Source organism: Arthrobacter rhombi (assembly GCF_900163545.1).
GTDB classification, from domain to species: domain Bacteria; phylum Actinomycetota; class Actinomycetes; order Actinomycetales; family Micrococcaceae; genus Arthrobacter_H; species Arthrobacter_H rhombi_A.
Genome location: NZ_FUHW01000011.1, coordinates 1 through 56,389 on the forward strand (window position 1 = coordinate 1; position 56,389 = coordinate 56,389).

54 protein-coding genes, 3 tRNA genes and 1 riboswitch (1 of these 58 cut by a window edge) are annotated in these 56,389 nt (G+C 65.2%); of the genes, 14 read left to right on the forward strand and 43 right to left on the reverse strand.

The genetic code is table 11. The features are described 5' to 3' along the window. A partial coding sequence (locus tag FM101_RS15810; RefSeq protein WP_218778252.1) for a hypothetical protein occupies positions 1-652 on the forward strand: 652 nt, incomplete at its 5' end. 155 nt (positions 653-807) lie between these two features. Beyond that, complete coding sequence (locus tag FM101_RS01870; RefSeq protein ID WP_086994649.1) at positions 808-1,407, forward strand: recombinase family protein; 600 nt, start codon at positions 808-810, stop codon at positions 1,405-1,407. A 49-nt stretch (positions 1,408-1,456) separates the two neighbouring features. On the opposite strand, the gene FM101_RS01875 is transcribed toward FM101_RS01870, so the two are convergent. The 5 genes from FM101_RS01875 to FM101_RS01895 are packed head-to-tail and all read right to left on the reverse strand — an operon-like array spanning position 1,457 to position 7,634. Beyond that, the gene (locus tag FM101_RS01875) at positions 1,457-2,281 is read right to left on the reverse strand and encodes an HpcH/HpaI aldolase/citrate lyase family protein (protein WP_245806598.1); all 825 of its coding nucleotides are present in this window, start codon (positions 2,279-2,281) and stop codon (positions 1,457-1,459) included. Beyond that, positions 2,278-2,814: a MaoC family dehydratase gene (locus FM101_RS01880; protein WP_086994652.1), complete on the reverse strand. Its 537-nt coding sequence runs from the start codon at positions 2,812-2,814 to the stop codon at positions 2,278-2,280. Before FM101_RS01880 ends, FM101_RS01875 begins: the two co-directional genes overlap by 4 nt. 9 nt (positions 2,815-2,823) lie before the next feature. Next, entirely contained in the window at positions 2,824-3,987 is a 1,164-nt protein-coding gene (locus tag FM101_RS01885; RefSeq protein ID WP_086994654.1) for an acyl-CoA dehydrogenase family protein, read from the reverse strand. 10 nt (positions 3,988-3,997) lie between these two features. Further along, on the reverse strand, positions 3,998-6,019 hold the full coding sequence (locus tag FM101_RS01890; RefSeq protein ID WP_086994657.1) for a biotin carboxylase N-terminal domain-containing protein: 2,022 nt from the start codon (positions 6,017-6,019) through the stop codon (positions 3,998-4,000). Positions 6,020-6,026: 7 nt separating this feature from the next. After that, positions 6,027-7,634 carry a carboxyl transferase domain-containing protein gene (locus FM101_RS01895; RefSeq protein WP_086994659.1) on the reverse strand — a complete coding sequence of 536 codons (1,608 nt, stop codon included), beginning with the start codon at positions 7,632-7,634 and terminating at the stop codon, positions 6,027-6,029. 159 nt (positions 7,635-7,793) lie between these two features. On the opposite strand from FM101_RS01895, the gene FM101_RS01900 reads away from it, so the two are divergent. Beyond that, entirely contained in the window at positions 7,794-8,438 is a 645-nt protein-coding gene (locus tag FM101_RS01900) for a TetR/AcrR family transcriptional regulator (RefSeq protein ID WP_241895191.1), read from the forward strand. 90 nt (positions 8,439-8,528) lie between these two features. Further along, positions 8,529-8,993 carry a GNAT family N-acetyltransferase gene (locus FM101_RS01905; protein WP_086994664.1) on the forward strand — a complete coding sequence of 155 codons (465 nt, stop codon included), beginning with the start codon at positions 8,529-8,531 and terminating at the stop codon, positions 8,991-8,993. Between the two features lie 86 nt (positions 8,994-9,079). On the opposite strand, the gene FM101_RS01910 is transcribed toward FM101_RS01905, so the two are convergent. Genes FM101_RS01910 through pdhA form a run of 3 tightly spaced genes read right to left on the reverse strand, consistent with a single transcriptional unit; the run spans position 9,080 to position 12,600 of the window. Then, positions 9,080-10,459, reverse strand: coding sequence for a dihydrolipoamide acetyltransferase family protein (locus FM101_RS01910; RefSeq protein ID WP_086994874.1), 1,380 nt, complete (start codon positions 10,457-10,459; stop codon positions 9,080-9,082). A 9-nt stretch (positions 10,460-10,468) separates the two neighbouring features. Continuing rightward, a complete protein-coding gene (locus FM101_RS01915) occupies positions 10,469-11,476 on the reverse strand; it encodes an alpha-ketoacid dehydrogenase subunit beta (RefSeq protein WP_086994666.1) in 1,008 nt (335 codons plus the stop codon). Further along, positions 11,473-12,600 (reverse strand): pyruvate dehydrogenase (acetyl-transferring) E1 component subunit alpha, encoded by a 1,128-nt coding sequence (gene pdhA, locus FM101_RS01920; RefSeq protein ID WP_086994668.1) that lies wholly within the window; start codon positions 12,598-12,600, stop codon positions 11,473-11,475. Before pdhA ends, FM101_RS01915 begins: the two co-directional genes overlap by 4 nt. A gap of 203 nt (positions 12,601-12,803) precedes the next feature. On the opposite strand from pdhA, the gene FM101_RS01925 reads away from it, so the two are divergent. Beyond that, complete coding sequence (locus FM101_RS01925) at positions 12,804-13,268, forward strand: Lrp/AsnC family transcriptional regulator (RefSeq protein ID WP_086994671.1); 465 nt, start codon at positions 12,804-12,806, stop codon at positions 13,266-13,268. 26 nt (positions 13,269-13,294) lie between these two features. On the opposite strand, the gene FM101_RS15675 is transcribed toward FM101_RS01925, so the two are convergent. The 3 genes from FM101_RS15675 to FM101_RS01935 form a co-directional block, all read right to left on the reverse strand. Then, positions 13,295-13,468 carry a hypothetical protein gene (locus tag FM101_RS15675; RefSeq protein ID WP_158225847.1) on the reverse strand — a complete coding sequence of 58 codons (174 nt, stop codon included), beginning with the start codon at positions 13,466-13,468 and terminating at the stop codon, positions 13,295-13,297. A gap of 74 nt (positions 13,469-13,542) precedes the next feature. Next, positions 13,543-15,180, reverse strand: coding sequence for a solute symporter family protein (locus FM101_RS01930; protein ID WP_086994674.1), 1,638 nt, complete (start codon positions 15,178-15,180; stop codon positions 13,543-13,545). Continuing rightward, positions 15,177-15,488 (reverse strand): DUF485 domain-containing protein, encoded by a 312-nt coding sequence (locus tag FM101_RS01935; protein WP_241895220.1) that lies wholly within the window; start codon positions 15,486-15,488, stop codon positions 15,177-15,179. The genes FM101_RS01930 and FM101_RS01935 overlap by 4 nt, the downstream gene beginning before the upstream one ends. A 350-nt stretch (positions 15,489-15,838) precedes the next feature. On the opposite strand from FM101_RS01935, the gene FM101_RS01940 reads away from it, so the two are divergent. Genes FM101_RS01940 through FM101_RS01955 form a run of 4 tightly spaced genes read left to right on the forward strand, consistent with a single transcriptional unit; the run spans position 15,839 to position 19,651 of the window. Then, positions 15,839-17,026 carry a sensor histidine kinase gene (locus tag FM101_RS01940; protein WP_086994680.1) on the forward strand — a complete coding sequence of 396 codons (1,188 nt, stop codon included), beginning with the start codon at positions 15,839-15,841 and terminating at the stop codon, positions 17,024-17,026. 35 nt (positions 17,027-17,061) lie between these two features. After that, positions 17,062-17,778, forward strand: coding sequence for a LytR/AlgR family response regulator transcription factor (locus FM101_RS01945; RefSeq protein ID WP_086994683.1), 717 nt, complete (start codon positions 17,062-17,064; stop codon positions 17,776-17,778). Further along, positions 17,775-18,161, forward strand: coding sequence for a hypothetical protein (locus FM101_RS01950; protein ID WP_241895187.1), 387 nt, complete (start codon positions 17,775-17,777; stop codon positions 18,159-18,161). Before FM101_RS01945 ends, FM101_RS01950 begins: the two co-directional genes overlap by 4 nt. After that, positions 18,158-19,651 carry a cation acetate symporter gene (locus tag FM101_RS01955; protein ID WP_086994688.1) on the forward strand — a complete coding sequence of 498 codons (1,494 nt, stop codon included), beginning with the start codon at positions 18,158-18,160 and terminating at the stop codon, positions 19,649-19,651. The genes FM101_RS01950 and FM101_RS01955 overlap by 4 nt, the downstream gene beginning before the upstream one ends. Positions 19,652-19,658: 7 nt before the next feature. Here the strand turns inward: FM101_RS01955 and FM101_RS01960 are convergent, their stop codons facing one another. From FM101_RS01960 to rpsB, 6 genes are all read right to left on the reverse strand, one after another. Beyond that, complete coding sequence (locus tag FM101_RS01960; RefSeq protein ID WP_086994691.1) at positions 19,659-20,243, reverse strand: DivIVA domain-containing protein; 585 nt, start codon at positions 20,241-20,243, stop codon at positions 19,659-19,661. A gap of 81 nt (positions 20,244-20,324) precedes the next feature. Continuing rightward, a complete protein-coding gene (locus tag FM101_RS01965) occupies positions 20,325-21,281 on the reverse strand; it encodes a phosphatidate cytidylyltransferase (protein WP_086994694.1) in 957 nt (318 codons plus the stop codon). Next, the gene (gene frr, locus FM101_RS01970; protein ID WP_086994696.1) at positions 21,281-21,838 is read right to left on the reverse strand and encodes a ribosome recycling factor; all 558 of its coding nucleotides are present in this window, start codon (positions 21,836-21,838) and stop codon (positions 21,281-21,283) included. Before frr ends, FM101_RS01965 begins: the two co-directional genes overlap by 1 nt. Before the next feature lie 80 nt (positions 21,839-21,918). Continuing rightward, on the reverse strand, positions 21,919-22,653 hold the full coding sequence (gene pyrH, locus FM101_RS01975) for a UMP kinase (RefSeq protein WP_086994877.1): 735 nt from the start codon (positions 22,651-22,653) through the stop codon (positions 21,919-21,921). 165 nt (positions 22,654-22,818) lie between these two features. Then, positions 22,819-23,658, reverse strand: coding sequence for a translation elongation factor Ts (gene tsf, locus FM101_RS01980; protein WP_086994698.1), 840 nt, complete (start codon positions 23,656-23,658; stop codon positions 22,819-22,821). Between the two features lie 124 nt (positions 23,659-23,782). Further along, the gene (gene rpsB / locus FM101_RS01985; protein WP_086994701.1) at positions 23,783-24,694 is read right to left on the reverse strand and encodes a 30S ribosomal protein S2; all 912 of its coding nucleotides are present in this window, start codon (positions 24,692-24,694) and stop codon (positions 23,783-23,785) included. 410 nt (positions 24,695-25,104) lie between these two features. Here rpsB and FM101_RS01990 point away from each other — a divergent pair, with 410 nt between their 5' ends. Next, a complete protein-coding gene (locus FM101_RS01990) occupies positions 25,105-25,683 on the forward strand; it encodes a M23 family metallopeptidase (protein WP_086994704.1) in 579 nt (192 codons plus the stop codon). Here the strand turns inward: FM101_RS01990 and FM101_RS01995 are convergent. From FM101_RS01995 to FM101_RS02020, 6 genes are all read right to left on the reverse strand, one after another. Further along, on the reverse strand, positions 25,619-26,839 hold the full coding sequence (locus tag FM101_RS01995; RefSeq protein ID WP_241895185.1) for a glycosyltransferase: 1,221 nt from the start codon (positions 26,837-26,839) through the stop codon (positions 25,619-25,621). The genes FM101_RS01990 and FM101_RS01995 overlap by 65 nt on opposite strands. Positions 26,840-26,926: 87 nt before the next feature. After that, a tRNA-Ile gene (locus FM101_RS02000) sits at positions 26,927-27,000 on the reverse strand. Between the two features lie 68 nt (positions 27,001-27,068). Next, the gene (locus FM101_RS02005) at positions 27,069-28,268 is read right to left on the reverse strand and encodes a glycosyltransferase (RefSeq protein WP_086994707.1); all 1,200 of its coding nucleotides are present in this window, start codon (positions 28,266-28,268) and stop codon (positions 27,069-27,071) included. Positions 28,269-28,358: 90 nt separating this feature from the next. Then, a complete protein-coding gene (locus tag FM101_RS02010) occupies positions 28,359-29,267 on the reverse strand; it encodes a DMT family transporter (RefSeq protein ID WP_086994710.1) in 909 nt (302 codons plus the stop codon). Beyond that, positions 29,255-29,875 (reverse strand): CDP-alcohol phosphatidyltransferase family protein, encoded by a 621-nt coding sequence (locus tag FM101_RS02015; RefSeq protein WP_086994713.1) that lies wholly within the window; start codon positions 29,873-29,875, stop codon positions 29,255-29,257. Before FM101_RS02015 ends, FM101_RS02010 begins: the two co-directional genes overlap by 13 nt. A gap of 96 nt (positions 29,876-29,971) precedes the next feature. After that, complete coding sequence (locus FM101_RS02020) at positions 29,972-30,766, reverse strand: phage holin family protein (protein WP_158225846.1); 795 nt, start codon at positions 30,764-30,766, stop codon at positions 29,972-29,974. Positions 30,767-30,996: 230 nt separating this feature from the next. Here FM101_RS02020 and FM101_RS02025 point away from each other — a divergent pair, with 230 nt between their 5' ends. Beyond that, a complete protein-coding gene (locus tag FM101_RS02025) occupies positions 30,997-32,220 on the forward strand; it encodes a multidrug effflux MFS transporter (RefSeq protein WP_281255499.1) in 1,224 nt (407 codons plus the stop codon). 59 nt (positions 32,221-32,279) lie between these two features. On the opposite strand, the gene FM101_RS02030 is transcribed toward FM101_RS02025, so the two are convergent. The 9 genes from FM101_RS02030 to FM101_RS02070 form a co-directional block, all read right to left on the reverse strand. Then, positions 32,280-32,352: transfer RNA gene (locus FM101_RS02030), tRNA-Asn, on the reverse strand. 67 nt (positions 32,353-32,419) lie between these two features. Further along, positions 32,420-33,856: a lipase maturation factor family protein gene (locus FM101_RS02035; protein ID WP_086994722.1), complete on the reverse strand. Its 1,437-nt coding sequence runs from the start codon at positions 33,854-33,856 to the stop codon at positions 32,420-32,422. Positions 33,857-33,969: 113 nt separating this feature from the next. Then, positions 33,970-34,042: transfer RNA gene (locus FM101_RS02040), tRNA-Asn, on the reverse strand. A gap of 65 nt (positions 34,043-34,107) precedes the next feature. Beyond that, on the reverse strand, positions 34,108-36,045 hold the full coding sequence (gene dnaG, locus FM101_RS02045; protein ID WP_086994725.1) for a DNA primase: 1,938 nt from the start codon (positions 36,043-36,045) through the stop codon (positions 34,108-34,110). A gap of 59 nt (positions 36,046-36,104) precedes the next feature. After that, positions 36,105-37,424 carry a deoxyguanosinetriphosphate triphosphohydrolase gene (locus FM101_RS02050; RefSeq protein ID WP_086994728.1) on the reverse strand — a complete coding sequence of 440 codons (1,320 nt, stop codon included), beginning with the start codon at positions 37,422-37,424 and terminating at the stop codon, positions 36,105-36,107. Continuing rightward, on the reverse strand, positions 37,417-38,601 hold the full coding sequence (gene dusB, locus FM101_RS02055) for a tRNA dihydrouridine synthase DusB (RefSeq protein ID WP_086994731.1): 1,185 nt from the start codon (positions 38,599-38,601) through the stop codon (positions 37,417-37,419). The genes FM101_RS02050 and dusB overlap by 8 nt, the downstream gene beginning before the upstream one ends. Positions 38,602-38,678: 77 nt before the next feature. Continuing rightward, entirely contained in the window at positions 38,679-39,590 is a 912-nt protein-coding gene (locus FM101_RS02060) for a GNAT family N-acetyltransferase (RefSeq protein ID WP_086994735.1), read from the reverse strand. 75 nt (positions 39,591-39,665) lie between these two features. Beyond that, a complete protein-coding gene (locus tag FM101_RS02065; RefSeq protein ID WP_086994738.1) occupies positions 39,666-41,051 on the reverse strand; it encodes a glycine--tRNA ligase in 1,386 nt (461 codons plus the stop codon). A 103-nt stretch (positions 41,052-41,154) separates the two neighbouring features. Beyond that, positions 41,155-42,153, reverse strand: coding sequence for a DMT family transporter (locus FM101_RS02070; RefSeq protein ID WP_086994741.1), 999 nt, complete (start codon positions 42,151-42,153; stop codon positions 41,155-41,157). 59 nt (positions 42,154-42,212) lie between these two features. On the opposite strand from FM101_RS02070, the gene FM101_RS02075 reads away from it, so the two are divergent. Continuing rightward, positions 42,213-42,440: an RNA-binding S4 domain-containing protein gene (locus tag FM101_RS02075; protein ID WP_086994744.1), complete on the forward strand. Its 228-nt coding sequence runs from the start codon at positions 42,213-42,215 to the stop codon at positions 42,438-42,440. A 21-nt stretch (positions 42,441-42,461) separates the two neighbouring features. On the opposite strand, the gene FM101_RS02080 is transcribed toward FM101_RS02075, so the two are convergent. Continuing rightward, the gene (locus FM101_RS02080) at positions 42,462-43,106 is read right to left on the reverse strand and encodes an alpha/beta hydrolase (RefSeq protein ID WP_086994747.1); all 645 of its coding nucleotides are present in this window, start codon (positions 43,104-43,106) and stop codon (positions 42,462-42,464) included. A gap of 116 nt (positions 43,107-43,222) precedes the next feature. On the opposite strand from FM101_RS02080, the gene FM101_RS02085 reads away from it, so the two are divergent. Next, positions 43,223-44,113, forward strand: a complete 891-nt coding sequence (locus FM101_RS02085; RefSeq protein WP_428844132.1) for an SGNH/GDSL hydrolase family protein — start codon at positions 43,223-43,225, stop codon at positions 44,111-44,113. An 18-nt stretch (positions 44,114-44,131) separates the two neighbouring features. Here the strand turns inward: FM101_RS02085 and metX are convergent, their stop codons facing one another. Together metX and FM101_RS02095 are read right to left on the reverse strand one after the other, a co-directional pair. Next, positions 44,132-45,307, reverse strand: a complete 1,176-nt coding sequence (metX, locus tag FM101_RS02090; protein WP_086994882.1) for a homoserine O-acetyltransferase MetX — start codon at positions 45,305-45,307, stop codon at positions 44,132-44,134. Between the two features lie 17 nt (positions 45,308-45,324). Continuing rightward, positions 45,325-46,689, reverse strand: a complete 1,365-nt coding sequence (locus FM101_RS02095; RefSeq protein WP_086994752.1) for a bifunctional o-acetylhomoserine/o-acetylserine sulfhydrylase — start codon at positions 46,687-46,689, stop codon at positions 45,325-45,327. Between the two features lie 68 nt (positions 46,690-46,757). Then, a riboswitch (SAM riboswitch) is annotated at positions 46,758-46,874 on the reverse strand. Positions 46,875-47,081: 207 nt separating this feature from the next. Between FM101_RS02095 and FM101_RS02100 the strand changes: the two genes are divergently transcribed. Further along, complete coding sequence (locus FM101_RS02100) at positions 47,082-47,726, forward strand: VOC family protein (protein WP_086994755.1); 645 nt, start codon at positions 47,082-47,084, stop codon at positions 47,724-47,726. A 78-nt stretch (positions 47,727-47,804) separates the two neighbouring features. On the opposite strand, the gene FM101_RS02105 is transcribed toward FM101_RS02100, so the two are convergent. The 8 genes in view from FM101_RS02105 to FM101_RS02140 are tightly spaced (at most 55 nt apart) and all read right to left on the reverse strand, a layout consistent with a single transcriptional unit that may run on beyond the window. Beyond that, positions 47,805-48,965, reverse strand: coding sequence for a GDSL-type esterase/lipase family protein (locus FM101_RS02105; RefSeq protein WP_086994758.1), 1,161 nt, complete (start codon positions 48,963-48,965; stop codon positions 47,805-47,807). Then, positions 48,962-49,549 (reverse strand): TetR/AcrR family transcriptional regulator, encoded by a 588-nt coding sequence (locus tag FM101_RS02110; protein ID WP_086994761.1) that lies wholly within the window; start codon positions 49,547-49,549, stop codon positions 48,962-48,964. Before FM101_RS02110 ends, FM101_RS02105 begins: the two co-directional genes overlap by 4 nt. Positions 49,550-49,604: 55 nt before the next feature. Next, entirely contained in the window at positions 49,605-50,348 is a 744-nt protein-coding gene (locus FM101_RS02115) for a CPBP family intramembrane glutamic endopeptidase (RefSeq protein ID WP_086994764.1), read from the reverse strand. 9 nt (positions 50,349-50,357) lie between these two features. Then, positions 50,358-51,578 carry an imidazolonepropionase gene (hutI, locus tag FM101_RS02120; protein WP_086994767.1) on the reverse strand — a complete coding sequence of 407 codons (1,221 nt, stop codon included), beginning with the start codon at positions 51,576-51,578 and terminating at the stop codon, positions 50,358-50,360. Beyond that, entirely contained in the window at positions 51,575-52,819 is a 1,245-nt protein-coding gene (locus tag FM101_RS02125) for a formimidoylglutamate deiminase (protein ID WP_086994770.1), read from the reverse strand. Before FM101_RS02125 ends, hutI begins: the two co-directional genes overlap by 4 nt. Then, positions 52,816-54,093, reverse strand: a complete 1,278-nt coding sequence (locus tag FM101_RS02130) for an allantoate amidohydrolase (protein ID WP_086994773.1) — start codon at positions 54,091-54,093, stop codon at positions 52,816-52,818. The genes FM101_RS02125 and FM101_RS02130 overlap by 4 nt, the downstream gene beginning before the upstream one ends. A gap of 1 nt (position 54,094) precedes the next feature. Continuing rightward, positions 54,095-55,789 (reverse strand): urocanate hydratase, encoded by a 1,695-nt coding sequence (locus FM101_RS02135; protein WP_086994776.1) that lies wholly within the window; start codon positions 55,787-55,789, stop codon positions 54,095-54,097. Beyond that, a protein-coding gene (locus FM101_RS02140; protein ID WP_086994779.1) for an IclR family transcriptional regulator crosses the window boundary here: on the reverse strand, positions 55,786-56,389 show its 3' portion. Its footprint extends 113 nt past the window's final position; the window shows 604 of its 717 coding nt (coding positions 114-717); its start codon lies off the right edge, out of view; the stop codon is at positions 55,786-55,788. Before FM101_RS02140 ends, FM101_RS02135 begins: the two co-directional genes overlap by 4 nt.

Here is a 56,389-nt window from a genome sequence, read left to right on the forward strand (position 1 = left end):
GTGGCATACCCCATTCTACAATTTAGCCAGCGAATTTCAGGCGCGGGACACTAGCGTTTACTGCGTGGCTACATCGATATGGCACGTCCCCGCTCCCGCAAATGGAGACGATACTTGGACCCGTCTTGCCAAACTCGTCGCAACGAACAATTTCTTGCTGCACGGTTCCCAGACACCAGGTCTCTCTACGCTCGAGCCGAGGGCACCCCTCGACTTCAGCCTTGACGAGTTCTCAAAAAGAACGGCCGTCTACGCAACCAAGGACCCCACCTGGGCTATCGCATACGCGGTCCGGTCATCGTCATGCCGACGTTTTTTGAATGCCTGCTTCTACCCCGGCGCAGCTGCCGGCGACTGCTCGGAACGGCGCATCTTTCTATCATTCGCTGCAACCGAAGATGGCCACGCTCCGACCAAGGCAGGGACGGTGTATGTTCTTCCGAGGAAGCGTTTCACAAGGATGCCGAGCTACATGGACCCTGTTCTCGGCCTGATTACTGAGTGCCAGTCCATCAGCACCGAGCCCGTTCCTGTCTTGGCTGAGATCTCAGTGAAACCCGAAAACTTACCCATCGCGCCGGTGCTCCACGACTTCGAAACCGTTTCTAGTCGCGAGGCTCTCAACCCCTTGGGTTTTCCATGGTTCGCCTGAATAGTTGTGCAACTTCAATGTGTTCGTAAGACGGTCCTCCACCGGATACGACCATTCGCAATAGTGGTTATTAACGGCGCTGAGCCACCATCGTCCCGTAAGACCCGTCCGGTGACTGGTCCGGTGAAGGGCCCTTATGTGACACACTGATCTGCATGTCTGAGATCATCATCGGCTATGCACGCGTGTCCACGGAAGAGCAAGACCTCACCGCGCAGCGTGATGCCCTGGCGGCCCTGGGCGTCACCTCGGAACGCATCTATGTTGATCATGGGTTTACCGGCACCAACAAGAATCGTGCCGGCCTACGCGAAGCCTTGGCCGCGTGCCGTGCCGGGGACACGTTTGCGGTGACCAAGCTTGATCGCCTAGCCCGCTCCGTCCGGGATGCCCACGAAATTGCCGATGACCTCGCCAGGCGCGAAGTCAAACTCAGCATCGGCGGTTCCGTCCATGACCCTACCGACCCCATGGGCAAACTCCTGTTCAACGTGCTGGCGATGATCTCCGAGTTCGAAGCTGACCTTATTCGGATGCGCACCCGCGAAGGAATGAAGGTTGCCAAGGCCAAAGGCAGGCTTCGGGGCAAGCAGCCCAAACTCTCAGCGAAGCAGGAAGAGCACCTCCTCGAACTCCACGCAGCTGGGGAACACAGCAAGGCCGAGCTGGCTGAGCTTTTTAGCGTCGGTCGCTCCACTGTCTATCGGGCCATCGAACGCGGGCGGCTGCGGAACTTAAACGAAGACAACCGCTGAAACTGCGGTCCTGCTCGTGCAGTCGTCTTCGACAACGACACCCATCCCGTTAGCCGTCGATACGGGCCACCAGACGGCGGGCGTGGCGCAGCAACGGCTCGTCGACCATCTGTCCTTCGAAGGAGAAGACTCCCGAGGCGGTGCGTGCCGCCTCCAGGATGGCCCGCGCCCGTTGCACCGCCTCCGGGTCCGAGGCATAGGCGGCACGGATCACCGTCATCTGCGCCGGGTGGATGCTGGCCTTGGCGGCGAATCCGCTGGCCACCGCGTCACGGGTCTCGGCGGCGAGACCCTCGGTGTCGGGGATGTTGATGTAGACGGAGTCGATGCCGGCCTTCCCGTAAGCCCCTGCGGCCAGCAGGACGGCGGCCCTGGCATGGACGGCCACGTCACGGTAGGAACCGTCGTCGTGCCGGCTGGAGGTCCCCCCGAGGGAGGCAACCAGGTCCTCTGCTCCCCACATGAGCGCGACGACGTTGGGTTCGGCGGCGATGGCCGCAGCGTTCAGTACGCCCAGTGCCGTCTCGCAGAGGGCGATGACGCGGTAGCCGGCCATCTGCCTGAGCTGTTCGACAGTTTCGGTCTTGGCCAGCATCACGGTGGTGTAGGAGGTCTGACCGACAGCGGCCAGGTCCTGGGCGAAGTCGTCGGTATCCACGGGGTTCACCCGCACGATCGTGCGTGCCGGATCCAAGGGTGTGTCCACCACCGACCGCCGGGCCGCCGGTTTATCGGCCACGGCGACTGCGTCTTCGAGGTCGATGATCACCGCGTCGGCCCGATCGGAGGCCTTGGCATAGCGTTCGGGCCGATCGGCCGGGCAGAAGAGGATGGCAGGGCCCATCATGAAGGCGGGGTACCGGGGATCGATCATGACTGCTTTCCTGCCGCGTCGAGATGCCCGGCTTCGGTCCACATCATCACGGTGCGTGAGGCCTCGGCCACGACGTCACCGTCCTGGTTGCGACCGGTGTGCTTCATGGTGGCGATCCCCTGCCCGGGCCTGGACTTCGAGGGACGCAGGGAGGTGATCTCGGTTTCCGTGTAGAGGGTATCCCCATGGAAGAGCGGATGCGGGAAGTTCACGTCGCTCAAGCCCAGTTGGCCGATGATCGTGCCCTGGGTCAACTGGCCCACCGACTGACCCACCAGAGTGGCCAAGGTGAACATCGAGTTCACGAGCCGCTGCCCAAAGGGTTGGGTGGCACTGAAGGCGGCATCCAGGTGCAGGGCCTGGGTGTTCATGGTCATCGTGGTGAACAGGACGTTATCCGTTTCGGTCATCGTCCGACCCGGGTTGTGCGCATACACGGTCCCGACCTCGAGCTCGTCGAAGTAGAGTCCGCGTTGAACCACGCGCCTCCCCGGAGCCGGGGTGCCGCCATCGTTCACTGCATCGGCGTTCATGTTCTCCTCCTACAGTCCGAGCTCGCGGGCAATGAGCATCAGCTGCACCTCTGTGGTGCCTTCGCCGATCTCGAGGATCTTGGAGTCACGGTAGTGGCGGGCGACCCGGAATTCGTTCATGAAGCCGTAACCGCCGAAGACCTGGGTCGCGTCCCGGGCGTTGTCCATCGCCGCTTCGCCGGCGATCAGTTTGGCCATGGCGGCCTCGGTGGTGAACGGCTTGCCGGCAAGCATCTTCGAGGCGGCGCCGTAGTAGGCCAGCCGGGCGCTGTGGGCGCGGGCCTGCATCCGGGCGATCTTGAAGGAGACGGCCTGGAACTTGCCGATGTTCTGACCAAAGGCTGTGCGCTCCTTGGCGTAACGGACCGATTCGTCCACACACCCCTGGGCGGCACCGGTGGCCAGTGCGGCGATGGCGATGCGGCCCTCATCGAGAATGGACAGGAAGTTCGCGAAACCGCGGCCGCGCTCCCCCAGCAGGTTCTCCTGCGGGACGGTGACGTCCTTGAACGTCAGCGGGTGGGTGTCCGAGGCGTTCCAACCCACCTTGTTATAGGCCTTCTCCGCGGTGAAGCCCGCGGTGTCGGTGGGTACCAGAATGGTGGAGATTTCCTTCTTCTCCGAACCATCGGCGCGCTTCGAGGTCCCGGTGACTGCGGTGGCGGTAACCAGACGGGTGATGTCGGTGCCGGAGTTGGTGATGAACTCCTTATTGCCGTTGATCACCCAGTTCCCGCTCTCCTCACGGGCGGTGGTCCGGGTGCCGCCGGCATCCGAGCCTGCTTCGGGCTCGGTCAGGCCGAATCCTGCCAGTGCCTGGCCGCTGGCCAACTGCGGCAGCCACTGCTCTTTTTGCGCCTCGGTACCGAAGCGGTAGATCGGCATGGCGCCGAGGGAGACTCCTGCTTCCAAGGTGATCGCGACCGACTGGTCGACACGACCGAGCTGTTCCAGGGCCAGCGACAGGGCGAAGTAGTCCCCACCCATGCCGCCGTGCTCTTCGGGGAAGGGCAAGCCGAACAGGCCCATCTCACCCATCTGGGAGACAATTTCGTAAGGGAAGCTGTGTTCCTCGTCGTGCTTCGCGGAGACCGGCGCGACGACGTTGTCGGCGAAGTCGCGGACGGTGTCGGAAAGGTCCTGGTAGTCGTCATCGAGTTCGAGATTCGGCATGGAGGGATCCTTAGTTGGTGGTGGTTTCGGGGTCGGGAGTCACAGTGGCCACCGATGCTCCGGCGGCGACGTGCTCCCCGACGGCGACATGGACGGTGACGGTGCCGGTCAGGCCGGCGACGAGGGGATGTTCCATCTTCATCGCCTCCACGGCCAGTAGCGGTTGGCCGGCGTCGACGTGGTCACCGGTGGATACCAGCACCGAGACGACGGTGCCGGGCATCGGCGAACGGGATTCCGGATCGCCGCCGGCTTCCTCGCGTTCGAGGTTGGCCAACCGGCGGTGGACGACGGCTCGGCGGTCCAGCCAGCGCACGTGGGCTCCGTAGCCGGCGGAGCCGACCCAGGCTTCCCGTCCCGCGCTACCGGGGACTTCGGCGAAGGCGGGCAGGACGTCGGAGCAGGCTGATCCGTTGGCGCCTTCGCGCTGCGGTGAGAGACGCACCGGATGCAGTTCGCCGTCGATCTCCAACTGCACGGTCCGGGGCAGGTGGGTACCCAGCCGCCAGCCATCGGTCTTCCAGGCGCCGAAACGCGAGGCGGCGACCGGTTCCAAGGCGAGGAAGCTGCGGGCGATTGACTGCAACTCAGACTCGCTGGGGCTGCGCTTGGCCTGAATCCCCCATCGGTCGATGAACGTGGTGTCCAGGCGTCCTGCCTGTACATCGGGTTCGGCAATCAGGGCCCTGAGGTATTCGAGGTTGGTTTCGACACCGAGAATAATGGTTTCGGCCAGCGCCGTGTCGAGTCGTGACAAGGCCTGGTCCCGGTCGGAGCCATGGGCGATGACCTTGGCCAGCATCGGGTCGTAGTCGGGGGTGATTTCCGATCCGGTGGTGATGCCCGAGTCGACACGGACGCCTTCACCGACGGGGTCTTCGGCACGCAGGATCGTCCCGATGGACGGCAGGAATCCCTGGGCCGGGTCCTCGGCGTAGACCCGGGCCTCGATGGCGTGGCCCTCCAGCGTCAGGGTCTCCTGTTCGAGTTCCAGTCTCCGTCCGGCGGCAATGCGGATCTGCCATTCGACCAGGTCCACGCGTTCATCGTTGAAGCGCACGACTTCCTCGGTCACCGGGTGTTCGACCTGTAGACGGGTGTTCATCTCCATGAAGAAGAATTCGTCGGGGTTCTCATCGGAGACCAGGAATTCCACGGTGCCGGCCCCGACGTAGTCGACCGAGCGGGCGGCGTTCACTGCCGCCTGGCCGATCCGCTCGCGAATCTCGGCCCCACCGGGCTGCATTTGCAGCAGGGGTGCCGGGGCTTCCTCGATGACTTTCTGGTGGCGACGCTGCAGCGAGCATTCGCGCTCCCCCAGGTGGATGGTGTTCCCATGGGTATCGGCCAGGACCTGGACCTCGATATGTCGAGGGCTGCGCACCAGGCGTTCGAGCAGCAGCGTGTCGTCGCCGAAGGAGCTCAGCGCGACCCTGCGGGCGGTCTGCAAGGTCGCCGGTAGCTCAGCTGCGGATTCCACCGCGTGCATGCCTTTACCTCCACCGCCAGCCGAGGGCTTGATCAACAGCGGGAAGCCGACGCCGGTCGCCGCCTCGATCAGTGCGGCATCGTCCATGCCGGGGTCGGCGACCCCGGGGACGACGGGAACATCGTGGCTGGCCACATGGTTCTTGGCCCGGATCTTATCGCCCATCAGGTTGATGGAGTGGGCGCTGGGGCCGATGAAGGTGATTCCCGAGCCCTCCAGGGCGCGCGCGAATTCAAGATTTTCGGAGAGGAACCCATAGCCGGGGTGGACCGCCTGCGCGCCGGAGCTTCGGCAGGCAGACAGCACGGCGTCGATGTTGAGGTAGCTTTCGGCTGCGGCTGCCGGGCCCAGGCAGACGGAATCGTCGGCCTCGTGGACATGGCGTGCCCCGGCGTCGGCTTCGGAGTAAACGGCGACGGAGCGGATGCCCAGCCGGCGCAGCGTCCGGATCACCCGCACCGCGATCTCGCCCCGGTTGGCGACGAGCACGGTATCGAAGAGATGTGAGTCGGCACGTGGTGCTTCGAGGTGGTTTTCGTTCATCGGGGGCTCACATCCTGAAGACGCCGAACGAGGTGTCCGGCAGGGGTTCGGTGGCGCAGACGTCCAGGGCGAGGCCCAATACCCGGCGGGTGTCGGCGGGGTCGATGATGCCGTCGTCCCAGAGACGCGCGGTGGAGTAGTACGGATTGCCCTGGTCCTCGTATTGTTCGCGGATCGGCTCCTTGAAGGCCTCCTCCGCTTCCTCGCTCCAGGAGGCGCCGGAGCGTTCGATCCCATCGCGTTTGACCGTGGAGAGCACCGAGGCTGCCTGGGCTCCGCCCATCACCGAGATGCGGGCCGCAGGCCACATCCACAAAAAGCGCGGTGAGTAGGCCCGGCCGCACATCGAGTAGTTGCCGGCGCCGAAGGAGCCGCCGATGACGACCGTGAGTTTTGGTACGCGGCAGGTGGCCACGGCGGTAACCATCTTGGCGCCGTTCTTGGCGATGCCGCCGGCTTCGTAGTCGCGTCCGACCATGAACCCGGAGATGTTTTGGAGGAAGACCAGCGGGATGCCGCGCTGGTCGCAGAGTTCGATGAAGTGGGCGCCCTTGAGCGCTGATTCGGAGAAGAGGACTCCATTATTGGCCACGATGCCGACCGGGTGGCCGTGGATCCGCCCGAAACCGGTGATCAGCGTGGTTCCGTAGCCTGACTTGAATTCGTGGAATCCGCTGCCGTCGGTGATCCGGGCAATGACCTCATGGACGTCGTAGCGGCCGTTGACGTCGACGGGAACCGCCCCGTAGAGCTGCTCGGGATCTGCCACGGGTTCGCTGGATTCGATGACGTCCCAGGCGGGTTCCGCCGGCGGCGGGAGCGTTTCGACGATATCCCGCACGATTTGCAGGGCATGCCCGTCGTCTTCGGCGATGTGGTCGCTGACTCCTGAGGTTTTTGAATGGAGTTCGGCTCCGCCGAGTTCTTCGGCGGTGACGACCTCGCCGGTGGCTGCCTTCACCAGCGGCGGCCCACCCAGGAAGATGGTGCCCTGGTTGCGGACCATCACGGTTTCATCGCTCATGGCCGGCACGTAGGCCCCTCCCGCGGTGCAGGAGCCCATGACCGCGGCGATCTGCGGGATCTTGCGGGCCGAGAGATTGGCCTGGTTGTAGAAGATCCGCCCGAAGTGGTCCCGGTCGGGGAAGACTTCGTCCTGCCGGGGCAGGAAGGCTCCTCCCGAATCGACCAGGTAGACGCACGGCAGGTGGTTCTCCCAGGCGATTTCTTGGGCCCTCAGGTGTTTCTTGACCGTCATCGGGTAGTAGGTACCGCCCTTGACGGTGGCGTCGTTGGAGATGACCAGGACCTGCCGGCCGTGAACCAGGCCAATCCCGGCGATGACTCCGGCGCCGGGGCAATCGCCGTCGTACATGCCCTCCGCAGCCAGTGGGGCGATCTCCAGGAACGGGGATCCTTCATCAAGCAGTGCATCGACGCGCTCACGCGGGAGCATCTTTCCGCGCTCAATGTGGCGGCGACGGGATTTTTCGCTCCCGCCGCGGGAGACGGTATCTAGGCGGGTTCGCAATTCGGCCACGAGGGCCCGCTGCGCGGCGTCGTTTTCGGCGAAGACGTCGGCCGCCGGGTCCAGGTGGGAGGCCAGGGTTTCCATCGGTAGCTCTTCCTCGGCGTCGGGGGTGGCTGCCGTTCTTCGGAGGACAACCAGTACTTTGAGTTAATAGGTACTAACTGAAATAGACGTTAGTATTCATTAACTGAAATGTCCAGCATGCCCTGTGGGCCACCTCACGCCAGCGGATGGAGTAGCGCCGTGCAGCACCAACCCGCCCCCCAGGCGACGCCCGATGCGGCGAACAGCAGCGCCGAAACAACGGGCCGCAGCCAGGCCAAGGCCTCACGCAGGTCCACCCTGCTCGACGAAGCAGCACGCCTCTTCGCCACCCACGGCTATCACGGGGTCTCCATCGAGGACCTCGGCTCGGCCTCGGGCATCAGCGGGCCGGCCGTCTACCGCCATTTCGCCGGCAAGGCGGCAGTACTGGGCGCCCTGCTCACCGAAGTCAGCCATGACCTGCACGACGGCGGAAGTGCCGTGGCGCAGGCCGGCGGCAGCCCCGAGGAGGTGCTGGGGGAACTGGTCCGTTTCCACGCCGATTTCGCGCTCGGCCACCGCGACGTGATTCGGGTCCAGGATCGCGATATGGCCAGCCTCTCCGAGGCCGACCAGTCCACGGTGCGGCGCCTCCAGCGGTCCTATATCGAAATCTGGTCCCAACAGCTGGGCCTGCTGCACCCCGAAGAGAACGAATCCGCGGCACGCTTCCGCGCCCAGTCGGTCCTCGGACTCATCAACTCGACCCCGCATTCGGCCCACCGTTCCGACGCCGACCCCGTGACCCGGCGACGCCGCCTGGTATCGATGGCGCTAGCTGCCCTGAAGGCCCCGGTAGGCTAGGCCCGCATCACACCGGTAGGCTGGTGGGGATCGCGTCCACCTGCCGGCCGGACCGCAAGAGAACACCGTTGTCGTAGAGAGGTACTGACCGTGAAGCTTCGCCCCGTCGAGCCAGCGGACCTGGATTGGTTCTTTGAGCACCAGCAGGATCCCCAGGCCAATATCATGGCCGCATTCACCGCCAAGAACCCCGCGGACCGAGGGGTGTTCGACCACCATTGGTCACTGATCCTCAATGATCCCAAGGCCACCGTCCGGGCCATCGAGCAGGACGGCCGGGCCGTCGGCTACGTCATGGCCGATTCCCACGACGAGGTGATCGAACTCGACTTCTGGACCGACAGGAAATACTGGGGGCAGGGCGTCACCACGGCAGCCGTGGACGCCTTCCTCAGCGAGATCACCGAACGTCCCATCCGTGCCCGTGTGGTGACCGACAACATCGGCAGCCAGAAGGTCCTGGAACGGCGTGGTTTCGCGGTGATCGGCGAGGTCGATGGTTTCGCCAACGCCCGGGCAGCGGTCGTGAAGGAATACATTATGGAATTGGCCTGAGGCTCTTCCCCTCCAGACACGTCAAGGGGGCTGCACCCACGCGAACCATCGCGTCGGTGCAGCCCCCTTGCTCGTGCGTAGAGCTCCTAGAGCATCGTGATGAGCATGCCGGGGTCGGCCATGATGGTTCCCACGTCGGCCAGGAACCGCGACCCCTGTTCCCCGTCAACGACACGGTGGTCGAAGGACAGGCTCAGCGTGGTGACCTGGCGCAGCACCACCTCGCCCTGGTGGCCCCACGGCTGTTCACGAACCTGGCCCAGGGCCAGGATGGCCGCTTCGCCGGGGTTCAAGATCGGGGTGCCAGCATCAATACCGAAAACCCCGATGTTCGTGATCGAGAACGTTCCACCGCGCAGATCCTCCGGCGCCGACTTGCCGGCTTTGGCCGTGATGGCCAGATCCCGTAAAGCGTCCGCCAGGGACGTGAAGTCCAACCCCTGGGCGTCCTTGATATTGGGGACCATGAGGCCGCGGGGGGTGGCAGCGGCAATGCCCAGGTTCACGTAGTTCTGCTGGACGATCTCACCGGCGGCGGCATCCCAGCGTGAGTTCAGGGTCGGCTGGCGTTCCAGGGCGATGCAGACGGCCTTGGCCGCGATCGTCAGCGGGGTGAGCTTCACGTCCTGGTAGGCACGATCGGCACGCAGCCGGGTGAGCAGCTCCATCATCGGGGTCACATCAACGGTCAGGAACTCGGTGACATGCGGAGCGGTGAAGGCGCTATCGACCATGGCCTGCGCGGTGTGCTTGCGCATCCCCTTAATCGGCGTGCGTACCTCGCGCGGTTGGCCGCCCAGGGTCTTCGTTCCTCCGGCAGCCACGGTTCCGGCGCTCTGGGTGGGTGATCCCTCAGAGGGGGCGCCCTCCCCCGCCGAGGATCCTGCCGCATGGGCCGCGGTGACATCGTCCCGGGTGATCAGTCCGCGCGGACCGCTGCCGCCCACCTGTTCCAGGTCGACGCCGAGATCACGGGCAAGTTTGCGGACCGGAGGGGTGGAGCGGGGTCGCTCGGTCGCCGGAACCCGGGCCGCGGGGGCCGGTGTCGCGGCGGCTGCCGTGCTCGCGGCCCCCTGGGCACGCGACCTCCGGGCCGGGCGTTTGCCGGTCTCGACTTCGGCACCGTATCCAACCAGAGTGGGTTCCCGCTGGGCGGGGGCCTCGTCCTCGGCAGCGGCTTCGGCCGAATCCGATGGCCCGACGGGTGCGTCGCCGGAGCACGCCTCTCCGGGCACGTCGAAGGAAACGATCGGGTTACCGACCTCAACGACGGTGCCGGGCTGCTCGTGCAGCTCGGTGACCACCCCGGAATACGGGCTGGGCAACTCCACCACGGCCTTGGCGGTTTCCACCTCGGCAATGATCTGATTCAGCTGGACGGTATCGCCGACGGCGATCTTCCAGCTGACAATTTCGGATTCGGTCAGTCCTTCGCCGAGATCGGGAAGTTTGAAAACCTTCAGCACTGTACTCATCTAGCCTTCCAGACTGCTCAGGGAATTGGGGCGGTCCATGACCCGGTCGACGCCATCGAGGATGCGGTCCAGGTCGGGCAGGTGGTGCATTTCCAGCTTCGAGTAGGGGTAGGGGATATCGAAGCCCGTGACCCGTACGGGAGCATGCTCGAGCTGGTAGAAGCAGCGTTCGGTGATGCCCGAGGTGATTTCCGCTCCGAGGCCCAGATTTTGGCTGGCCTCATGGGTCACGACGAGGCGGCCGGTCTTCTTCACCGAGGCTTCGATGGTGTCGAAGTCGATCGGCGAGATGGAACGCAGGTCGATGACCTCAACGGAAATCCCGTCGTCCTCCGCTGCGGTGGCCGCCGACAGTGCCGTCTTGACCTGGGCGCCGTAGGCCACCAGGGTGACGTCGGTACCGGGGCGGCGCACGGCGGCACTGCCCATTTCGGACCCGGCAACCACGGCCTCCAGGTCGACTTCGCCGCGCTCGTGGTAGCGGCGCTTCGGTTCGAAGAAGACCACGGGATCATCACAGGCGATGGCCTGCTGCATCATGACGAAGGCGTCCTGCGGGGTCGAGGGGCTGACCACGCGCAATCCTGCCGTATGGGCGAAATAGGCTTCCGGGGACTCCGAATGGTGTTCGGGGGAACCAATGCCTCCGCCAAAAGGGATGCGGATGGTCAGCGGCATGGAGACCATTCCATGGGTGCGGTAGTGCAGTTTGGCGACCTGGCTGACGATCTGGTCGAAAGCCGGGTAGACGAATCCGTCGAACTGGATCTCGACCACGGGCCTGAAGCCCCGGTAGGCCATGCCAACAGCTGTACCGACGATGCCGGATTCGGCCAGTGGGGTATCGATGACCCGATGTTCGCCGAAGTCCTTCTGCAACCCATCAGTGATGCGGAAGACCCCTCCGAGTTTTCCGATGTCCTCCCCCATGAGCACGACTTTTGAGTCGGCTTCCATGGACTGGCGCATACCAGCATTCAGGGCCTTGCCGAATGTCAGCTTGCTCATCGCGCACCCTCTTCCGTGGCCGACCCGGTGTCGGCGAATTGTTCCTGATACAGCGCATAGTGTTCCCGCTGACGATCCAGGGCCGTGTGCGGCTGCGAATAGACGTGATCGAAGACGGCCATCGGCTCGGGGTCTTCCAAACCGATGATGCCCTTGCGCAGGCTGGCCGCCACGCCGTCGGCCACTTCCTCGGCAGCTGCCTTCAGCTCGGTCTCGTCGACCCCCAGGCCGACCAGGTGCTTCTCGAGGCGTTCGATCGGGTCCTTGGCAGCCCAGAGGTCCAGTTCGTTGGCATCGCGGTAGCGTGTGGGGTCATCCGCCGTGGTGTGCGGGCCCATCCGGTAGGTCACTGCCTCGATGAAGGTCGGGCCGTTGCCACTCCGGGCACGATCCAGGGCGATCCGGGTGGCCGCCAGACAGGCCAGCACATCGTTGCCGTCGACCCGAAGCGACGGGATGCCGAAGCCTGGTGATCGGTCGGCGATGTTGGTCAGGCTTTGCACGTCCACCGGCTCGGAGATCGCCCAGTGGTTGTTCTGGCAGAAGAAGACCACCGGCGCCTGATAGCTGGCGGCGAAAACCATGGCTTCGTTGACGTCACCCTGGCTGGTGGCGCCGTCGCCGAAGAAGGTGATCGCTGCTTGCGAGCCGCCGTCGTATTTGATGCCCATGGCGTAGCCGACGGCGTGGAGCGCCTGGGCCCCGATGATGATCTGTGGGGTGGCCATATTTTTCCCGAAGGGGTCCCAGCCGCTGTAGGCGTTGCCACGCCAGACGCGCAGGGTGTCCTCGGCGCTGATATCGCGGCAGTAGGCCAGGCCCGTCTCCCGGTAGGAGGGAAAAATGAAGTCGTCGTCTTCCAGCGCCCGGCCGGCGCCGATCTGCGCTGCTTCCTGCCCCAAAAGCGGTGGCCAGAGGGCGAGTTCACCCTGGCGTTGGAGTGCCGTCCCTTCATGGTCGACACGACGGATGGCCACCATATCGGTATGCAGGCGGCGCAGGGCCTCCACATCGATGTCGGTGACCCAAGGGTCGAATTCCCCGTGCGGGGTGCGGCGTCCGCTGGGGTCGATGAGCTGGATCAGCTCGTCGCCCCGCTCACCGGCTGCCTGTGGATTATTCATGGTCTGCGCTGCGTCCTTCGTTGTTCGTCGGCCGACTCGCTGGTTGCCGGATGGGTGCTCCGGTGTCCGAACGGCGGGGCGGACTTCGTCGTCGTCCCCTACCTGTGACGGTACTCACAAGAAGCAGTGCGCACAACCATCAATAAATTCTCTGAGCACTCTGCACGGTGAGCGCGAGGGCTTACCTGATACGGTTGCGCATTATGACTGACTTGGATGAGCTTGATCACAAACTGTTGGGTGCCCTGGCGCTGGATCCGAAGGCGACCACCGTTGCCTTGGCGACGACGTTGGGCTTATCCCGCAACACCGTGCAGGCGCGGTTGAATCGGCTGGAGAACCACGGGGCTTTTCTTTCCTTCGAACGCCGGATCAATCCCGCCGCCCTGGGCTACCCGCTGACCAGCTTCGTGCACATCCATGTCCAGCAGAAGAAGCTCGGCGACATCACTGAGGCCTTGGCCCGCATCCCCGAGGTGGTGGAAGCCCATGGGCTCAGCGGTACAGCGGATATCTTGGCCACCGTCGTGGCCCGTGGCGCCGAGGACCTGTTCCGTGTCAACGGAGCAATCCTCGATATCGACGGGATCGAGCGTGCGGACACCTCGTTGTCGATGGCCGAGCTCATCCCCCACCGGATGCTCCCGCTGCTGGAACGCCGTATCTGAGCGAGCTCTGCGGTGGCGACGGCAGACTAGTGGTGGTGGCGGCCCTGACCCGATACGGCAACGGCAACCAAGCCGGCGCCGACGCCTCGGGAGGACATCACCGATCCCACGCTGTCCATCGAACAGTTCGAAAGCATGGAGCCTCTGCTACCGATGCTCAGGAACGGGTCCTCGGAGGCGACGGACCATGGTGACGACATGGCGGGAGCCGGGTCCGCTCTCGCGAACCCGGCTCCCGCCGTCGTACCGGATGAAGAATCCGGGGGTGGAGGACCTAGTGGTCGGTCGCTTTCTCTGCCCCGAAACCGGTCAGTGAACGAACTTCCATTTCGGCCTGCTTCGCCGGGTCTTCCTTCCGGTTGCTGAGCACGGTGCCCAACCAACCCAGCAGGAACGCCAGCGGAATCGAGACGATGCCCGGGTTGCTCAGCGGGAAGATCGCGAAGTCCGCGCTGGTGATCATCGAGGTCTCGGTGCCGGAAACGACCGGGGAGAACGCGATCAGGATGATCGCGGTCGCCAGGCCGCCGTACATCGACCAGACGGCGCCCTGGGTGGAGAAGCGCTTCCAGTACAGCGAGTACACGATGGTCGGCAGGTTCGCCGACGCGGCGACGGCGAAGGCCAGGGCGACCAGGAAGGCCACATTCTGCCCCTGGGCACCAATGCCGCCCACGATGGCTGCGATGCCGATCACGACCACCGTCCGGCGGGCGACCTTCATCTCCTTCTGCGGGGTCGTCTTGTCCTTGGCGATGACGTTGGCGTAGATATCGTGGGCGAACGATGCGGCAGCGGTGATCGTCAGTCCGGCCACGACGGCCAGGATGGTCGCAAAGGCCACCGCCGAGATCACCCCGAGCAGGATCGGGCCTCCGAGTTCGAACGCCAGCAGCGGGGCCGCGGAGTTCACGCCTCCCGGTGCGTTGGTGATGCGCTCCGGGCCGATCAATGCTGCGGCGCCGTAGCCCAGGACCAGGGTGAACAGGTAGAACGCCCCGATGAGCCAGATCGCCCAGACCACCGATTTGCGGGCCTCCTTCGCGGTGGGGACCGTGTAGAAGCGCATCAGCACGTGCGGCAGGGCAGCGGTACCGAGCACCAGCGCCAGCGCCAGGGAAACGAAGTCCAGCTTGGATGCTTCGGAGACGCCGTACTTCAGGCCCGGATCAAGCAGGGCCGGATTATTGGCGGTTTCCACGGCGTCGCCGAGCAGCGCCGAAAGGTTGAAACCGTACATGGACAGTACCCAGACGGTCATCACCAGCACGCCGGCGATCAGCAGGCAGGCCTTGACGATCTGCACCCAGGTGGTGCCCTTCATGCCGCCGACCAGTACGTAGACGATCATCAGGGCGCCCACGACGGTGATAACCAACGACTGGCCGACTCGACCGTCGATGCCCAGCAGCAACGAAACCAGGGCGCCGGCGCCGGCCATCTGGGCCAGCAGGTAGAACAGGCACACCGAGAGCGTGGTGATGGCCGCCGCGATGCGAATGGGCCGCTGCTTGAGCCGGAAAGACAGGACATCGGCCATGGTGAACTTGCCCGTGTTGCGCAGCATCTCTGCCACGAGCAGCAGGGCGACCAGCCACGCCACCAGGAAGCCGATGGAGTAGAGGAAGCCGTCGTAACCGTTGATGGCGATCGCGCCGACGATCCCCAGGAACGAGGCAGCCGAAAGGTAGTCCCCCGCGATCGCTGTCCCGTTCTGGGTTCCGGTGAAGGACCGACCGCCGGCGTAGTAGTCGGCTGCCGTCTTGTTGTTCTTGCTGGCCTTCAACACGATCACCAAGGTGACGCCGACGAAGAGCGCAAAGATGCTGATGTTGACGATGGGGCTGCCCACCGACGTTGATTCCGTCGCCGCGGCCAGAGGTGCCGCCGCGCTCAGGCCCAGAAGGCTCATTTCAGGTCTCCTTCGTCGACGTTGGCTTCGAGTCGTTCGCGCAGCGCGGTGGCTCGTGGGTCCAGCTTCCTGTTCGAGAAGTGGACGTAGGCAGCGGTGATACCGAAGGTCGAGACGAATTGGAGCAGCCCCAGGAGAAGCCCCAGGTTGATGTTCCCGATCACCTTGATCGACATGAAGTCGTGCGCATAGTCGGCCAGCAGCACATAGGCGAAATACCACACGAGGAACGCGATGGCCATCGGGAAGATGAAGCTGCGTTGTGTTTTGCGAAGGTCTTGGAACTCGTCGCTGGCCTGGACGGCCATGAATTCTTCGGACACCTGGTCCGGGGCTGGGTCGGTCCTGACGGCGGCGTCATCGGCGTCGTCCTGCGGAGCGGGGTCCGGGGTGGTGGGGTGGGCCATTTTTTTCTCCTCAAAGTGGTGGCATCCATCCGCCGACGGACAAACCGTGTCAACACGCATCCTCGGCGGAGAGGTGACTCCCATCACTCTCGATCACCACCCGGTGATAGTGAAGCACCTCACATCATGTCGTGGCCCAGCGGTGGGCTCCGTGCGCCGAGCGGTCACTCCTCCCGCCGAACGGTCGGCCCCGACACGGCGGTCAACGCCCTGCCCCGGTGACCCCGCAGGCCGGCGTCTAAGCTGACTGCATGCTTTCCGCTGCCGCCCAGACCACACTGATCATTGCGATCCTCACGATCGCCGTGGCAGTGGTCTACTACGTCGGTTTCCATGTGCTGCGCGCTTCCCGCGAGCTGGGGACCGATGCCGATCGGGCCACGTACGAGACATTGCACCGGGTGTCCCAGGCTGCCCCGCATTTCAGTTCGGGGCTTCAAGCCGAAGGAGCCGGCAGGGCAGCACGGCATCTCCGTGACGTGCTCGGTTGCGAGGGTCTGGCGATCACCGACGAAACAACGGTTCTGGCCGTAGACGGTGTGCTTGCCGAGACCGTATCCCGGGAACCGGGCAGGATCGAAGAACACTCCTCCGACGCCGTGCGGGCCGCCCGGACACAGGTGATTCGTGGGCAGGGTGCCGACGGTGTCTATGCACCCATCATGGTTCGCGGCCAGGCCGTGGGAACCGTCGTGGCCCTGGCCCCACGGGCCAACGCCGGGCTGGTGCGGGCCACCACCGAGTTGGCTGCCTGGGTGGCCGCCCAGCTGGGTTTGGCCGAGCTGGATGAATCACGGGCCCTCTTGATGGAAGCCGAAGTGCGCGCCCTGCGGGCCCAGATCAGCCCACACTTCATCTACAACAGCCTCAATGCGATTGCCTCGTTCATCAATACCGACCCGCAACGGGCCAGGACGCTCGTCGTGGAATTCGCCGATTTCACCCGGTATTCCTTCCGCCGGCACGGTGACTTCACCACCGTGGCCGAAGAACTGCAGGCCATCGACCGCTACCTGCTCTTGGAAAAGGCCAGATTCGGCGAACGCATCAGGGTATCGCTGGCGATCGCCCCCGAGGTCCTGAGCACCGTCATCCCGTTCCTGTCGCTGCAGCCGTTGGTGGAGAATGCGGTGCGCCACGGCCTCGAGGGCAAAGCCAACGGCGGTTTGATCACCCTGACGGCCGCAGATGACGGAGCATTCGCCGAGATCACCGTCGAGGACGACGGGGTGGGCATCGACCCGCAGGAACTGCGCTCGTTATTGGCGGGGACCACCGACGGCATCCACGTGGGGCTGCGCAATGTCGATGTCCGCCTGCGCCAACTCTACGGCGATGATCACGGGCTGGTCATCGACACGGCCCCTGGTGCCGGGACGCTCATCACCGTGCGGATCCCCAAATTCCAGCCCGGTAATGACGCCGGCCCACCGCTGTAAGTGCCCAGCGGCACGGCTATCCCTAGACTATGAGCATGATCAATGTCGTCGTTGCCGATGATGAGCTGCCCGCCGTCGAGGAACTGGCCTTCCTGTTGGAACGTGACTCCCGGGTGGGGCAGATTCACCGGGCCACCTCGGGTGCCGCGGCCCTGAAGGCACTCCAGGAGTTCGACGTCGATGCCCTCTTCTTGGACATCCACATGCCTTCCTTATCCGGGCTGGACATTGCCCGGGTCATTTCTCGATTCAGCCGCCCTCCCGCCGTCGTCTTCGTCACCGCCGATGAGGCGCAGGCGCTGGAGGCTTTTGAACTGGCGGCCGTCGATTATGTGCTCAAACCGATCCGCCCGGAACGGTTGGCCGAATCGGTGCGGCGGGTCTGTGAGCTGATCCAGGACGGTCCGGAGGAACCCGAGGTCATCACCGTTGACCAGGGCGGGATCACCCGGATGATCCGGCGCGATGAGATCCGCTACGTCCAGGCCCAGGGGGACTATGCCCGGCTGCATACCGCCGAAGCCAGCTACCTCATCAGGGTCCCGTTGAACGATCTGGAGCAGCAATGGAACTCGGCAGGGTATCTGCGCATCCATCGCGGCTATCTGGTGGCCATGGACCGGGTGGATCAGGTGAAGTTGGCGCCGGGCAAGGCCTCGGTCGTCGTCGGGGATACCGAACTACCGGTGAGTCGTCGTGCCTTGCCGTTGCTGCGCGAACAATTGGCCGCCAACCGCATCCGACCACTATGAGCACCCCTGATTCCGGGCAGCCCTCCGCAGCCGGCTCCCGCCCGGCTCGGGTGCGAGTCACCGCCCCGGAAGGAGCACCCCTGGGGGTGTCCCGACGTCGGGCCACCCATGACCCCGCAGCGGAGTTCTACGTCAGGTCACTGATCCGTTCGCAATTGCGTTTGTCGTTATCGGTGGCGCTGGGCTTTCTGCTGCTTCTACTGTGCCTGGCCGTCGTGGTCACGTTCTGGCCGCAGATCCAGGACATCCGACTGCTGACCATCCCGCTGCCCTGGCTCGTTTTGGGGGTCGGAGTCTACCCGATCATCCTCCTGGGGGCTTTCCTCTACAACCGTGTCAGCGCCCGCTATGAGCGACAATACGTGGACGTGACCCGCGAATGAACGCAGGAACTTCGCTGCTGGCGATTGCCGCCGTCGTCATCTCCACGGTCCTGATCGCCGTGCACGGGCTCCGCCTCTCGCGGACCACCGGCGACTTCTATGTCGCTTCACGGACCGTCAAACCCTGGTGGAATGCTTCGGCGATCGGCGGAGAGTACCTTTCCGCGGCGAGTTTCCTGGGGATCGCCGGGCTCATCGTCGTCTCGGGTCAGGACGCCCTCTGGTTCCCGATCGGGTATACGGCCGGTTATCTGATGCTGCTGCTCTTTGTGGCCGCCCCGCTGCGCCGTTCGGGAGCCTATACGGTGCCCGACTTCGCCCAGATCCGGTTGGCGGGCCGCACCGTACGGTTGGTCACCAGCATCATGGTGGTCGTGGTCGGGTGGCTCTACATCGTCCCGCAGCTCCATGGTGCTTCGCTCACTTTGGGGATCACCACCGGTCTCCCCGGATGGTTGGGCGCCGGGCTGGTGATGACCGTGGTCTGCCTGACGGTGTTGGCCGGTGGGATGCGTTCGATCACCTTCGTCCAGGCCTTCCAGTTCTGGCTCAAGCTCGGGGCTTTGGCCATCCCCACGGTTTTCCTGCTGCTGCAGTTGGGGGTGACCGGCCAGTCCCCCACCCTGGGCGGTCTCGCCTTCGACCTGCCCCAGCAAGTACTGGGACGTTCGGGGATCTACGCGACGATTTCGCTGATCGTCGCCTTGCTCTTCGGCACCCTCGGGTTGCCGCATGTGCTGGTGCGGTTCTATACGAATCCCGATGGTGCCTCGGCCCGCAGGACCACGTTGATCGTCCTGGGGCTGCTGTCCTTGTTCTACCTGTTCCCCACGATCCTGGGAGTCCTGGGCCGGGCCTACCTTCCGGAGCTGGTTTCGGAAGGAAACGCGGACGCGACGGTATTGTTGCTCCCCACCCGCATCGTGGGCGGGACGATGGGGAACGTGTTGACCGCCCTGGTCATTGGTGGGGCGTTCGCCGCCTTCATGTCCACGACCTCCGGTCTGGTGGTCTCCTTGGCCGGGGTGATCAGCCAGGATCTCTTCGGAGGGACCGTGCGCGGCTTCCGTTTTGCCACGGTGCTGGCCAGCGTCATTCCGCTGGTTTTGGCCCTGGGAACCAGCACCTTGGCGCTGGCAGGGGCCATCGGGGCTGTCTTCGCGTTTACCGCCTCAACGATTTGTCCGCTGCTCCTGCTGGGCATTTGGTGGCGGGGCCTGACGGCTGCCGGCGCCGTCGCGGGCATGCTGTGCGGGGCCGTGGGATGTGCCGCGGCCATGGCAGCGGTTTCGTCGATGCCCCAGCTTTCCGGGTTGGCCCGCGAGGTAGTTAGCCAGCCAGCGGCATGGACGGTCCCGCTGGCGTTCATTGTCACCGTGCTGGTGTCCCGGGCCACCCGGGGGCCCTCCCCCGAGGCGATCACACGGGTGATGGCTCGCCTGCATGCCCCCGAGCGGACGACGGCCCACGGGGCCGCTGGCCCGCAGTAGCTGCGGATCAGTCGATGGAGGCCATCAACTCCACGACACGGTCCAGGAAGGCGTCGACCTGGCTCTCCTCGTATCCGTCCTTGCCGACTGCCTCGCGGAAGGCGATCCGGCGGACGGCATCAACGCTCATCGGCACGTCCTCCTCGAAGTACGCGAGCAGTTGGGTGCATAAGGAGTCGACGTCCTCGACGTTATAGCTGGGTGCGTTGCGCCGGCTCGGGCGGCGGAACCGTTCGCCCGGTTCCCGGTGCAGACGTCCGCGGAGGATCGCTGAGAGCCGACCGACTTGCTCAAGCCAGGCGTCTTCGCCCTCGGTTTCGATCAGGGCGTCCCGCTCCCGTTGGGCAAAGACGTCCTCGAGACGGTCCAGTGCAGCGTCGACCTCCTGGGCGGAGTAGCCGCCCTTCTGAGGTTCGAAGGAGGTGCGGCGAACCAGGTGGCTGGTGACCACGCTGTCATCGTCTCCGGTCCCGTTATAGGTCGCACGGGCGCGGGCCAGGAAATGGTCGACTTGCTTGACGTTGTAGCCGAATTCCCCTGACTCGACCCGATTGAAGGGGGTTTGGGTCTTCTGTTGGCTTTCCTGACTCAATGAACTTCCCTCAAGCTTGCACTGCACATGATGAACAATTTCACGGTGGCCGCATCCGGCCTCAACACTACTGACCCCATCCTAAGGCAGCAGCAGCCCGATCGTGCCGTCCGCCCCGGGCAGCAACAACACCGAAATAATGTAGCCAATGGGAATGGAGAAGACGACCGAGTCCAGACGATCCATCACGCCGCCGTGGCCCGGGAGCAGGTTGCTCATGTCCTTGATGCCCAGCTCGCGCTTGACCATCGATTCGGCCAGGTCACCTGCCGTTGCTGCCGCGACGGTAGCCAAGGCCAGGGGGATGCCGATCCACCACGGGCTGTCGAGCAGGAACACGACGCAGAGGATGCCCACGATGATCGCCCCGGCACAGGAACCGGCGAAACCTTCCCAGGACTTCTTCGGGCTGATCTTTGGTGCCATCGGGTGCTTGCCCATCGAGGCGCCGACCAGATACCCGAAGGTATCGTTGGCGACGACCAGGAGCACGACCACGGACACCAGGATCTTGCCTCGCTGCTCCTGCATCAGCAGGATGGCGAAACTGGCGAGGAACGGGACCCAGAGGACCACGAAAGTTGAGGCGACCACGGAACGGAAGGCCCCGGCGGCGCCTTCAACAATCCGCCAGATCAACACCAGCAGGATGCTTCCGGCCACGGCAAAGCCGAGCGCCTCCGCTCCGCCCAGATACGCGGAGAAGGGGAGAACGACGCCGGCCACCGCCAAAGGGGGCAGGGGCACCTCGGTCTTCGCCGCGGCCAGGGCCCTGCTGACTTCCCATGAACCGACGACGGCGAAGACCGCGACGATGCCGACGAACGCCAGCGGGAAGAAAAATAGTCCCACCAGCACGGCCCCGAGCAGGACCACACCAACACCGATCGCCGCCGGCAGGTTCCTCCCGGCTTTGGAGGGCTTGGCGTCGAGTTCGCGCCGTTGGCGTCGTGACATCTGGCCCGGGGTCGCCTGGGGGGCTCCCGGCGCTTCGCCGGGGCGGCCGTCGGCGCCGTCGGGTTGCGTCGGAATGGGCATTAGACGTCCAGCAGCTCGGCTTCCTTGCGTTTGAGCATCTCGTCAATCGCGTCGGTGGCCTTCTTGGTCAGCGCATCCAGGTCCTTCTCGCCCCGGACGCCGTCATCCTCACCGACGTCACCGTCCTTGACCATCTTGTCCATGGACTCCTTGGCCTTGCGGCGGTGGTTGCGCATGGCCACCTTGGCGTCTTCGCCCTTGCCCTTGACGATCTTCACGTATTCCTTCCGGCGTTCCTCCGTCAGTTCGGGCAACGTCACGCGAATGACCTTGCCGTCGTTGGAGGGATTGGCGCCGATTTCGGAGTCGCTCAGAGCCTTCTCGATGGCCCGCAGGGCGGTGGCATCGAAGGGGGTGATCAGGATGGTCCGGGCGTCGGGGACACCAAAGGAGGCCAGCTGCTGCAGTGGCGTGGCGGCTCCGTAATAATCAACCAGCACCTTGGAGTACAGGCCGGGGTTGGCCCGACCGGTCCGGATCGTGGCGAAGTCCTCCCTCGCCGCTTCGAGGGACCGATCCATCTTCTCGTTGGCGTCCTGCAGGGTTTCCTCGATCACTACTCTCTCCTTACGAATCCGGGCCGCTCAGCGGTACCCGGGATGGTTTCCGAGCTCAACATTCATCCTATGCCACCGGGCTAGACGGTGACGCGTGTGCCCCGGGCCTCGCCGCGAATGGCGCGGGTGACGTTACCCTCGCCTTCCATCCCGAAGACCAGCATTTCCAGCCCGTTGTCCTTGCACATGGTCATCGCCGTCTGGTCCATCACCCGGATGTCCTTCAGCAGTGCCTCGTCGTAGGTCAGCGTGCTCAGACGTTCGGCTGTCGGGTCCTTCTTCGGGTCGGCGGTGTAGACCCCGTCAACACCGCTTTTGCCCATGAGTACGACGTCGGCGCGTACTTCCAGCGCCCGCTGGGCGGCGACGGTGTCGGTAGAGAAGTAGGGAAGGCCGGCGCCGGCTCCGAAGATCACCACACGGTTCTTCTCCAGATGACGGATCGCACGGCGCGGGATGTAGGCCTCGGCCACCTGGGCCATGCTGATCGCCGATTGCACCCGGGTTTCCACCCCTGCCTGCTCGAGGAAGTCCTGCAGGGCCAGGCAGTTCATGACGGTACCGAGCATGCCCATGTAGTCCGCGCGGGAACGGTCCATCCCCGACTGGGACAATTCGGCCCCGCGGAAGAAGTTTCCTCCCCCGACCACGATCGCCGTCTCGACTTCACCGACGGTTGCGGCGATCTGCTCGGCAATACCGCGCACGGTGACCGGGTCAACGCCGACCTTGCCACCGCCGAAGACCTCTCCGGAGAGCTTGAGGAGGACCCGGCGCCGGGCCCCTGTTTCATGGGTGGGGTGGGTCTGTTCCATCTGGGTGGTTTCTTCCACGGTGGGCCTCCTCTGGCGGAGCCGGGTCCGCCGTCGTGCAGTGGTTCTGGAAAGGTCTGGGCGTGGCAAGGGGGCGGCCACCGTAGTGGTGGCCGCCCCCTTGATCACTGCCGCTTGGGCGGGCGGAATCCGGCCGCCGTGTAGCTGCTAGGAGCCTACGCGGAAACGAGCGAACCCGGTAGCTTTCACTCCGGCTTCCTCGAGGACCTTGCCGACCAGCTTCTTGGAGTCCTTGGCGAACGGCTGATCCAGCAGCACGATCTCCTTGAAGAACCCGGTGAGGCGGCCTTCGACGATCTTCGACAGCGCGGCTTCCGGCTTGCCTTCGGCCCGTGCGGTCTCATCGGCGATACGACGTTCGTTGGCGACGGTCTCGGCGGAGACGTCCTCGCGGCTCAGGTGCGTCGGGGCCAGTGCAGCGGTGTGCACGGCCACGTCGTGGGCCACGGTATGTGCTTCGTCGCCGTTGCCGTCGACGGCCATGAGCACGCCGACCTGCGCCGGGAGATCCTTGGACGTCTTGTGCAGGTAGGCATCAACCGTGGCGCCTTCGAGGCGTGCCATGCGACGGACGACGACCTTTTCACCCAGGATGGCGCCTTCTTCAACGACGACGTCGGCAAGCTTCTTGCCGTTCACGTCGGCGCCGAGCAGTGCCTCCAGGTCGGCTGCGCCGGTGGAGACGGCGACCTCGAGGACCTGGTTGGCCAGGGCGATGAACTTATCGTTCTTGGCGACGAAGTCGGTCTCGCAGTTGATTTCGATCATGTAGCCGACGTTGCCGTCGACGACCTTGGCGGCCACGAGGCCTTCGGCCGCGGAACGGCCTTCACGCTTGGTGGCGCCCTTGAGGCCCTTGACACGGATGACCTCGATGGCCTTCTCGGCATCACCGTTGGCCTCGTCGAGGGCCTTCTTCACATCCATCATGCCTGCGCCGGTACGCTCACGAAGCGCCTTGATATCAGCGGCGGTGTAGTTCGCCATGTGCAACCCCATTCTCAGTGGTGATCTAGCTTGTTCTTCCGGTGCCATACCGGCGGGGACCAGCCCCGGTTTGAGCGGAGCCGGCGGGCCGTGTGGCCCGCCGGCTCCTCTTAGCCCAAAGGTGTTACTTGGCGTCCTCGGCAGGCTTCTCGGCTGCTGCCTCGGTGGTTGCCTCCGCTGCGGCGGCGGCTTCCTGTGCGGGAGCCTCCGGTTCGGCGTCGGCTGCCGGTGCTGCCTCTTCGGCAGCAACCTTGGCTTCGTCCGTCTTGGCGTTGCCCTCGAGCAGCTCGCGCTCCCACTCGGCCATCGGCTCTGCGGCGGCTTCGGTGTTCCCGCTCTGCTTATTGCTGCGGGCAATCAGGCCCTCGGCCACGGCGTCGGCGACGACGCGGGTCAGCAGGTTCACGGAGCGGATGGCGTCGTCGTTGCCCGGGATCGGGAAATCGACTTCGTCAGGATCGCAGTTGGTGTCGAGAATGGCGACCACCGGGATGTTCAGCTTCTGTGCCTCGTCGACAGCCAGGTGTTCCTTCTTGGTGTCGACAACCCAGAGCAGCGACGGTGCCTTGGTCAGGTTGCGGATGCCACCGAGGTTGGTCTGCAGCTTGGTGAGCTCGCGGCGCATCAGCAGCAGTTCCTTCTTCGTGTACATCGAGCCTGCGACGTCGTCGAAGTCGATTTCCTCGAGCTCCTTCATGCGGGCAACCCGCCGGGAGACCGTGGCGAAGTTGGTCAGCATGCCGCCGAGCCAGCGCTGGTTCACGTAGGGCTGGTTCACGCGGGTGGCCTGCTCGGAGATGGCCTCCTGGGCCTGCTTCTTCGTGCCGACGAACAGCACGGTGCCGCCGTGGGCGACGGTGGCCTTGACGAACTCGTAGGCGCGGTCGATGTAGGACAGCGACTGCTGGAGGTCGATGATGTAGATGCCGTTGCGCTCGGTGAAGATGAAGCGCTTCATCTTCGGGTTCCAGCGACGGGTCTGGTGGCCAAAGTGGACGCCGCTGTCGAGCAGCTGGCGCATGGTTACGACGGGCATGTCGCAACTCCTTCCGGCGGTAGCAGTCCGGTCCCGGCAGGGACCGCGGTAACCACCTGTTGTTTCGGTTATGTGGCATTCCACCGGTCGGTGGTGCCCCTGGTATCGGCCGCCGTTTCCGGCCCCCTCAGCCCACCGGGTTTCCGGACCGTTGGCTGCAGGTTCCACCCGTGGGAAGCCGCCAAGAGACGGCATCAAAAAGTGGAGACGCAATACGCGAAGTCAGTTCCAGTCGTTTCTTGCCTGTAGGCACAGGCCTTCCACTCACAGAACTGCGATTAATAGTGTACTACAGCGGCGGGCACCGAATGGACGACACCGAACCCTCCACAGCAGCCACCGCGCCCTGGTTTCCCACGGCCTCCTGCGCGGGGGATGCGGCAGCCCATCCAGCGCTGCAGGATCGACTCATGCCCCTCCCCCGAGCTTTCCGTTGGCCCGTCGTCGTGGTCCTGTCCATGGCGCTACTGGTCGGGGGTGGATCGGCGAGCCCCGCCGGTCCTGCCGAGGCGCGGGGCGCCGATGCTGCGGCGGGGACCGGCCAGTGGTCTTGGCCGCTCGGTGGCCCGGAGGCACTCATGGATCCCTTCGCCGCCCCTCCAGCACCGTGGGCTGCCGGGCATCGTGGCGTGGACCTGCGGGCCGGGGCAGGCACGGGGGTTGATTCTCCTGCCGACGGAGTCGTTCGGTTTTCCGGGGTGGTCGTCGATCGCCAGGTGCTGACCATCGACCACGGTGGTGGACTGGTCTCCAGTTTTGAGCCGGTCGTGACAGAGCTGACGGTCGGCACCCGGGTCGTCTCCGGCCAGCAGGTCGCCAGCGTGGGCGCCGGCGGGCACTGTGCGGGATTCTGCCTTCACTGGGGCGTCCGCCTCAAGGGTGACTACATCGATCCGCTGTCACTGCTGATGGACCGGCGTCCTTCTATTCTGTTGCCCGTTCCCGAGGGGGCGAGTCGTCGAGGACTCGACCGTAGACCCCGAGCATGAGTTCTGTCTGGCGGCTTTGCAGCAGCTTCCCTGCCTCCGCCGCTTCGAGGGGTTCCCGACTGCCGTGCAACAGGTCGGCGGTCGCCCGACGCAGGGTCCGGGCCAGCCCCTCGACGGTATCGTCGTCGGTGAGCCAGAGCAGCTGCCGCGGCAGGTCGGCGGCAATGCGGTGATCGCTGAGCACGGCCGGGGTTCCCAAGGCTGCCGCCTCATAGACGGTCATGCCCTGGGTTTCGAAGCCCTGCGAGGTCTGGACCAGCGCATCGCTGTGGCGCAGCTCGGAGAGCATCAGGGCATAAGGAACGCGACCGCGGAACGTGATGGTCGAGGCGGTGATATCCGCGGCGATCCGTTCGGCACGTTGGCGTTCGGCCCCATCCCCGAAGATGTGCACATCGGCTCGGATCCCCGAGGCGGCCACCGCGCGCAGGAAGGGAATCAAACGCTTCTCCGCACTGAAACGTCCGATCCAGACCAGCCGTGGGCGCTCCCGTGTGGACTCCAAACGGGGTTCTTCGAGCAGGCGCTGCGCGACGTCGTCGTCCAGCCCGGTGGGAATCACCTCCAGCCGAGAACAGACCCCGTGCTCCTTCAGCAGCTCGGCGAAATGGGTCGACGGAGCGGTCACGGCTCCGGCACGGGAGGCAAAGCCACGCAAATACGTCCACGCGTCGCCAGCCGGCGGCTCACCGGTGTGCAGAACACGTTTTTGCATGAGCCCGAAACCGCGTTGGAACAGTCCGGGTAAGGGCATGGTCGCCTTCAGCCCCGCTTGAAGGTGGTTATGCATGGTGTGTACCACGGGGACCCCCAGCCTCTCGGCGGCAGCGTATCCGATGGCTGCACCCCAGAAATCTGCTTGCACATGGTGCAGGTCCACGGGCCCACGGGCCCGCAAACGGGAGACGAGGGTTCTGATGGTGCGCGCGGTGGGCAGGGTCATCCCGTACTCACCCGGTCCCAGTGCCACGCTGGGAAGGGTCAACACGTGGGCGTCGGTATCGGATGCCCGGCCGCGGAGTGCCGGGGCCACGATGGTCACCCGGTGACCTGCCCGCTCCAGATATTTGCGCTGGAGCTGAACCGAGGTCTGCATTCCCCCGAGCGTCTCGGGATGCTGGTCGGTGAACATGACGATATGCAAGGTCCGCTCCATGCTGGCCTCCCCGGTCGACGTGCAAGCTATGGCCCAGGTTCTGCCGGTGGATCCGACCGGCACGCTCTCGCGTACCGGTCGGACGTGTGGGGCGAGTGGGGCTTGAACCCACGACCCAGGGATTATGAGTCCCTTGCTCTAACCAACTGAGCTATCGCCCCTCGGCACAGGCCGCGTTCGGCACCGCGGCCCTTGTCATCCTAATGGAAACCGGTACCGCAGTGGCCACTCAAGCGTCCGGGGCGACCAGGAAATCGTCGGCGCCGGCACCCCGGTAGAGCGCTTCGAAGATATCCATCGTCTTCGTTTCGCTGTGTTGTTCGGCCTTCTTCAAACCGGCGGCACCCATCCGGGCCCGTTCGGAGGCCTCCAGGCCCAGGATGGCGTCCACCTTTTTCGCCAGATCATTCGGGTCCCCAGGGGTGAACAGGTAGCCGTTGACTCCGTTGTCCACCAGATGCGGCAACGCCATCGCATCGGCCAAGACCACCGGCGTGGAGGCGGAGAGTGCTTCGAGGGTCACCAGCGACTGGAGTTCGGCGGTTCCGGGCTGGCAGAACACATCGGCCTGCAGATAGGCGACGCGTAGTTCAGCGTCCTCGATATGGCCGGTGAAATGTACGCGGTCCTGAAGCCCCAATTCGGCCACCCGCCGCTCGAGCGGCCCGCGTTGTTCCCCGCTACCGACAATGGTCAGATGCGGAGCCGGTTCGCTCCGGGTCAGGCTCAACGCTTGGACCAGCACGTCGACGTTCTTCTCCACGGCCAGCCGGCCCACGAACAGGAGCATGGGATGTTGGGCCCGGGGAACCGTTTCGCCGGGGTCGATCTGGTAGTTGGAGGCGTTGATGCCGTTGGACAACGGCAGGACCCGACGCAGCCGCGCGTGGGTCATCATGGCACGCGCAGCCAAGGGCGTGGGCGTCGTGACCACTGCGGCCTTGCCCATGATCTTGCCCATGTCGCGCCAGGAGTTGCGGGCCACAATGCGTTTGAACCACTTCGGGAACGGCAAGAACGGGTCCAGGTTCTCCGGCATGAAGTGGTTGGTCGCGACGGTTCTGATTCCGCGCTTTTCTGCTTCGTTCACGGCCGCCTGCCCGACCATGTAGTGGCACTGCACATGCACGATATCGGGTTTGATCTCATCCAGGATGCGCCCGATATCACGTTTGGCTTCCCACGGCAGACATAAGCGGAGCGTCGATTTGGTGGGCTGGCTGTGCGAACGCAGCCGATGCACGGTCGCTTCGCGACGGTGCTCGACGATTCCTGGGCCGTTCACGTCACGCGCTGCCACGACGTGGACCGTATGCCCTCGCGACTGCATGGCCGTGGCCAACCGGTGGGAGAAGACCGCCGCCCCGTTGATATCCGGCGGGTAGGTATCCGCCGCGATCAGGATGGTCAGGGGTTTGTCACCGCTCACTGGGGGCTGGCTCCTGCTTCTCGGGGATTTTTTCTGGATGCACGTGAGACACCACGTGCTGCGGATACGGTGGCCCGGCCCCTTAGCGGCCTAGCGTCCCGTTCCCGCCTGCCGGCGTCGTGCCTCTTCCTGCCGTTGCAACACATCGGGATGATGCCGCGACAACGCAGTAACACCCACGATAGCAATGAGAGCCGCCCCGACCATGGACATCGCCACGACCGGGTGCACGTCGGCTCTCAGCTCGCCCAGAATGCCGATGCCAATCGCGATGCCGATCATCGGGTCGATCACGGTGAGCCCGGCGATCACCAGCTCTGGGGGTCCGCTGGAATAGGCGTTCTGTACGCAGTAGGTTCCCAACAGTCCGGCGACGGCCACCGCGAGGATGACATACCAGGCAATATTTCCCAGGAACCTTCCGTTGGGGTTCATCAGCCCAATGGCAATGGTGCGCACCAGGACGGCGACGAAACCGAAGAGCACCCCGGCTCCCATGATGTAGACGAAAGCGCTGATCCGCCGCCGGAAACTGAGCAGAACCACGGTGAGGATGCCAACCACCATGGCGAGCAGCAGGACGGTAGCCAGCTCCTGTTGACGACTGATTTCGTGGGTGCTCGCGGTGACGTTGATGGCCAGCAAGACGAAGCCGATACTGCCGCTCATGCACGCAGTAATGGCCAGGACCGTGGGCCGGTTGATGCGGATGCCCTGGTCGCGGGCGTTGACGACGGTGGTGATGACCAGTGCGATGGCTCCGATCGGCTGCACCACGGTCAAGGGTGCACTAGCCAGCGCATAGACGTTCAGGACCATCCCGACGCCCATCAAGGAAAGGCCCAGCATCCAGCGGGGATTGGCCAGCAGACGCAGGATGCCCCGGGAGGACACAGCCAGGCCGCCGCTACTAGCGCGGACGGCGCTGCTCTGGCGCTGCGTGCCGAAGGCCAGGAAGAACGCTGCCGTGACCGCGCAGGAGACGGCTAACCAGACCATGTTCCCCCGGATTTCAGCATGCGTGCCCGGCGTTGGGCCTGCCGGAAATAGAACACTGCAGCGATCAGGTGCAGCACGCAACCGATGGCCAGCAGCACGATGGCCACGGTCTCCAGCACCTCGCCGGGTGCGGTCTCGACCCGACTGAGCAGCAGCAGGGGCATGCTGACCAGCAGGAGGGCGGTGCGGATCTTGCCGAGGTTGCTGACCGGCTGGTTCGGGTTCCCGCGAGCGAGGATCACCGTACTGGTGATCAGCAGGACGTCGGGGATGATGATCGCGTAGGCCAACCATGCCGGGGCGATTCCGTCGACGACGAAGACGACGATGACCACGATCAGGGCGACCCGATCGGCCACCGGGTCAAGCCATTTACCGACCGTCGAGATCTGGTTGAGCAACCGGGCAACATATCCATCGATCCAGTCGGTGGCACCCAGAACGACGAGGACGATGGTGGCCCAGCCATAACGGTCGGACTGGACCATCCACACGAAGACCGGAACCAGCCCGAAGCGCAGAACGGTGATCAGGTTCGGCAGGGTCCAGAACGTGGTGAGCTCGCGATATTCGATGTCATCACGCCCACCGGCGCCGATGATCTTCACGCGTGCTTCCCTTCTCCCCGGAGATCATGGTCCACCGTCGGGCCGATCGATACTGGTTGAACCACTCGAAACGGCCCGCCGACGGGTCCAGCTGGATCAGGACTTACGGAGCTTGCGCACGAAGGCGCCGAGGGCCACCAGCGAGGCGCCCATCAGTGCCAGCGGCTGCCAGCGGTCCTTGAGCAGTTGCGAGGCGTCGCTCGGAGCTTGCTGGTGGGTCCGCTCGTGCAATGCCTGACGTGCCCGCAGCTTGCCGTCCTGCGCATAGGTCTTGGCGGTTTCGGACTTCTCCTTCGCCTGGCGCTTCACATCGAGCTTCGGGGCCAGGTCGTCGCGGACCTCGGCCAGATGCTCACGACGTTCCTGTGAACGCTTGAGCAGCTCGTTATAGGGAACCGGCGCCGGCTTGTCCTCGTCCTTCTTCTTTTTCTTGTCCTTCTTGGCTTCCTCATCCTTGGGCTTCTTCTGGTCCAAGGTGGATGGGTCGAAGGAGCGACCCTGTTTCGCGACGCCGAGGTCGTACTTCACACCGCGGATGGCGTCCTCGGGGATCAACGGCATCTGCTGCTTGATCTTCATGACGCCGATCAAGGCCAGGATTGCTGCGATGATCAGGAAGAAGGCGGCGACCATCAGGGCGGCCAGCCATGGTTTGAAGACCAGCCCCAAAGCCAGGATCCCCGAAGTGATCAGCGCGACGATCATAAAGGTGATGAAGACGAGGCCGACGACAGCTAGCCCGGCTCCAATCCCCGCCTTGATGGCCTTGCTCTTCATCTGGGCAATAGCGAGCTGGATTTCGTCATTCAGCTGTTTGGGCACCAGTCGACCGACAAGCTTCATGAGGCCGGTGAACGACGATGGGCGACGTCCGGACGTGGTTCGTGTCATCCTGATCCTCCTTCGGTGGCGGCCCAGACGGGCCTGTGCACTCAAAAACCTACCATCTTGCCTGCATACGGGAGCTACTCGGGGGTAGACAACACTCAAGTCAGAGGTCATGATCGCGCCTACGAGCGTCTGTGTCCCGCAGTTCGCCGGTCGCTCGAGGACCCGGGATAGGCTGTGGCTATCGGCTTCGCAGCCGACCCGTTTCCCTCCTCTCCAACCTCGAGGACTCCTTGCCCGGAACCCCTGCACCGACCCCTGCCCCCAGCCGACGTTCAAAGGTCCTGCGCATCGTGGTGCTGGGCATGCTCACGGCCCTCGGCCCCTTCACCGTGGACCTCTACCTTCCGGCCATCCCGGCGTTGCGCCTGGACCTGGGCATTACCGAGGCAGCTGCACAATTGACGTTGACCGGGACGGTCTTCGGTTTTGCTGCCGGTCAGTTGGTGGTGGGGCCACTGAGCGACCGACTGGGACGCCGGGGCCCGCTCATTGCGGCAACGATTCTGCATATCGGCGCCTCAACGGGGGCAGCCCTTTCGCAGGATTTCGACATGCTGATGCTGTTCCGGGTCCTCCAGGGCGTGGGCGCCGCCGGCAGTTCGGTGGTCGCGATCGCCATGGTGCGCGATCTATATGACGGTCTGTGGTTGGTGAAGACGATGAGCTACGTGGCCCTGGTCAACGGCATGGCCCCGATTTTTGCCCCGGTGATCGGCTCCCAACTGTTGTTGGTCACCGACTGGCATGGGATCTTCGGGGCGCTGGCAGGCTACGGAATCGTTGCCTCGACAACGGCGATCCTCCTCTTGGGTGAGTCACTTCCCCCCGAACGCCGTCCGGTCGGTGGCCCACACCTGCTCCGCCGCTATTCGCTGGTTCTCAAGGACCGGATCTTCGTGGGTTTGCTGCTGGTCGGCGGGCTGAACTTCTCCGGGCTGTTCTCCTACCTCTCGGCCTCCCCGTTCGTCTTCCAGGACGTGTTCGGGTTGAACGAGCAGGCCTACGGTTTGCTGTTCATGGTGAACTCGCTGGGTGTGGTGGCCGGCGTACAGACCAGCGCCCGGCTGGTCCGCAGGTTCGGGGCCCAATGGATCATCGCCGCTGCCACGATCGCCCAGGTCGTCTTTGCCCTGTGCATCATCGTCGCCGACCAGCTGGGCTTCGGTTTCTGGGGCACGGCCATCCCGCTATGGTTCTATATTTGCGCCACCGGCTTCAATTTCCCCTGCATCCAGGGCCTGGCCTTGCACCGTCATGGCAGCCAGGCGGGCACGGCAGCGGCGCTGCTCGGGGCTGCGACCTTCGGGTTCTCCGGGGCGATCTCCCCCATCGTCGGTCTACTCGGCGTCGGCAGCGCGACGCCGATGGCTGCGGTGATGGCCGTCTGTATCCTGTTGGCCATCGCGACCTTGTGGATCGTGGTCAGGCCCCGCCAAGTACCACTGATGACCTAAACGACGTGACATGAAGAACGTCCGCCCCACCGTGCGGTGGGACGGACGTTCGCAACTAGCTCCCCCAACTGGACTCGAACCAGTAACCTTTCGATTAACAGTCGAACGCTCTGCCAATTGAGCTATGGGGGAAGGAAGCGAGTAAAACTTTAGCAGGACGCCGTCCCGAATTCGAATCGGCTCCGGTCCTGCCCTGCCCTCAACCGCGCTGGACCGGACCGATGGCCAGTCGCCGGTCCGAACGGACCCAGTGCACGTGCTGTTCCTTCTTCTCGCTCCGGGTGGCGAAACGGTAGCTGTAGGTCAACACTCGGACCCGGTCCGGGGCTCTGCCCGCGAAGGGATCTACCCGTAGCAAGGCCAATATTGCGGGGTCGGCCGCCAGGAGTTTGAGCAGCAGGGCATGGAACCAGCGCTGGTGCAGGGACCCCAACGGCAAAAACCACATCATCCAGTCCAAGCGCAAATGGTAGGGCGCGAACTGTCGCGGCCTGCGGGACGGGTCCCCGGGCTTGCCCCGGAACTCGTATTCATGCCAGCCTGTTTCACCGTCGATTTCTCCTTCGATGACCACCTCGACCCGCTGGCGAGTGACACTGCCGAAGGCGCCGTAGGCATTGCCCAGCTGCCACCGGTTGAAACTGGCGTTCATCAGTTGTGAACGTGAAAAGAAGTTCAGCAGCGCAGGGAACCCGGCGACCGCCAGGACCCCGGTGGCCAGCAGGACCAGGACGATCCACGCCGCGGGGCCGGCACCCACCTCAGGGTGGTACGCCACCGCGCCGGCGGGCACCCCGGGGATGATCGAAGCCACTGCTGCGAAGGCCCGGTCATTAACCGCACAGCAGGCCAGCACGATCGTGATCCAGTTCAGCCACGCGAAGTTACCGGTGGCCACCAACCATAATTGGGTGAAGATGATCAGCCCCGCGGCGATGGAGGCCACCGGTTGGGGGATGAACAGCAGAAAGGGAACGGCGAGTTGGGCCACATGGTTTCCCGCCACTTCACAGCGATGCCACCACCACGGGGCCAGATGCGCCCGGCGGCTCAACGGTCCGGGCATGGGCTGGGTCTCATGGTGGTAGTACAGGGCGGTGAGGTTCCGCCAGGCCGGGTCCCCGCGCCATTTGATCATCCCGGCACCGAATTCGAGCCGGAAGACCAGCCAGGCGATCAAGATCAGGATGGTCCGCGGAGGTTCCACCTGATGCGAGCCGAGGAATCCGACGGTGAACCCTGCCTCGAGCAGGAGCATCTCCCAGCCGAACCCGTAGAAGATCCCTCCGATGTTCACCATCGACTGGTAGAGCCCCCAGAGCACCAGGAACGCCAGCAGCGGCAGCCAGGCAGGACCTGCCTGTGGGAGTCCGAGGACAAGGACGCCGGCCACGACCAGGCCCACCCAACAGACGGCGACCAACTTGGCATCCGAGTACCCCCACCGGGTGAACAACGTGGGGCCGCGTGCGCCAGGCCCAGCCAGGAGCCGATCCGCGGGCAGCAGGCCCCGCTCGCCGAGCAGGGCACGGAACTGGTTCAGTGAGGAGGCGAAGGCGATGAGGAAGACGGCAGCGACCCCGCGCTGCAGGATTTCCCGTGCCACCCAGTAGTCGGGTGCCTGCAACCAGTCCATGGCCCCATGGTAGGTCGGCGATCATGCGAACTCGACGACCGGGTCGGCTCAGCTCAGGCGTTAAGCACGTTCGTCCCCGCCACCAGAGGTGACGAGGACGGACGTTTATTCCGCTCCCCCAACTGGACTCGAACCAGTAACCTTTCGATTAACAGTCGAACGCTCTGCCAATTGAGCTATGGGGGAAAGCAACAGAGACGACTATACAAGAGCTTGGCCGAGGTTGCTAAATCGCCCGGTTCGGCCCGCTCCTATTCCTGGCGCAGCGACCGACGGCGCAGCTCGAGTTCCATCAGCTCGCGCTGGATTCGCTGGTAGCCCTCGGGGTCGGCCACGGGATCCATCCGCTGAAGCTGACCGATACGATCGGCCTTCTGGTGGGTGATCTGCAAATCGAATAATCGGTTCATGATGCCCTGGCAATACCGCGTCAGTGACTCCTCCGAGTTCGCCGGCAAGGGGTTCACTGCCAGTTCGGAGACGAAGGAGCGCAACGGGTCCGGCACTTCCTGTCGGATGGATTCCACCCATTGTGATGGGGTGGCCCCCGCGGCTCCTGCGGCACGGACCGCGTCGTGGACGGCGGCATGAACGGGGGCGAGGAAGCGTGCCGTGTAGAACGCCTGCCATTGATCGGCGCTGAGCACGCCAGGCTGCTGCAGGACGACCTCCAGCGATTCACGTTCCATCCGGGTCACCGGGTCGCGCAGGTCGGGGCGTTCGAAGGTCGGCACGGGGGGTTCCTGAGCGGCCCCGGGACCATAGCCCGGGCCCTGCCGGCTGGTGCCGTGTTGCTGTCGCACCTCCCCCGCGGGACCGGTGCGGGGTCCTCGGTCATGAGCGGCTCCGGTTCCTTCGCGGGCACGTTTGGCAGCTGCGCCCACGGCACGGTTGACCTCATCCATGTCCATGCCCAGCCAGCCGGCCAGCTCACGGGAGTAGGCCGGACGCATGGCAGAGTCACGGATGGCGGCGACGATCGGTGCCGAGGCACGCAAGGCCTGCACCCGGCCCTCAACGGTATCGAGGTTGAATTTCTTCAGTCCGGCACGGATGGCGAATTCGAAGAGCGGACGTTTGGAATCGATGAGTTCCTTCACCGCCTCGGGGCCGCGGTGCTGGCGCAGTTCACAGGGATCCGCGCCGCTGGGTTCGACGGCCACATAGGTCTGGGCGATGAACCGCTGATCCTCTTCGAAGGCACGCAGTGCCGCTTTTTGTCCGGCGGCGTCACCATCGAAGGTGAAGACCACTTCGCCTCCCGAGCCGTCGTCGCGCAGGAGGCGGCGGGCAATCTTGATGTGCTCGGCGCCGAATGCCGTACCGCAGGTCGCCACCGCCGTGCCCAGCCCCGAGAGGTGGCAGGCCATGACGTCCGTATAGCCCTCCACAACAATGAGTTGCCGGTTTTTGGTGATCTCCCGTTTGGCTAGATCCACACCATAAAGGACCTGGGATTTCTTATAGAGCTGGGTCTCGGGGGTGTTCAGATATTTTGGCCCCTGGTCGTCTTCGTAGAGTTTTCGGGCCCCGAACCCAATCGTCGCCCCGGTCAGATCTCGGATGGGCCAGATGAGGCGGCCGCGGAACCTGTCGTAGATGCCACGGTTGCCCTCGGAGAACATTCCCGTGAGTTTGAGCTCCTCGTCGTGGAAGCCCCGGCTGCGCAGATGCTTCAGGAGCTGGTCCCACCCCTTGGGCGCATATCCGACGCCGAAATGATCACAGGCGGCCCGATCGAAGGCCCGCTCGGAGAGGTATTGCCTTCCGGTCGCAGCTTCCTCGGAGAGGAGTTGGCCGCGGAAGTATTCCTCCGCGATCTTATGGGCGTCGAGCAGTCGTTGCCGGCGTCCGACGTCCTGACGGCTGGGCCCGGATCCGCCGTCTTCGTAGCGCAGTTCGAAGCCGATGCGGCCTGCCAATTGCTCGACGGTCTCGGAGAACGTCGTATGATCCATTTTTTGGATGAAGGAGATGACGTCGCCGGATTCGCCACAGCCAAAACAGTGGAACGTCCCCACCTGGGGACGGACGTGGAAGGAGGGGCTGCGTTCGTCGTGGAAGGGGCACAACCCCTTGAACGATCCGATACCTGCCGAGCGGAGCGTGACGTACCCGTCAACGACTTCCTTGATGTCCGTGCGTGAGCGGACCTCGTCGATGTCTTCGCGCTTGATCAATCCGGCCATGGCCACCAGTCTAATGCCCGGGGTGGGGGCACCGGCCCAGTGCGGCGGCCTCCGGGGCCCTAGAAGAGCTCGAGGCTGAAGGAATGGCCCTGCACCAAGGTCGCATGCCATTCTTTTGCCGAGGAGTCCGTCAGGCTGGCGACCTGGTCGATGACCGCACGCAGACGGCCGGCATCGTCGGTGGCGCTGGCCCAGTCCTCGGCGAAAAGAGGTTCGAGATACCGGTCTCCGGTGTCCTCCAACAGTCCGACAAGCTCTCCGAGCACCTCCAGCTGGCGCTGGTAGATGGGCTGGCGTTCCTGGCTGGTCATCACGTAGGCGGCGGCGAGCCCCTTCATGGCGGCGATCTCATGATCTGTTTCTTCGGGAATGATCAGCTGGCCGTTGAAACGTGTCAGCCGGGTCGGGCCGTAGACCGCCCGGGTGGCGTCGAAGGCCGATTGGCAGAACCTACCGATGAACTGGCTGGTCATATCCTTCAACGCGGCGGCCCCCTTGCGGGACTGGTCGTAATGCTCGACCCATTCGTTGGTGGCCTCCAGCCGGGCCAAGGCGCCGTCGATGGTCGCGGTATCCACCTGGGGCAAATACCAGCGTTGGGTGCAGTCGATCACCCGGGCCCGCTGGTCGGCATCACGGATCCAGCGCAGCTGGAATCGGCCGGCGACAATCGCATCCTCCACGTCGTGCACCGAATAGGAGATGTCATCGGCCAGATCCATGACCTGGGCCTCCACACATTTCTGCCGTGGTTCGGGGCGGACCGTGGCGCCGCCGTCGTGCCCCGAGCGCAGCCAATCAAAGACGGGCAGATCATCTTCGTAGACACCGAATTTTCCGGTCTGTCGGCCGTTGACGATCGGGGCGTCGGCGCGCCGCCACGGGTATTTGCAGGCGGCGTCGAGCGTGGCACGGGTCAGGTTCAGCCCTGCGGGTTCGCCGTCGTCACGGAACTTCTTGGTTTCCAGCCGGGTGAGCAGTCTGAGGGTCTGCGCATTGCCTTCGAACCCGCCGATACCGGTGGCCAGCTGGTTCAGTGCCTTCTCACCGTTATGCCCGAAGGGTGGGTGCCCCAGATCGTGGGAGAGGCAAGCGGTGTCCACCACGTCGGGGTCACATCCCAAGGTGGCCCCCAGCTCACGGCCGACCTGGGCGACTTCGAGTGAATGCGTGAGCCGGGTGCGCACGAAATCATCGGACATGGGGGCGACGACCTGGGTCTTGGCACCGAGCCGGCGCAGCGCCGAGGAGTGCAGGACACGGGCCCTGTCGCGTTCGAAGCTGGTGCGGTAGGCGAGCTTTTCCGGTTCTTTGACCCAGCGTTCCTCATCGAAGGGCGTGTAGCCGGCCGGGCTGCGGCGGGTCTCCCGCTCAACCACCTGAGACGTCCAGCTCGGCGGCGGAGATCATGGCCCGGTGTTCCTCGTCCATGATCCGAGTATCCAACCAGCCATCGGGCAGGTGGGTGCGTTTCGGGGAGCCGGCGCGGCCGCGGGGGCCTTCGGCGCCGACCCCCGGATAGGGCACGTCGGCATCGAGTTCGGCCAGCAATTGGGCCAGCACCTCGAGGGTCGGCACCGCGGCCAGGGAGGCGCGCAGGTCTCCACCGACCGCGTACCCCTTGAAATACCAGGCCACGTGTTTGCGGATATCGCGGAGCGCCTTGGCCTCATCCTCGAAATACTCCACGAGCAGTTCGGCGTGACGTTGGAAGCTGGCGGCCACTTCGGCCAGCCCCGGGCGGAAACGGCGGTCGGACCCTTCGAACGCTGCCTGCAGATCCCCGAAGAGCCAGGGCCTGCCCTGGCAGCCACGACCGACGACGATGCCATCGACACCGGTCTGCTCGACCATGGCGATGGCGTCCTCGGCGCTCCAAATATCTCCGTTGCCCAGCACCGGGATATCCGGCAGGGAGTTGCGTAGTTCGGCGATCGCGTCCCAGTCGGCCTTTCCGGAATAGTGTTGGCCCGCGGTGCGCCCGTGCAGGGCCACCGCTGCGACGCCGGCGTCCCGGGCGATCTTCCCGGCTTCGATGAACGTGAGGTGGTCGTCGTCGATGCCCTTGCGCATTTTGATGGTCAGCGGGATCTCCCCACGGGCCGCTTCACGGGTGGCTGCCTGAATGATGGCGGTGAACAGGTCGGTCTTCCACGGCAGTGCCGCTCCCCCACCCCGGCGGGTGACCTTGGGGACCGGGCAACCGAAGTTCAAATCGATATGGTCGGCGCGGTCCTCCTCGACGATCAGTCGCACCGCAGCCCCGACGGTGGTGGGGTCCACACCGTAGAGCTGTACCGACCGGATGCCTTCGTCGTCGTCGTGGGAGATGATCCGCAACGACTGTTCATTGCGTTCCACCAGGGCGCGGGAGGTCACCATTTCGGAGACGTACAGTCCGCCCCCGTACTCCCGGCACAGGCGTCTGAAGGCGGCATTGGTGATGCCTGCCATCGGGGCCAGAACCACGGGGGTGTCCACGGTGAGATGGCCCAGTTGCAGCGGTGGCAGCTTTAGCTGGGGTGGGTTCGGGGTATCGGTGGAAATCACGGTCACGTCCCTATTGTGTCAAGAACGGGCCGATCCTCCGAATGCCGCCGCCGGGCCGACCTCTCTCCCGGCGGCGTGGCCGCCTAGTTGGCGACGATGATCGTCGTTGTCACGACGGTCGCCGACCCTGCGGTGATCAGCTCGTCGGTCAGATCGGCCAACGGGACCATGGCGTCGTCGACTTCGAGTTTGACCGGGTACTGGTGGGCCAGCATGGCCAGCAGCCCACGGACCGCTTCGCGGGCCTCGGAGTCGGAGAGCGAGGGATCCCAGCCCATGAGGACATCTGCCGGGGCGTCGACCCGGTCGGGCTCGTAGCTGATCGCGAAGGAGAGGATCTTGCCCCCGGCCTCCTTGGGCTTATCCCGCAGCACGATGGCGCCCTTGGCTCCGGTGGCGTCGTTGAGCAGCATCGTCTGGGCGCGGCCCAGGGTCATCTGCGCGCGATCCCAGGCGTGGACCGCGTTGTAGAAGTCAGCCACGATCTGGGAGAGCTCCACCGAACCGGTGGCTGCCTCCTCCAGGGTCAGGCCCTCGTCCTCGAAAACCGGCAGCCGCAAAGAGTCGGGTTCCACGACAACTCCGCGGGAGCGTTGGATCTGTTCCTGACCGAGCGAGACAGTGAAGGCGGCTGCGGCCTCGCCTTCGGCGCCTTCTACCGTGTACCTGGACTTCAGGGCGGTGACTCCCGACGGCGCCGGGAATTCGCGCGGCCGCCGCAAGAGTTCGGTGGCCACACCTTGGCGGCGTAGCCCCGGGGCGACCTCGACGAAGAACCACAGCCGGTCGGGGTGCAGGGAGGATTCAAATAAGGTGCCGGCACCCACCGGAACTCCTTCGTCAACGGCGACGAGGGTACGGGCCCACGGGTCATCGCTATCGGCACGGAGCATCGTGCGATCGATATGGGCCTGTGGTGTGGACGGATCTCCGAGGATCTCCAGGAGAGCCAGGTCGTCGCCTTCTTGCCACGGCCGGTAGGTGAGGTTGCTCATGATGCTCCTGATGCGAGTTAGAGGTGATAAAACAGCTGCGGGCCGGCCGCCGTGGGGCGGCCGGCCCGTGAAGGCTCAGGCTCCGAGTAGACGTGAAGCCAGGTAGGACTTCACCTGGTCGAGGGCCACTCGTTCCTGGTTCATGGTGTCGCGTTCACGAATGGTCACCGCATGGTCCTCGAGGGTGTCGAAGTCCACGGTGATGCAGAACGGGGTGCCGATCTCATCCTGCCGACGGTAGCGTCGTCCGATGGCTCCGGCGTCGTCGAAGTCGACATTCCAGTGCTTGCGCAGTTCTGCGGCCAGGTCCTTGGCCTTGGGGGTGAGCTCTTCGTTGCGGCTCAACGGCAGCACGGCCGCCTTCACCGGGGCCAGCCGCGGGTCCAGTTTGAGGACGGTGCGCTTATCGACACCGCCCTTGGAGTTCGGTGCCTCGTCCTCGGTGTAGGCGTCCACCAGGAACGCCATCATCGAACGGGTCAGGCCGAAGGAGGGCTCGATGACATACGGGGTGAACCGTTCGCCGGTGGCCTGGTCGAAGTAGCTCAATTCGGTGCCTGAGCCTTCGGTATGGGCGTTCAGGTCGTAATCGGTGCGGTTGGCCACCCCCATCAGTTCACCCCATTCGGAGCCCTTGAAGCCGAAGCGGTATTCGAAGTCGATGGTTCCTGCGGAGTAGTGGGCGCGTTCTCCGTCGGGGACGTCGTACTGGCGCATGTTTTCCGGGTTGATGCCCAGATCCAAAAACCAGGCCCAGCAGGCGTCGATCCATTCCCGGTACCAGTGCTCGGCGTCTTCGGGAGCGGTGAAGAATTCGATTTCCATCTGCTCGAATTCGCGGGTGCGGAAGATGAAGTTGCCCGGGGTGATCTCGTTGCGGAAGGCCTTTCCGATCTGGCCGATACCGAACGGGGGCTTCTTCCGTGAGGTGGTGAGGACGTTGTTGAAGTTCACGAAGATGCCCTGCGCGGTTTCGGGGCGCAAAAAGGTCAGCCCGGCTTCGTTGTCCACCGGACCGAGGTAGGTCTTCACCAGACCCGAGAAGAGCTGCGGTTCGGTCCAGCCGCCCTTATTGCCGCAATCCGGGCAGGCAATTTCGGACATGCCGTCGACCGGTTCGCGCTTCTTCCGGGCGGTGAACGCCTCGATGAGGTGGTCTTCGCGGTGGCGCCGGTGGCAGCTGGTGCATTCAACCAGCGGGTCCGTGAAGGTTGCTACGTGGCCGGAGGCTTCCCAAACGGCCTTGGGAAGGATGATCGAAGAGTCCAGGCCCACCATGTCCTCGCGGCCGCGGACGAAGGACTGCCACCATTCACGTTTGATGTTCTCTTTGAGCTCGGTACCCAACGGCCCGTAGTCCCAGGCGGAGCGGGAACCGCCGTAGATCTCACCGGCCTGGAAGACGAAGCCGCGTCGTTTCGCGAGCGAAATGACCTGATCGAGCGGTGACTGGGGCGCCATGAATTCAACTCCAATGGTTTACGAGGCCGCTGGTTGCGGTCCGTAGCGGGGTAACAATATCGGCCAAGCCTAACGTGATCGCCGTGTCGACCGGCAATTTCCACTAGCGGCGGGCGCTCGCCGGACGTGGCCAACGTCCAGCCGGAATGCTGGCCAGACCGACGGCGGCCAGGGTCAACAAAGTGCCCAGGACGGTGGCCACGGCAACGATGGTGCCGGGGGCAGGCAGGATCAGGTCGATGGCCAGCGAGCCGATCAGTTGTCCGGCGATCATGCATAATCCGGAGATCAGTACGCCCAACGATTTGACCAGCAGGGCACCGATGGCGATGAATACGCAACCGAAGACCCCGCCGGTATACAGCCACCATTGGGGAGGGAACACCACCTGGGCTTCGGCACCGATGGAGCTGATACCCCACAGGATGAACAGGGCGGTTCCACCGACGAGGAAGTTGACCAGCGTGGCGGTGATGGGGGTGCCATAGGCGGCGGTCTGGGTCCCATTCATGGCTTGTTGGAATCCCATGAACAGTCCTGCACTGAACGGCAGGAGCACCGGCACCAGCCAGGAGAGCCCCTGGGTCGAGGATTCCAGCCGGGGTGAAACCGCCCACAGTACGGCGATGATCATGAGCACGGCTCCGGCCATCCGCCGGGCGGTGATGAAGCGTTTGCCGCCGGGGCCGAAACCGACCCGGTCGACCATCAGCCCGCTCATGGTCTGCCCGGTCACGATGGCCACGGTGAACAGTGCGACACCGATCAAGGGCACCGCATGGCTCTGCCCGAAGACGATGTACCCGCCGCTGAGCCCTGCCAGTAGGTACCAGCGAGGAAATTCGCGTCCTGCAACGGCCCGGCGCATGGCCGCCAACCCGGCACGTCCCCGCGGCAGCAGGACCGAGGTCAGCAGCATGACCACGGTGCCACCGGCGAAACTGATGGCCGCTGCGGCGTTGGCGTCCCCCATCCGTTCGGCCAGCCCGCCGTTGATCCTGCCTTGGATGGGCATCATCAGTCCGCCGATGATGGCCAGGACCAGCCCGGCCCAGATCGGGAGGTGACGGGCGGTGGTCCTCGGAGCGGTCACTGGGTTCATCGCTGGTCATGCTATCCCCGCGGTGGCGGTCGGGCATGCTCGTGACGCAAGATGGACTCATGACAGCAGCTCAGCCCCAGCCCATCAGCATCCGCGACGAGTCCATCCGTTTGGGGCAGCTGCTCAAGCTGGCGAATCTGGCCGAAGACGGTTTCCATGCCAAGGAACTCATCGAGAACGGGATGGTGAAGGTCAACGGCGAGATCGAGACCCGCCGAGGTCGGCAGCTGCGGATCGGCGACGTCGTCGGGCTCGGCGACGAGTCAGTGGTCGTGGACGCCGAATAGCTCAGCGGCCGGCGCTATGCCCTAGGCCAGGAGGTGGTGGCTCAGGAATTCGCTCACATGTTTCATCTCCGGCTCCGAAACACTGTGGGCCATTCCGGCATAGAGCATCTTGGTCAGGTCGGTGTGTTCCCCCGCCCAGTTCAGGGTGAAGTCGATCTTGGCTTCGGTGATCACCGGGTCTGCCTGGCCGCGCCCCCAGAACATCGGCTTTCGTTCCGCCTTCGTGGCCTCGTCGTCGAAGAATTCGTGCCCGTTGGCTTGGATCGCAAATCCGGAAAGCCCGACGACGGCGTCGATTTCCTGCGGGCGGTGGCGCAGGACCGAGGTCGCCACGGCCATTCCCATGGAGAAGCCCAAGAGCGTCACCGAGGAGTGCTCTTCCTTCACCTCGTCCAGCCACGCCCACACCTGTTGTACCGATTCCACGACCCGCTCCAGCGAATAGTCCAGGTCTTCCATCAGCGGGAACCAGGTGTAGCCCGGGCCCATGGCGTACGGGGCGCGGACCGAGGCCAGGGTGAATTCCTCCGGCAACATCGGGGCCAGGCCGATCAGGTCCTTCTCGTGGGAGAGATACCCGTGGAAGAGGACCAGCAGAGGTGTCCCCGCTCGTTCGGACTCGGGACGGGACCAGGCAACGACGGGCCGGGGCAAAGTGTCAGTCATGCGGCCATTGAATCATGTGCGACCCTCCGCCAACAGGACGCTGCCCGCTGCCCGGCGCGTCTTCCCGGCACCGTCTCGGGGTGGCGAACTCGGGCGCCCAGTGAAACACTGTACCCGTGAGTAACCTCGATTCTTCCTCCACACCCCAGCTGTCAGTCCCCCCGCTTTCGGCCACCGGCGAGGCGCCCCGGCATCCGTGGCGTCGCATGGTCTCCCTGGGCGATTCCTTTACCGAGGGCATCGGGGATCCGGATCCGCAAAGCCCCGGCGGACACCGGGGCTGGGCCGACCGTATGGCCGAGCAGCTCAGCCGGGAGGTGGAAGACTTCGCCTACGCCAACCTCGCGATCCGTGGGCGGCTTCTCGATCAGATCCATGAAGAACAACTCGAACCCGCCTTGGCTCTGCAACCGGACCTGATCACCATCTGTGCCGGCGGCAACGATGTGCTGCGCCCCGGAGGCGATCCCGATGCTCTGGCGGTGATCATGGACCGGTTCATCGGCGAACTCTCGGCGACCGGGGCCACGCTCCTGCTCTTCAACGGTCCCGATATCGGCGAAACACCGGTCTTGGGGTCGATGCGCGGCCGTGTGGCGATCTATAACGAGAATTTGCGGGCGATCGGCGCCCGCCATGACGCGGTCATCGCCGATATGTGGGCCATGCGCGAGCTTCACGAAGCACGGATGTGGGCTCCCGACCGTTTGCACTTCTCGCCCCTGGGCCACCACACCATCGCGATGATGGCCCTCAACGCCTTGAACGTTGAGCACGAACTCACGGCGTTGGAGCCCAGCCCTTCGGAGCCCAAACCGTGGCGGGTGGCCCGGCGTGAGGATCTGGTCTGGGCGCGCACGCATTTGGCCCCGTGGGTGTTGCGGCGGCTAAGGCACCAATCCAGCGGTGACGGAATCACTGCCAAACGGCCGCAGGCCATGCCCTTCTCCACGGGCGGGACCACCCGCGGTGTGGGCGCCGGCGACCCGCGCAACGAAGCGGACTAGCCCTTCGGCCCGGGCCCCTCAGGCGTAGAAACCCGAACGCAGCACATGATTCAACTGTTCGATATCGGTCAGGAAGCCATCGTGGCCGATCGGTGAATGGATGTACTGGACCTGCGGTTTTCCCGGCAGCGCTGCTGCCAGCCGTTCGGACTGGTGGGGACCGTAGAGCCGGTCGCTGTCGACGGCGGCGACCAGGAATTCCACCCCGTCGCTCCGGCGCAAGGCCGCTTCGACTCCGCCCCTCCCCCGTCCGACGTCGTGCCCCACCAACGCTTCGGTGAGCACCATATAGGAGTTGGCGTCGAATCGGGTCACCAGTTTTCCTGCCTGATGGTCCAGATAGCTTTCAACCTGGTATCGGCCCCGGGCGAAGCCGGGACTGCCGAAGGGGTCCTCGTCGGCCTGGCCTTCGTGCCCGAAACGGATTTCCAGCTCCGGTTCGGAACGGTAGGTGATATGCGCCAACCGACGGGCGATTCCCAGCCCCGTCAGAGGTCCGCTGCCGCTGCCGCGCGGCAGGGTGCCGATGGCGTCGATCGATCCTGCCAAGGACACCGATCCGTAGAAGTCCCCGCCGTTGAAGTCGGGGTCCAGACGGATGGCCTGGGTCTGGATCTGTCCGAACGCGACCTGTTCGGCCGAGGCCACGGCGGTCGCCGCGATCACGGCGCACCGGGCCACCCGTTCGGGGTATTCCACGGCCCATTCCAGCGCCCGCGCCCCGCCGAGGGAACCGCCCAGGACGGAATGCCAGCGCGTAATGCCCAAGTAGTCGGCCAGCCGGGCCTCGGTACGCACCGAGTCCCGCACCGTGGTGAACGGGAAACGCGAGCCCCAGGCGCGCCCGTCGGGGTCCAGGCTGGAAGGTCCGCTGGAGCCGTAGCAGCCGCCCACCATATTCGGCGCCACGACGAAAAACCTGTCGGTGTCGATCGTCTTGCCGGGCCCGACGAGGCCTTCCCACCAGCCTTCTTCCTGACTATGACCGCGGGAGACATGGGTGTCCCCCGTGAGGGCATGGAGCAGGAGCACCGCGTTGGATGCCTGGGCGTCGAGGGTACCCCAGGTTTCATAGCCGATCGTGACCTCGGGCAGCCAGCCTCCGGTGTCGAACCGGTAGCCGCCGATGGGCAGGCATTTGAGGATCCCGTCGCGGATCAGCGGCGTTCCGGGGGCCCGACGTCGTTCCCTCACGTCACCAACGCCCTGACTCACCGGACTGCCTGGACTTCCGGGACGTCCCCGGCGGCGACATCTGCAGCTGCGGCGGCGGCGGCAGCGAAACCGATCTCAAGGTCCGCGATGATGTCGTCGATATATTCGATGCCCACCGAGAGCCGCACCAGTCCGGAGCTCACCCCTGCTGCCGCGCGTTCGGGCTCGGAGAGCTGGGAGTGGGTGGTGGAGGCCGGGTGGATCACCAGGGAGCGCACATCGCCGATATTCGCGACATTGGAGTGCAATTCCAGTCCGTCGACGAAGGCCCGACCTGCCGGCTCACCACCGGCGATCTCAAAGGCCAGGACCGCTCCGACGCCCCGCGGAGCGTATTTGCGGCCCAGTTCGTACCAGGGGCTGGAGGGCAGACCGGCGAAGGCCACGGAATCGACCTGGCCGTGGGCCTCGAGCCATTCGGCGACTTTTTGCGCGTTCTCCACATGGCGTTCCATGCGCAGGCTCAGGGTTTCCAGACCCTGGGCGATGAGGAACGCGTTGAACGGGGACACCGCAGAACCCAGATCGCGCAGGAGCTGGACGCGCGCCTTGAGGATGAACGCCAGGTTCGCCCCCAGGGCACCGCCGACCCCGAGATCCCGGGCGAAAACCAGCCCGTTGTAGGACTCGTCGGGAGTGTTGAATTCCGGGAAGCGCTCCGGGTCTGCCGCGAAGTCGAAGTTGCCCGAATCCACGATGACCCCGGCGACGGAGGTTCCGTGTCCGCCCAGGTACTTCGTGGCCGAGTGCACCACGATATCGGCACCGAATTCGATGGGACGGACCAGGTACGGAGTAGCCAAGGTGTTGTCCACGATCAGCGGTACCCCCACCTCGTGAGCCACCGCGCTGACGCCCTCGACATCGAGCACGTCCTGGCGTGGGTTGGAAACGACTTCCCCGAAAAAGGCCTTCGTCCCGGGCTTCACGGCGGCCCGCCAGGAGTCCAGGCTGTCAGAGTCCTCCACGAAAGTGACCTCGATGCCCAAACGCTTCAGGGTGTGCTTGAACAGGTTCTGTGTTCCCCCGTAGAGGCTGGGGCTGGCCACGATATGGTCGCCGGCCCCTGCGAGGTTGAGGATCGAGAGCGTGGTCGCCGCCTGGCCTGAGGCCAGTAGCAGCGCTCCGACACCACCTTCGAGGTCGGCGATCCGCGTTTCGACGGCTTCCTGGGTCGGGTTGCCGATGCGGGTGTAGATCGGTTCGAGTTCCTTCAGCGCAAAGCGTGCTGCGGCACTCTCGGCACTGGGGAAGACATACGACGTCGTCTGGTAGATCGGCAGCGCCCGGGCTCCGGTGGTGGGATCCGGAGCCTGACCGGCGTGGACCTGACGAGTTTCAAAAGACCATGATGCAGACATTTCTGTCCCCTTCTACGACTCAGGGGCCCCTGTTCCACGGCGGTACCCGGGAGGGTATGCCGGGAGGTGACCCGCGCTTGTCCGTTCTCCTGGTGGAGGCGAACCTGGTCTTCACCCGGGGCACCCCACCGCGAGTGGAGGGTTGCCGGCCAGCAAACCGGGGTTTCGCGCTGGCACTCATGACCTGCCACCAGTGTTCTAGATCGGGCCTGACCCCGCAACAAATTCGCACCAATATGACCGCAGTGCGCAACATTCGCCGTCGTCCCCCACTTTTTCCTGTGCGCGGCTGGCCCTTTCCGGGCCTCGAGACGGTCGTCACATAAAACGATAAATAGTGACTTAGGCAACCCTAAGTCGAGACGCACCTCACAAAGTGCGATCATGAAGCCATGATGAGGTTGGATCACGTTTCATACGCATGTGGACCAGACGGGTTGGCCGCAACGGCCGCCCGTGTCGGCAAGACTCTGGGGATCGAGTCCGTCAAGGGAGGCATTCATCCCCGCTTCGGGACCAGGAACGTTATTTTCCCGTTGAAGAACACCCAATACCTGGAAGTGGTGGAAGTCCTGGACCACCCGTCCTCGGATAAGGCGCCGTTCGGGCAGGCCGTCCGTGCCCGCTCGGAGATGGGTGGCGGTTGGATGGGCTGGTGCGTCGCCGTTGACGATCTGGCACCGTTCGAGGAGCGTCTGGGCCGGTCATCGGTCCCGGGCAACCGCAAATTCCCTGACGGTCAGGAACTGACGTGGCAGCAAATCGGGATCAAGGGTCTGATCGCCGACCCGCAGGTGCCGTATATGCTGCGCTGGGATACCGGCACCGAGGACCTGCACCCCTCCCGGGCCCTGGAACCCCAGGGCAGCATCTCGGGTATTTCCATTGCCGGCTCGGTGGAACGGGTCAGGGAATGGCTGGGCACCCCCTCGGAGTCGCCGCTCGGCGAAGTCGAGGTCCAGTGGGAGGCCCCCAACGGCACTCCGGGCATCATGTCGGTGACTTTTGAGACCCCTTCGGGGACGATCACCCTCTAAACCGGTGACCGACCACAACACCGAACGACGGCGGCCCGCGGGCCGCCGTCGTTTTCGTGTTGTGGGTGCCGTCTGTGTTCAGTGGCGCGGGGCCGCCGCAAAGGGGCCGTTGACGCTGAACGCATAATCGGCGAAGCGATCGCCGATCAGCTGATGCGTTGCGGCGTCGGGGTGCAGGTTGTCCGGCAGCGGCAGGTCGTTTTCATCCGAGGCCCCATACAGGCCCAGCCCGTCGAGGAAGTACAGATTCCGGTCTTCCTCCCGGTGCTCCATGAGTGAGTGCATTTCGCGGCGGATGACTTCCAAGGTCAGCCGTCCCGCCGATTCATCCCCTGGGGTCCCCGTCGCGGTGAACTTGACCTGGCTCGTCCCCAGGCTCTCCGGGGCGATCGCGCCGGGGCCTGAAGTGCTTTCGTGGATCGGGCAGAAGATCGGGGAGATCAGTACCATCGGCGTGGTGGGATGCCCGTCGCGGATCGTGTCCAGGAATCCGTGGATGGCCGGGACCAACGCCCGCACGCGCATCGCATCGGTGTTCACGATGTTGATGCCGAAGTTCAGGCTGACCAGATCCGCCGGCGTATCGCGGATCACCCGCGCCATGAACGGGTCCACGATACTGCTGCCCCCTAACCCGAGGTTGCGTAGCTCCACGCCTCCGCGCCGGGCTGCCACGGCGGGCCAGATCCCCGCGGGTGCCGCAGCGTTCGAGCCCTGGCTGATGGAGCTGCCGTGGTGGACCCAGAGCGGACGGTCGGGCTCGATGGGCTGCAGCGGGGCGTCGGAGCGCAGGCCGATCAGCTCGAGGGCCTCGTTATGGGGCAACCAGATCTCCACGCGTTTCTGCCCCGCGGGCAGTCCGTGAAGCACGGTGGTGTGGGAGGGGCCGGGGACCTGCTCGACCGCGCCGGTGGCTAGGTCTACTTCCATGGCGTCCCCGCCCGCGAGCGGTTCGATGCTCCAGGGCTGGTCATCGATGAGGACCTGCAGGCAGCCGCGTGGCCGGTCTGCTCCGCGGTAGACCACCCGACTCGGATGTGTTTCCAACGCCATCTGGGAGGCCTCCGTCGTGAAGGCCAGCCGAACCCCCGAGGGCTGGACCTCCATGGACAGCAATTGTGGGTCGGGGTATTGCGTCCGCACCCAGGTCGGCAGGCGATGTGGCGTGAGGCCGCGCGGGGTTTCTTCGAGTTCAGAGATGCCCCGGACGAGGTCTGCGGTGATGTCGGTAGTGATCATGAGTGCTCCTGCTCTGATGTGGTGGGCCAGCTGGCCAAGGCGCGGTCGAGGGCGTCCAGGGCGCGGTGCCAAGACCTGCGGGTCTGCTCGTCGCGGTGTTCGAAGGAGGAAGCCCGGTCCAGGGCCAAGAACCCGTTGACCGTGGCGCCCATGAAGCGGGTCGCGTGCACCAGTTCGGTCTCCGGCAGGCGGTAGCCGCGAAGCACCGAGAAGGTGAGGTCAACGAGGCGGACGGCCCCCGCGGATCGGGCGGTCTTCGGTGTGGCAGGCCGCGCCAGGACGGCCCATCTGCCGGGGTGCTGCCCGGCGAAGTCGCGCTGGGCTTCGCCCAGACCGACGAGCGCCTCGTAACCGGAGCGCCCAGCAATCCCCGCGGCCACCGCCTCAGCCACCTCGCCGAGGACGAGTTCGTGCAACCCGTCCAGCAGGGCTGCCAGATCCTTGACGTGCGAGTAGAGGCTGGCGGGGCGGACGCCCACCTCCCGGGCCAACGCCGAGACCGTGATGGCCTCGAAGCCATCCCGGTCAGCCAGCTCGGCGGCTGCCTGGACCACTGCTGCGTAATGAAGGGGTGCCCGTTTCATGCACCAAACCTATACCCTGTAGGCGTTTACCTACAACCTGCAGGCGTTGGGGCGGCTAGGTTCCCAGCCCGATCGCCGAGCCGATGAGCGAATACCCCACGAAACCGGCGATATCGAGCAGCGCATGGGCGATGACCAACGGCATGACCCGGCCCGTCCGGGTATAGATCCACCCGAAGACCACCCCCATGATGGCGTTCCCCAGAAACGGGCCGAACCCCTGATACAGGTGGTAGCTTCCGCGGACCACGGCGCTGGTGAGGATGATCGGCCAGATCCCCCAACCGAGTTTCCGCAGCCGGTCGAAGAGGTACCCGATCATGATCGTCTCCTCCAGGATGCCGTGCCGGATGGCCGAGAGCAGAAGCACAGGGATCGTCCACCAATACGGTTCCAACGCTTCGGGGACGATGGCAGTGGTCACCCCCAGGGCCCTGCCCAGCGCGTAGACACCCAGCGTGCCGACCCCCATCAGCACAAAAAGTCCCACCCCCTGCCAGGAGTCCTTCCCCGGACGGCGCAGGTCGAACCCCAGGCGACGGAACCCATTGCTGCCGGCGAGATGGAAGAGGTAGAACACCAAGGCGACCGGCACCAGGGCGAACATGATGTCCATCAGTTGGTACGTCAGGTCAAAGTACTGCCGATTGCTGAGCGAATTATTCAGTGTGGTCGTTTGTGAGCCCAACGGGCCGCGGCTGAGCTTATCGATCAGCGAAACGATGGCGTAGATGGCTGACTGCCCCAGTGAGAGCCCCATGACGATCAGGATTTCCGGCCAGAGGCTCTTGGTACGCATGTGTGAATACTAGGCCAGTGGCGCGGAGCCGACGGCGATGCGATCCACCCGTTCTCCCGCCCGCCAGACGGCGCCGGTCAGCGGCATACCGGGCCGGTAAGCCAGGTGGGCCGAGGACGGCGCGTTGAGCAGCTGCAGATCCGCCCTTTTGCCGACCTCGATGCTGCCCACCTGATCCTGCACCCCCAAGGCCAGTGCTCCGCCCATGGTCGCTGCCCGCAGGGCCTCGGTCAGCGACAAACGCATCTGGAGCACAGCTGTGGAAACGCAGAACGCCATCGAGCTGGTGTAGCTGGTCCCCGGGTTGCAATTGGAGGCCAGGGCGATCTGGACTCCGGCGTCAAGCAGTCGGCGGCCATCGGCCAGGGGCTGCCGGGTCGAGAGGTCACAGGCGGGCAGGCAGGTGGCCACCGTCCCGGCTTCCCCGGTTCCGGTTTCGGCATCCCAGCCGCTCCAGGATCCGGCGAGCGCCGCGACATCTGCGTCGTCGAGGTAGTTCACATGGTCCACACTGGCGGCACCGAATTCCACGGCCAGCCGCACCCCCGGTCCGGGGCCAAGTTGATTGCCGTGGACCCGCAGGCCCAGGCCCGCATCACGGCAGGCGGTGAGGACCCTGCGGGATTGCTCTTCGGTGAAGGCCCCGCGCTCGCAGAACACATCGGCCCATTTCACATAGGGGCGCACGGCGGAGAGCATGTCCCCACAGACCAGATCCGTGTACTCCTCGCCGTCGGCCCCCGGAGGCACCAGATGGGCCCCCAGATAGGTGACCTGGTCGACAATGGTGGAAGCGATACGCGCGTGGCGGGTTTCCTCGGTGACATCCAGGCCATAGCCGGTCTTGGTCTCCAGGTAGGTGGTCCCCCCGGCGTTGGCTTCGGCCACCCGACCCATCAGCAGACGGGTCAGTTCGTAGTCGGTGGCGGCCCGGGTTGCTTCCATGGTCACGCTGATCCCGCCGGCGGCGTAGTCCTGCCCGGCCATCCTCGCCTCGAATTCGGCGGCCCGGTCACCGGCGAACATCAGGTGGGTATGCGAATCCACCCAGCCCGGTAGCGCTGCCCGCCCTCCGGCGTCGTACACGGTATCCGTTGCCGGCGCCTGCCGGGGATGCCCGATCCAGGCAATACGCCCGCGGTCCAGGACCACGGCGGCACCGGCCAAAACGCGGGCGTCGGGGTCCAGTGTGGTCAGTTCTCCGATATTGGTCACCAAGGTGGCGCTCATGCGAACTCCCGATGCTCGTGGGTGAAGGTCAGGAACAAGGCGGCAGGATCGCCCAGCCGGGTGTGTATCCCGTTCCGGGCGACCTCGACGCCGTTGATGACCACAGCGTGGACGTCGGCGGCGGTGGCCGTCAAGGGCAGTTGGGCGACGCGGCTGCCGGCGGTACGCAGACTGTGGGCGTTTACGAGGATGTGGTCGTCGTTATCGGGCAGGGACAGGCTGCGCAGTCCCCCGGCCCGCGATGCGGTGGCCAGCTCGGTCGGGGAGAAACGCCCCCGGATGCCGGTGCGCAGGCGTTCGCCGTATTCGAGGGCACGCATCTCCAGATAGGGGTCGACGACGGCGTGTTGGTCGGTGCCCAGGGCGATGGTCGCCCCGGCATCGGCCAGTTCGCGGGCCGGACCGATGCCGTCGGCCAGATCCGCCTCGGTGGTCGGGCACATCACGATCGAGCAGCCGGTTCCGCCCAGCGCGGCGATATCGGCTTCGGTGAGGTGGGTCGCGTGCACCGCCGACAGGTGCGGCCCCAACAACCCCTGCCCGGCCAACAGGCCGGTGGGGCTCATCCCGTGGGCTGCCCAACAGCTCTGGTTCTCTGCGGGCTGTTCGGAAAGATGTACATGCAGCGGCTCCCCCGGTGCCAGCGCCGCGGCAAGGACCCGCAGTGCCGGGACCGGCACGGCACGCACCGAATGGATGGCGGCACCCAGGCAAACCAGTCCGGCGCCCTCTGCCTCGGTGGCGGGCTCGTCGGCGGCCAGTGCCTCCCGCAGGGCGGTATGCCGCTCCACCCACCCGGTGGCGTCGCCGTCGGAGAATCGCCGTTGGGTGGGGTTGAGTTCCAGCGGGTTCCCCGCGGCATCGAGTCCGCCGGAGAGGTAGCAGGTGTCCAGCAGGACCAACCGGATTCCTGCGGCTCGGGCTGCCCGGGCGAGGGCCCGTTCCATCTCATGGTCGGGGTAGGGCGCCCCGTCGGGGCCGTGGTGCAGGTAGTGGAATTCGCCGACGGCGGTGAACCCGGTGACCACCATTTCCGCGAACACCGCGGTGGCCAATTGTTCGTAGCCGGCAGGGTCCAGCCGTTCGGCGGCGGCATACATTTGTTCACGCCAGGTCCAGAAGTCCCCTGCCCCGCCGGCCGTCCCCTCGTGGGTGCGTCCACGCAGGATGCGGTGGAAGGCATGGGAATGCGCATTGACCGGCCCCGGGACCCGCACCAGGGTCTCCTCGTTCGCGCTCACAGCAGGTCCTCCAGGGTGTCGGCCAGGGCCGCGGTGCCTGCGCTCGCGTCCTCGTCCTCGACGTACTCCTCGGGCGAATGGCTGATGCCCGAGGGATTGCGCACGAAGAGCATCCCGGTGGGGACCTCGGCAGCGAGGATCCCGGCGTCGTGCCCGGCGCCGGTGGAGAGCGCCGGCGCTCCGGGGGTGCTGCGTTGCACCGAGTTCTGCAGGGTCCGGGTGAGCGTGGCGTCGAAGTGCACGGTGCCGGAAGAGGATTCCTCGGTCATGGTCACCGAGCAGCCTTCGAAGGCGGCGATCTTCTGGGCCTGGCCATGGATCCGCTCGACCAGGGACCCGGTGATCGCATCGTCGGGGTGGCGCACATCCATCCAGAAGTCGATCCGGGAGGCGATGACGTTGGTCCCGCCGGGGATTGGTTCCAACCGTCCGACGGTGGCGCGGGCATCAGACTGGCCGGCCGCTGTCTTGCGGACGGCCAACACCATCTGGGCGGCGGCGACCATCGGGTCGGCACGGTCGGTCATCAACGTGGTTCCCGCGTGGTTCCCCTGTCCAGAAACGGAGAACCGCCAGCGTCCGTGCCCGAGGATCGAGGAGGCCACGGCCACCGCGGGCCCGCGTCCTGCGGCATCGGTATGGTCCTCGCCGTTGAGCCCCAGGCCCTGCTCGACGTGTAATTCGACGAAGTCGCCGATCCGGGCCAGTGCCTCCTCGTCGCGCCCCATGGCCGCGGGGTCCAACCCCTGGGCCTTCGAGGCGTCGGCGAAGGTGGTGCCCGAAGCGTCGCGTAGGTTCAGTGCCCGCGTCGGTTCGATGGCCCCGGTCAATAACCGGGACCCCAGACAGGCGACCCCGAAGGCGGAACCTTCCTCTTCGGGGAAGACGGCGATGGCCATGGCGCGGTTGCGCTGCAGGTCCCCCGCCGCCTCGCGGGCAGCCAGGATGTCATGGGCTGCCAGCGCCGCGGCGACCCCGAGCGGGCCGTCGAAGGCCCCGCCACCGGGGACCGAGTCCAGATGCGAGCCGGTGACCAGGGCACCACGACGTGGTTCGGCGGAGCTGGGGCCGGGCAGGTCCCACCAGGCCCAGATGATGCCGTTGTGATCGCGTTCGACGGCGAGCCCGCGGCGGCTGGCCTCGGTGGTGAACCATTCGCGCAGTTCCAGTTCGGGGGTGGAGTAGACCGGGCGGGTGTAACCACCGCGGCGACGGTCGCGTCCGGTGTCTGCGATGGCTGCCATCAGTGAGTTGACGGTGCTGTTCTGGCTCATGCTATTCCGCCATCGGGATGCGCACGCCGCGTTCGGCAGCGACCTCGGACGCACGGTCGTAGCCGGCGTCGACGTGGCGGATGACACCCATGCCCGGGTCGTTGGTCAGCAATGCTTCGAGTTTGGCGGCGGCCAGTTCGGTGCCGTCGGCGACGGAGACCTGACCGGCGTGGATGGAGCGCCCGATGCCGACACCACCACCGTGGTGGATGGAAACCCACGTGGCGCCCGAGGATGCTGCGGTCAGGGCGTTGAGCAGCGGCCAGTCGGCGATGGCGTCGGAGCCGTCGGCCATGGCTTCGGTTTCGCGGTACGGGCTGGCCACCGAGCCGGCGTCGAGGTGGTCGCGGCCGATGACGATGGGCGCTGAGACCTTGCCTTCGGCGACGAGGCGGTTGAACAGCAGGCCGGCCTTGGCGCGGTCTCCGTAGCCGAGCCAGCAGATGCGCGCGGGCAGGCCTTCGAATTCGACATGTTCAGCGGCGGCGTCAAGCCAGCGGTGCAGGTGGGCGTTGTCCGGGAAGAGTTCCTTCAACGCCTCGTCGGTGACGCGGATGTCCTCGGGATCCCCGGAGAGGGCAACCCAACGGAACGGGCCCAGCCCCTCGCAGAAGAGCGGGCGGATGTAGGCCGGAACGAAACCGGGGAAGGCGAAGGCCCGGGCGAAGCCACCCTGGCGGGCCTCGTCGCGGATGGAGTTGCCGTAGTCGAAGACCTCGGCGCCGGCGTCCTGGAAGCCGACCATCGCCTCCACCTGGGCTGCCATGGATTCCTGGGCCTTCTTGGTGAAACCGATCGGGTCGGCCTGCGCCTCGGCGTCCCACTGGTCCAGGGTGTATTCCACCGGCAGGTAGGACAGCGGGTCGTGGGCGGAGGTCTGGTCGGTGACGATATCGACCGTGATGTCCCCTGACTGGTGGCGGCGCAGCAGTTCGGGGAAGACGTCCGCTGCGTTGCCGACGTAGCCCACGGAGAGCGCACGCTTTTCGGCCTTGGCGGCCAGGACCTTGGCCAGCGCGGTGTCGAGATCGGTTTCGACCTCGTCGAGGTAGCGTTTGCCTTCGCGGCGGCGCAGGCGTTCCTCGGAGACATCGACGATCAGGCAAGCGCCGCCATTGAGCGTGACGGCCAGGGGCTGGGCCCCGCCCATGCCTCCGCAGCCGCCGGTGAGCGTCAGCGTTCCGGCCAGTGTGCCGTCCTCGTCACCGGTGAGCTTGCGCGCGATGGCGCCGAAGGTCTCATAGGTGCCCTGCAGGATGCCCTGGGTACCGATGTAGATCCAGGAACCGGCGGTCATTTGCCCGTACATCATCAGGCCTTCGGCCTCCAGCTTGCGGAACTCGGGCCAGGTGGCCCAGTCCCCGACCAGGTTCGAGTTGGCGATCAACACGCGTGGGGCCCACTTATTGGTGGTGAACACGCCGACGGGCTTTCCTGACTGGACCAACAGGGTCTCGTTGTCCTCCAGGGTCTCCAGGGTGCGGGTGATCGCGTCGTAGGCTTCCCAGGAGCGTGCTGCCCGCCCCGTGCCTCCGTAGACCACCAGGTCCTCGGGCCGTTCGGCGACCTCGGGGTCCAGGTTGTTCATCAGCATGCGCAGCGGCGCCTCGGTCTGCCATGACTTGGCGGTGAGCTGGGTTCCGCGGGCGGCACGGATGCTGCGGGAGGGATCGTGTTGGGTGAATGACTGGCTCATGCCGTCTGCTCCTTGCTGCCGGCGTCTTCGCCGGCTTCGGTATCAAGTTGGTGGGTGGTGAGGACGGTGTGGGCTTCGGCAGCGACTTGGCGGCCGATCTGGGCGATCAGGTCGGCGTCCATCCGGTACGACGGCGCAATCACCGACAGCGCGGCGATGACCCGTGTTTCGTCGCCGCGGCCCACGGTGATGGGGGCGGCGATCGCGGTCACGTCCTTTTCGACGCCGCGGTCCACGACGACGTACCCGGTAGCAGGGGTCTTGCCCTTCAGGACTGCGCCGACAGCACTGCCCTCGAGCGGAACACTGCGTCCGACCCAGGAGGTATGACGCACCGAATGTGTCCCTTCCTCCACGGCGATGTAGATGCTGTGTTGGGCGGCCGTACCGCCCACCGAGGGGACGCTGAGGTAGGCGGACTCCCCCGTTGCGGCCACCAGATGGCGGAGGGATTCCATGGCCAGCGAGACCAGGGATTCGTGGCTCAGCGCCTGCGCGCCGAGTTGGACGATCCGCATTCCCGGCCGGTAACCGGCTTCTGGTTCACGGCGGACGAACCCGCTGGATTCCAGCGTGCGCAGCAACCGCAGGGCAGTGGAT

Excerpts from the sequence above, each read along its gene's own strand:
- FM101_RS01885 (WP_086994654.1), bottom strand. The coding sequence starts at position 3,987 with ATGCCGAATCTCGAACTCGATGACGACTACCAGGACCTTTCCGACACC.
- FM101_RS02080 (WP_086994747.1), bottom strand. The coding sequence starts at position 43,106 with ATGACTGACACTTTGCCCCGGCCCGTCGTTGCCTGGTCCCGTCCCGAG.
- FM101_RS02105 (WP_086994758.1), bottom strand. The coding sequence starts at position 48,965 with ATGATCACTACCGACATCACCGCAGACCTCGTCCGGGGCATCTCTGAA.
- FM101_RS01990 (WP_086994704.1), top strand. The coding sequence starts at position 25,105 with ATGCCCCTCCCCCGAGCTTTCCGTTGGCCCGTCGTCGTGGTCCTGTCC.
- FM101_RS01925 (WP_086994671.1), top strand. The coding sequence starts at position 12,804 with ATGACTGACTTGGATGAGCTTGATCACAAACTGTTGGGTGCCCTGGCG.
- FM101_RS01895 (WP_086994659.1), bottom strand. The coding sequence starts at position 7,634 with ATGGAAACCCTGGCCTCCCACCTGGACCCGGCGGCCGACGTCTTCGCC.
- FM101_RS01950 (WP_241895187.1), top strand. The coding sequence starts at position 17,775 with ATGAGCACCCCTGATTCCGGGCAGCCCTCCGCAGCCGGCTCCCGCCCG.
- dnaG (WP_086994725.1), bottom strand. The coding sequence starts at position 36,045 with ATGGCCGGATTGATCAAGCGCGAAGACATCGACGAGGTCCGCTCACGC.
- FM101_RS02020 (WP_158225846.1), bottom strand. The coding sequence starts at position 30,766 with ATGACACGAACCACGTCCGGACGTCGCCCATCGTCGTTCACCGGCCTC.
- FM101_RS01890 (WP_086994657.1), bottom strand. The coding sequence starts at position 6,019 with ATGAACGAAAACCACCTCGAAGCACCACGTGCCGACTCACATCTCTTC.
- FM101_RS02070 (WP_086994741.1), bottom strand. The coding sequence starts at position 42,153 with ATGAACCCAGTGACCGCTCCGAGGACCACCGCCCGTCACCTCCCGATC.
- pyrH (WP_086994877.1), bottom strand. The coding sequence starts at position 22,653 with ATGGAACAGACCCACCCCACCCATGAAACAGGGGCCCGGCGCCGGGTC.
- FM101_RS02065 (WP_086994738.1), bottom strand. The coding sequence starts at position 41,051 with ATGGCGCCCCAGTCACCGCTCGATCAGGTCATTTCGCTCGCGAAACGA.
- FM101_RS02060 (WP_086994735.1), bottom strand. The coding sequence starts at position 39,590 with ATGAGCAACCTCACCTACCGGCCGTGGCAAGAAGGCGACGACCTGGCT.
- FM101_RS01935 (WP_241895220.1), bottom strand. The coding sequence starts at position 15,488 with ATGGCCGTCCAGGCCAGCGACGAGTTCCAAGACCTTCGCAAAACACAA.
- FM101_RS01870 (WP_086994649.1), top strand. The coding sequence starts at position 808 with ATGTCTGAGATCATCATCGGCTATGCACGCGTGTCCACGGAAGAGCAA.
- FM101_RS01915 (WP_086994666.1), bottom strand. The coding sequence starts at position 11,476 with ATGAGCAAGCTGACATTCGGCAAGGCCCTGAATGCTGGTATGCGCCAG.
- FM101_RS02095 (WP_086994752.1), bottom strand. The coding sequence starts at position 46,689 with ATGTCTGCATCATGGTCTTTTGAAACTCGTCAGGTCCACGCCGGTCAG.
- FM101_RS01955 (WP_086994688.1), top strand. The coding sequence starts at position 18,158 with ATGAACGCAGGAACTTCGCTGCTGGCGATTGCCGCCGTCGTCATCTCC.
- FM101_RS02135 (WP_086994776.1), bottom strand. The coding sequence starts at position 55,789 with ATGAGCCAGTCATTCACCCAACACGATCCCTCCCGCAGCATCCGTGCC.
- FM101_RS01940 (WP_086994680.1), top strand. The coding sequence starts at position 15,839 with ATGCTTTCCGCTGCCGCCCAGACCACACTGATCATTGCGATCCTCACG.
- FM101_RS02075 (WP_086994744.1), top strand. The coding sequence starts at position 42,213 with ATGACAGCAGCTCAGCCCCAGCCCATCAGCATCCGCGACGAGTCCATC.
- FM101_RS01965 (WP_086994694.1), bottom strand. The coding sequence starts at position 21,281 with ATGCCCATTCCGACGCAACCCGACGGCGCCGACGGCCGCCCCGGCGAA.
- rpsB (WP_086994701.1), bottom strand. The coding sequence starts at position 24,694 with ATGCCCGTCGTAACCATGCGCCAGCTGCTCGACAGCGGCGTCCACTTT.
- FM101_RS02035 (WP_086994722.1), bottom strand. The coding sequence starts at position 33,856 with ATGGACTGGTTGCAGGCACCCGACTACTGGGTGGCACGGGAAATCCTG.
- hutI (WP_086994767.1), bottom strand. The coding sequence starts at position 51,578 with ATGAGCGCCACCTTGGTGACCAATATCGGAGAACTGACCACACTGGAC.
- FM101_RS15675 (WP_158225847.1), bottom strand. The coding sequence starts at position 13,468 with ATGTCGTCACCATGGTCCGTCGCCTCCGAGGACCCGTTCCTGAGCATC.
- FM101_RS02115 (WP_086994764.1), bottom strand. The coding sequence starts at position 50,348 with ATGCGTACCAAGAGCCTCTGGCCGGAAATCCTGATCGTCATGGGGCTC.
- FM101_RS01875 (WP_245806598.1), bottom strand. The coding sequence starts at position 2,281 with ATGATCGATCCCCGGTACCCCGCCTTCATGATGGGCCCTGCCATCCTC.
- FM101_RS01945 (WP_086994683.1), top strand. The coding sequence starts at position 17,062 with ATGATCAATGTCGTCGTTGCCGATGATGAGCTGCCCGCCGTCGAGGAA.
- FM101_RS02110 (WP_086994761.1), bottom strand. The coding sequence starts at position 49,549 with ATGAAACGGGCACCCCTTCATTACGCAGCAGTGGTCCAGGCAGCCGCC.
- FM101_RS02130 (WP_086994773.1), bottom strand. The coding sequence starts at position 54,093 with ATGAGCCAGAACAGCACCGTCAACTCACTGATGGCAGCCATCGCAGAC.
- FM101_RS01930 (WP_086994674.1), bottom strand. The coding sequence starts at position 15,180 with ATGAGCCTTCTGGGCCTGAGCGCGGCGGCACCTCTGGCCGCGGCGACG.
- FM101_RS02010 (WP_086994710.1), bottom strand. The coding sequence starts at position 29,267 with ATGGTCTGGTTAGCCGTCTCCTGCGCGGTCACGGCAGCGTTCTTCCTG.
- tsf (WP_086994698.1), bottom strand. The coding sequence starts at position 23,658 with ATGGCGAACTACACCGCCGCTGATATCAAGGCGCTTCGTGAGCGTACC.
- FM101_RS01995 (WP_241895185.1), bottom strand. The coding sequence starts at position 26,839 with ATGGAGCGGACCTTGCATATCGTCATGTTCACCGACCAGCATCCCGAG.
- FM101_RS01880 (WP_086994652.1), bottom strand. The coding sequence starts at position 2,814 with ATGAACGCCGATGCAGTGAACGATGGCGGCACCCCGGCTCCGGGGAGG.
- pdhA (WP_086994668.1), bottom strand. The coding sequence starts at position 12,600 with ATGAATAATCCACAGGCAGCCGGTGAGCGGGGCGACGAGCTGATCCAG.
- FM101_RS02100 (WP_086994755.1), top strand. The coding sequence starts at position 47,082 with ATGATGAGGTTGGATCACGTTTCATACGCATGTGGACCAGACGGGTTG.